The sequence below is a fragment of the Dongia sp. genome (assembly GCF_041905885.1).
Lineage (GTDB): Bacteria > Pseudomonadota > Alphaproteobacteria > Dongiales > Dongiaceae > Dongia.
This window is the reverse complement of sequence record NZ_JAYRKD010000005.1, coordinates 111,278-168,948: the sequence shown is the minus strand read 5'-3', so window position 1 is coordinate 168,948 and position 57,671 is coordinate 111,278. Positions and strand designations below refer to the sequence as shown.

Below are 57,671 nucleotides of genomic sequence, written 5' to 3'. Positions count from 1 at the left end.
CCGGGAATGCCGAGGACAGGGCGGCCGTGAGTTGCGGCAAATCGGACGATGACATCGAGTAATTGCGCCCCGAAACCGCCCACACTATAGAGGTTGGCAGCGAGACAAGACCAGAGATCTTCGATAAATTCCCCTGATCCACTGTATTTCCTGAGGGCTTATCCGTGACGGGCTTTGAGATTCGACGTCCCTATCTCCTGTTTCTGGGCAACGCCAAGGACCAGCTGGCGGCCAAGACCGCCCAGGGCATCCTCGACTGGCGCCCGGACTGGTGCCTCGGCCAGATGCGGCTCGAGGGCTGCAATGCCGATCTCAAGATCAAGGACATGAATTTCGAGGCGGCGGCCAAGGCCGGGGCCAAGACCGTGATCGTCGGCGTCGCCAACCGCGGGGGCGTGCTGTCGCCGGACTGGGTGGATATGCTGGCGGGCGCGCTGGAGCTCGGCATGGATCTCGCCAGCGGGCTGCACCAGCGCCTCTCCGATCATCCGCAGCTGGTCGAGACCGCCAGGCGCCTCGGGCGCGAGCTGCACGATGTCCGCCACCCGACCCGCGAGTTCGAAGTCGGGTCCGGCGCGAAGCGCGCGGGCAAGCGGCTGCTGGCCGTTGGGACAGACTGCTCGGTCGGCAAGATGTACACGACGCTGGCACTCGAGAAGGAAATGAAGAAGCGCGGCGCCAAGGCCGATTTCAGGGCGACGGGCCAGACCGGTATCTTCATCGCCGGCTCCGGCGTCTCGATCGACGCGGTGGTCTCGGACTTCGTCTCCGGCGCGGTCGAATGGCTGTCGCCGGCCAACGATGCCGACCATTGGGATCTGGTGGAGGGGCAGGGCTCGCTGTTCCACGCCTCCTATGCCGGGGTCAGCCTCGGGCTGCTGCACGGCGCACAGCCCGATGCGCTGGTGCTCTGCCATGAGCCGACGCGCAAGCACATGCGCGGCCTGCCGCATTACCCGCTGCCGGACCTCAAGGCTTGCATGGAAGCCAATCTCGCCGCGGCCAAGCTCACCAATCCCAAGGTGAAGTTCGTCGGCGCCAGCATCAACACCAAAGGGCTCGATGAAGCGGCCGCAAAGGACTACCTCGTCAAGGTCGAGCGCGAGATCGGCCTGCCGACGGTCGATCCAATCCGCACGGGAGTCGGCCGCATCGCCGATCAGCTCACATGACCCGAAAGCTCAAGATCAAAAGCGAGAGCTTCAAGCTTGCCCAGACCTTCACCATCTCGCGCGGCTCGAAGAGCGAAGCGGAAGTCCTGGTGGTCGAGATCGAGGAGGACGGCAAGACCGGCCGCGGCGAATGCGTGCCTTACGCCCGCTACAAGGAGAGCGTCGGCAGCGTCACCGAGATCGTCGAAAGCCTGCGCAATGCGATCGAAGGCGGCGTTGGCCGGCAACGGCTCAGGAATCTCCTGAAGCCGGGCGCCGCGCGCAACGCGATCGACTGCGCGCTCTGGGATCTCGAGGCCAAGCTCGCGGGCAAGCCGGCCTGGGAGATCGCCGGGCTGGAGAAGCCGCATGACGTGGTGACGACCTACACCTTGAGCCTCGACACGCCGGCGAAGATGGCGGAAGCAGCCAAGGCGAATGCCAGCCGGCCGTTCCTGAAGCTGAAGCTCGCCGGGCCGGAGGATCTGGAGCGCGTCAAGGCCGTGCACCAGGCGGCGCCGAACGCCAAGCTGATGGTCGATGCCAACGAGGGCTGGTCGATCGACGACTACAAGGCGCTCTCGCCGCTGCTGAAGAACCTGGGCGTGGTGCTGATCGAGCAGCCGCTGCCGGCCGAGGACGATCTCGCGATCCTGGCGGTGAAGGGCTCGGTGCCGGTCTGCGCCGACGAGAGCTGCCACGACCTCTCGTCGCTCCGCACGCTGCACGGCCGCTATCAGTGCGTGAACATCAAGCTCGACAAGGCCGGTGGCTTGACCGAAGCGCTGGCCATGGTCGCCGAGGCGCGGCGCCTGGAGTTCCAGGTGATGGTCGGCTGCATGGTGGCGACCTCACTTTCCATGGCGCCCGGCTTCCTGGTGGCGCAAACCGCGGAATTCGTCGACCTCGATGGCCCGCTGCTCCTGGCGGAAGACCGCCCGCACGGCTTCAAGTTCACCGGCAGCACCATGCATCCGAATACGCCGGAGCTTTGGGGATAGGCGACTCCGCCGTCGAACAGTGCTCCGCTGCACCCCGTCTCCCTACGGGCGAGGGGGCGCAGCGGTGCGCTTGCCGATTTAGGGTCAGCGCGGCGCGAAGAATTCCTGTAGATTCCGCGCCGCCGTTTCGATGTGCTGGGTGAGGATGGCGCAAGCTTCGTCGGCGTCATGCGCCGCGCAGGCGTCGATCATGCCGCGGTGTTCTTCCTGCGAAAGATGATTGCGGCCCATCGCTGCCAGGTGAAAACGCAGGAAGCGATCGGCCGCCGCCAGCTGCTGGTCCACCAGGGTGAGCAGGCGCGGCCGGCCGGCGCGGCTGTAGAGCGTCATGTGGAGGCGACGGTTCAATTCGCCCAAACGCGCCTGACCGCTTTCCGCGTCCATCTCCTCGACGGTCTCGCGCGCCCGCTTGAGATCGTCCTTGGTGAGATGCGGCACCGAGAGGCGCAAGGCCGCGGGTTCGAGCGCGGCGCGGATCGCGTAATTGTCGGCGCCCTCGGCGGCGGAGATTTCCGTCACCACCGCGCCACGGTGCGGATAGAAGTCGACCAGGGCCTGCGCCTCGAGCTGGCGCAAGGCTTCGCGGATCGGCATCCGGCTCAAGCCGAACTCGGCGGCGAGATCCTCCTGCCGCAAGGGCGTGCCGCCGGGCAGGGCGCCGGTCAGAATCGCCTCCTTCAAGGTGCTCTCGACATATTCCGTCGCCGTGCGAAAGCGCGGCTGCTTGGCGTCGATCAGCTTGGCGAGCGTTCCCAAATGATTGAAATTCCTTTCTAATATCTATTTGTCGATTGGATCCAATTTCAGTATAGCTAGAGGCCGAGGCGGGGGCAATGCCGCCGCCAGTTGCTGGGGAAGTGCGATGAGCCTTGGGTCAGAGACGATGGGCGGCGACGTGCCGGCGAAGGCGGTCGGACCCTGGCCGCCGATCCTTGCCGGCCTGCTGGCCTCGGTGGTCGGCTATGGCAGCTCCTTCGCAATCGTGCTGCAGGGGCTGATCGGCGTCGGCGCGACCCCGGGCCAGGCGGAATCCGGATTGCTGGCCGTCGGCACCATGATGGGGCTCGCGGCGGTCGTGTTCGGGCTGAAGTACCGCATGCCGATCGCGATCGCCTGGTCGACGCCGGGCGCGGCCTTGCTCGCCGCGACCGGGGTGATCGAAGGCGGCTTTGCCGCCGCGGTCGGCGCCTTCATCATCGCCGGCGCGCTGGTCGTCGTCGCGGGCCTGTGGAAGCCGCTCGGCCGCGCGGTGCTGGCGATCCCGGCGCCGCTCGCCAATTCGATGCTGGCCGGCGTGCTGTTGAGCTTCTGCATTGCGCCGGTCAAGGCCGTCGCCGAAGTGCCGATGATGGCGCTGCCGGTGGTGATCGGCTGGGTGGTGGTCGCGCGCTTCGCGCGGCTCTACGCGGCGCCCGCCGCGGTGGTGATCGCAGTGTTGATGTATGCGCTGGCTGCCTTCGGCCTGCTGCCCGGCAGCGAGTCCGCTCCCGCGGCGCCGCTCGCCGGCGGCTGGCAATGGCCGGCGCTCGAATGGGTGACGCCGGTCTTCTCCTGGTCGGCCGTGGTCTCGATCGCACTGCCGCTGTTCCTGGTGACGATGGCGTCGCAGAATATTCCGGGCTTCGCCGTGCTGCGCGCCAACGGTTATGAGCCGCCGTCGGCGCCGCTGCTGGTCGGCACCGGCGCCTCGACCTTGATCGCCGCACCCTTCGGCGGCCATGCGATCAATCTCGCCGCCATCACCGCGGCGATCTGCGCCGGGCCCGATGCGCATCCCGATCCGAAGCAGCGCTACATTGCCGCGGTCACCTCGGGTGCCGCCTATGTGGCGATGGGAATCCTGGCCCCGTTCGCGGCCGGGTTTATCACCGCCTCGCCGCCGATCCTGATCGAGGCGGTCGCCGGCTTGGCCCTGCTCGGCGCCTTCGGCTCGTCGAGCCTCGCCTTCCTCAGTGCCGCGAAGGAACGCGACGCCGCGCTTGTGACATTCGTCACCACGGCGTCCGGCTTCTCGGTCTTCGGCATCGGCGCCGCCTTCTGGGGGCTGGTGGCCGGCGGCGCGGTGCTCGCCCTGCACCGCTTGGGAAGCCGCGCGTAACAAGGCTTTCAAGCCTGCCCCGACAACGACTTAGGCGCGGAGTCCTCGGGACGTTCGCGCGCGGATTCACGCTTTTATCCCAAGAAATTAAGAATTTGGTACGAATCGCGTATATGATGCGGGGCATCGGGATTCTTGGGTAATCGGGGTCTGAAGGGTGAGCATCGCGCATATCCTCTGCGTGGATGACGATATTGCCGGACTGACGCAGCTCGGACAGCAGCTGCGCCAGGCGGGCTATACCGTCACGGCCGCGGCCGGCGGGCAGGCGGCGCTCGACCTGCTGGATGCGCAGCATTTCGACCTGGTCATGCTGGACTTGAGCATGCCGGATATGGGCGGGCTCGAGGTGCTTTACCGCGTGCGCCAGGGGCTCAGGCCCGACGAGCTGCCGATCATCATGATGTCCGATGTCGGCGAGGACGACCTCGTCGCCGGCGCGCTCAACGACGGCGCCGACGACTACGTCTCCAAGCCGCTGCATTTGCCCGTGGCGATGGCGCGGATCCGCTCGCATCTCGCGCGCTGCGCGGCGATCGCCGCCAACAAGAGCGAGCAGGAGCGCTTCGCGCTCGCCGTCGCCGGTTCCAGCGACGGCATCTGGGACTGGATCATCAAGACCGACCAGCTCTATTTCTCGCCGCGCTGCCTTGAGCTGCTCGGGCTCGATCGCGACGCGGTGCTCGACACCATGGACAGCTGGGTCGGCATGCTGCATCGCGACGACGTGGACGCGTTCCAGCTGGCCTTGCGCAACCATCTCGAAGGCATCTCGCTCGCCTTCCAGATCGAATGCCGGATCCAGCACGCCAACATGACCTATCGCTGGTTCCTGGTGCGCGGCACCTCGCTCCGCAACGAATACGGCAAGGCCTGGCGGGTCGCGGGCTCGATCAGCGACATCAGCGAGCGCAAGCTCACCGACGCGATGACCGGCCTGCCCAACCGGATCGTGCTCTATGACCGCATCAACCAGTCGATCATCAAGACCAAGCGGCGCGACCGTGCCGGCGGCACCGTCACCGCCGCGAACTTCGGCATCATCCTGCTGCAGATCGACCGCTACGAGACCATGCGCGAGGCCTATGGCCAGGCCTTCTGCGACCTGGTGCAGAAGGCGGTGTCGCAGCGCCTGATCACCACCCTGCGTACCACCGACACGCTGACCATCATGTCGGAAAACACCATGTGCATCCTGGTCGATGTGATGCGCGACGACACCGATCTGGTGCGCGTCGCCAACCGGGTGAAGAAGGCCGCCGAAGAGCCGATCACCATGGGCGAGGAATCGGTCATGCTGACGCTCTCGATCGGCATGGCGCAGGCGCAGCCGCATCACGAGATCGCCGACGAGCTGATCAAGGACGCGACCGCCGCGCTCAACAAGGCGCGCGACGAGGGCGGCGGGCAGGAGGTCGTGTTCGACCCCGAAATGCAGCGCCGCGCCCGCGACCGCCTGCGCATCGAGGCCGACCTGCACCAGGCCCTGCGCCGCGACGAGCTGCTGGTGCTCTACCAGCCGATCGTCGACTTGAATTCCGGCGCGTTGTCCGGCTTCGAGGCGCTGGTGCGCTGGCACCACCCGACCCGCGGCATGGTCTCGCCGATGGATTTCATCCCGATCGCCGAGGAGACCGGGTTGATCGTGCCGATCGGCACCTGGGTGCTGCAGCAATCCTGCCGCCAGGCGCGGGCCTGGATCGACGCCGGCGCCGACCCGGAACTGTTCGTCAGCGTCAACGTCTCCAGCCGCCAGCTCGACGGGCCGGCCTTGCCGGACATCGTGCGCGCGGCGCTGGACACCAACAGATTGGAACCGCAGCGCTTGAAGCTGGAGATCACCGAGAGCGCGGTCATGCGCGACTTCGAGGTGACCCTGGGCCTGCTGAACCGGTTGCGGTCGATCGGCGCCGGCCTGTCGCTGGACGATTTCGGCACCGGCTATTCGTCGCTCTCGCTGCTGAAGCGCCTGCCGATCGACACCTTGAAGGTCGATCGCTCCTTCGTCTCCTCGATGGGCGTCGATTCCGCCGGCGTGCGGATGGTGGAAGCGATCCTGCAGCTGGCGCGGCTGTTCCGCCTCAAGGTCGTGGCCGAGGGCATCGAGCGCAACGAGGAATCCGAGCTCCTGCGGGCGCTCTCCTGCGAATACGGCCAGGGCTGGCTGTTCGGCAAGCCGCTGACCGCCGATGCCTGCATGGAGCGGCTGCTGAAACGCGACAAGGCGGTCGCGAACTAACTCAACCTTCCAGGCAGCGGCTTTCCTCCGCCACCTTCCGGATCGGCTTCGGCAGTTCCGGCAGCGCGAGGCCGGCCTCGAACTTCGACTTCGAATCCGGTGCCGCCTTCGGCGCGTCGAGACCGCCGGAGATGCGGATCGGGATGTCGAGCGCGAAGAAGCCGGTCGACTTCGGGTCCGAGCGGATGGTGAGATCGACCGCGTTCTTGGCGAGGTCGATCGTGCCGCCGCCGGTCAAGGTCGCTTCCGGGGTCCGCAGGATCAGCGGCGAAATCTGGGCGACGCCGTCCTTCACCACGGCGATGCCGAGCAGGCATTTGACCGCGGACATGCCCTCGCCCTTGCGGAAGATGGTGCGCAGATCGACCGAGGCCTTTTCCAGGACGTCGCGCGAGACCTTGCCTTCGGTCATCGCGAAGACCGCGCTGCCTTGGCCCTGTGACAGGATCTCGCCGAGCTTGGCCGCGTGCGCATCGAGGGCGATCCGGGCGCTGACCTTGCCCGCAATCTCCGTCGTCGCGGCGCCCAAAGTCTTCAGCAGCTCGGCGAGATTGCCGCCGGGCAACCCGGCATTGAGATGCAGCCGCGTCGCCTTGCCGTCGCGCTTCGCCGTGCCGTTCGCTTCGAAGCTGGTGCCGGCCATGGCGAATTTGACGCTGTCGATATCGACCGCGCCCGGCGCGGCGCTGCCGACCAAGGCGAAGCCCGGCAGCGTGGTCTTGCCGTATTTCAGCCGCTTGGCCGCAAGATCGGCCTGGATCGCCGGTGCCGTCTTTTCGGGCAGCTGGAGCTCGATCGACTTCCAATCGGTCTTGGCCTGCTGCTTGCCGAGCATGCTGTCGAGGACCAGCGTGTCGTAGCGCGCCGTGACCGCCATCTTGTCGGTGCCGCCGCGCGGGCCTTCGTCGAGCACGAAGCGGCCGGTGACCGGGTTCTCCGCCGTCGTGCCGGTGATGCCGTCGATCTGCCAGCGATTGCCCTGGTGCGAGAGCGCGCCGTTAAGCTTGACCGGGAAGGCCGCGGAGAGGCCGGCATCGAAGGCTTCCAGCAGCTTGCCGAAATTCCTGGTCTCGATGGTCAACGCCGCCTTGTCGATGCCGTCGAAGTCCAGTGGGTTCATCAGCGGGCCCTCGAATGCAATCCTGCTGTCCTCGTTGGCCAGCGTGAAGGCTTCGACAAAGGGGACGGAGGCATCGCGCAAACGGACGAAGGAATCCGTGGTCGCTTCGAGCCGCGCCGGGAGGTCGTTGTAGGCGCCCTCGGCGGTGACCATGACCGGCTGGTCGTCGTCCGGCGTCTGCACCGTGGCCTGCTTCAAGGCGATGACCAGCGGCTTGCCGCTGCTGGTGCGGTAGGTGACGGTCGCGGTCTGCAGCGCGAAATCGAGCAGGGTCGGAAACTGGGTCCGGTCCTTCGGCATCAGGCCGAGGCCGCCTCCCCCACCGCCATCCGCGCCGCCGCCACCGGCGAATTTCCAATTGCCGGTGCCCTTGTCGTCGCGCTCGAGCAGGATGTCGGGGCGCGTCACCTCCAGCCGGCGATAGCGGATCGTGCCGTCGAGCAGCGGCCATAGGTCGACCAGCGCCAGGATGTGCTCGACGCTGGCCATCTCGGGCCGCGTGCCCCAGTCCGCGTTGGCGATGCGCAGGTCGCGGATCTCGATGCTGAGCGGATCGCCCCAGCCGATCTTCAGCGCACCGATCGTGACCTGGCGGCCGAGCGCCTCGCTGCCTTTGTGCTCGGCGTAGCTGCGATAGTCGAGGCTCATCGCCCAAAGCACGCCGGCGCCGGCCAGCAACACCAGGACCAGCAGCAGGGAGAGGATGACGATCGCGACCTGGCGTAAGCGCACGCGCGGCTCCGAAGGGAAGGGGCGCAGCCCCGGGCTTACGCTCAGCCCAATAACACCGCGGCCTGAGCCGGGTTGCTAGAGTTCCGGCATCCGGAACGGCTGAATCTGCTCGAAGGCCTGGGCGGCCCGCAGCACGCGGTGGTCGCCGAGGATCGGACCGACGATCTGCAGCCCGACCGGCAGGCCGGCCTTGGTGAAGCCGCAGGGGACCGAGATGGCCGGCTGGCGGGTCAGGTTGAAGGGATAGGTGAAGGGGGTCCAGTCGTTCCACTCGCCGCGCCCGGCCTGGGGCGGATAATCCGATCCGGCGGCGAAGGCCGCGATCGGCATGGTCGGCGTGATCAGCAGGTCCCAGGACTGCAGGAAGGCCAGCATCTTCGAGCCCAGGGCCTCGCGCGCCTTGATCGAGGCGGCGTATTCCACCGCGGGCAGGCGGCTGCCCTGCTCGGCGATATAGGCAAAGCCGGGATCGAGCCTGCGGCGCTGCGCCGCCGTCATGCCGCGCACCTGCACGGCGGCGCCGACGAACCAGTGGTGCTGGAAGGCGAGCAGGCTGTCCTCGAGCACCGGCGGCACCTCGACCAGGTTGGCGCCGAGCTCGGTGAAGCGCTTGGCCGCCGCGGCGACGATCGCGGCGATCTCCGGATCGACCCTGGCCCCGGAGAGCGTCGGCGAGAAGGCAATGCGCCAGCCCTTGATCCCACGCGCGAGCCCGGCGCGAAAGGCGCGGTCCTCCATCGGCAGGGCGTAGAAGTCGGCGGGGAAGGGCTCGGTCAGCACCTCCATCATCAGCGCGGCATCGGCGACGCTGCGGGTGATCGGTCCGCCGGTCGACAGCGTGCCGTAGGGCGAAGGCGGGTGGCGCGGCACGATGCCATAGGTCGGCTTGAATCCGACCACGCCGGTGAAGCTGGCGGGAATCCGGATCGAGCCGCCGCCGTCGGTGCCGACATGCAAGGCGCCCATGCCGCAGGCGGCCGCCACCGCGGCGCCGCCGCTGCTGCCGCCGGAGGTCAGCTCGGCTTTCCAGGGGTTGCGGGTGATGCCGTGAACCGGGCTGTCGGTGACGCCCTTCCAGCCGAATTCCGGTGTCGTGGTCTTGCCCAGCAGCACCGCGCCCGAACGCCGCAAGCTGGCGACCAGCACGCCGTCCGCGTCCCAATCCTGATCCGGGTCAACGGTGCGCGAGCCACGCAAGGTCGGCCAGCCGCGCGCCAGGATCAGGTCCTTGACCGTGGTGGGAACGCCGTCCAGCGGCCCCAGGGTTTCCCCGGCCTTCCAGCGCGCCTCCGACTGCCGGGCGTAGTTCAGCGCGCATTCCTGATCGACCACGCAGAAGGCATTGAATCGCGGGTTGTGCCGCTCGATGGCGGCCAGCGCGGCCTTGGTCGCCTCGACCGGCGAGAGTTCTCGGGAAGCGTAAAGCTCAAGCAACCGGGTCGCGGGCAGGAGATGGAGCGGCAATTCCATGGGGTCTCGGGCTCGAGCGCAGGCAGGTCGACCTAGGTCGATTTACCTGTATTGGTAAAGGAACGTCTTCCCGAAGACCAGTCCGGGATTGCCCTGACAGCGAATTTACGTGCTCGAGGCCCGGTCGCTACGCCTGGTTCAGCAGGTCCTGGAACCGCTTCATGGCGAGGTCGTAGTTGTCCGCCCACCAGGTGCTGTCGACCGTCACCAGCTGCGCCCGGTTTTCCGGCTGGGTGGGGTCGAGCGACTTCAGACTCGCCGGCATCGCCTGGGTGGCGTTGGGATTGCAGGGGCCGACACCCTGCAGGCCGGTGAAGTTGACCTGACGCTGCGCCTCCTGCATCGAGGCGATGAACTTGAAGGCCTGCGATCCCGCCGGGTTGTTCTTCGGCACCACCCAGACGCCGGGATAGAGGATGCCGTCGGCCCAGGTCCAGCCAATCCGGCCATTGGTCTCCGCCGCCAACTGCACGGCGCGGCTGTGCCAGATGCAGGACATGCCGACCACCCGGTCGACCAGCATCTGCTTCGACTGCGCGCCGCTCTCCCAGGTCTGGAGATGCGGCTTCAGCTGCTTCAGCCGGTCCATGACCACGGTGAGATCGATCGGATAGACCTTGTTGCGCGTGGCGCCCGCCGAGAGCATCGCCGCCTCGAAGCCGCCGTTCATCCAGCGCCAGAGGCCGCGCTTGCCCGGGAACCGCTTCACGTCCCAGAAGTCGCCCCAGTTCTGCGGCGGCTGCTCCTTGTAGAGCTCGGTGTCGTAGGCCAGCACATAGGCATAGGTATAGCCGCCGACCCCATGGTCGAAGGCGAAGGGCGGCTCGATCAGATTGCGGTCGACGATCGAATAGTCGATGGCACTGAGCGCACCGGTGCGGCCGAGGCGGATCGCCGAATATCCATCGGCATCGCAGACGTCCCAGCCCACATCGCCCGAATCGACCATGTTGCGGATGGCGCCTTCGGTCGGCCCGGTGCCGTCGAAGACGATGGTCGGCCCGCCGGCATTCTGGAACGGGGTGGCGAAGGCGCGGGTGAGATTCTTGATCTCGGTCCCGCCCCAGGTCGCAAACACGATCTCCCCGCCGCTGCCGGGTGCCGCCGACGCCGGCAGCGTCAGCGAGGCACCCAGCGAAGCCAGAAGCGTGCGGCGGGACAGTCGCACCATTACTTCATGGTCGGCATGACGAACTCGGCGCCGGCGCGGATGCCCGTGGGCCAGCGCGAGGTGATGGTCTTCAGGCGCGTGTAGAAGCGAATGCCCTCCGGCCCATGCATGTGATGATCGCCGAACAGCGAGCGCTTCCAGCCGCCGAAGCTGTTGAAGGCCATCGGCACCGGAATGGGCACGTTCACGCCGACCATCCCGACCTTGATCTTCGAGGCGAACTCGCGGGCGGCGTCGCCGTCGCGGGTGAAGATCGCGGTGCCGTTGCCGTATTCGTGCTCGTTCACCAGCTTCACCGCGCTCGCATAGTCTGGCACGCGGACGACCGAGAGCACCGGGCCGAAGATCTCTTCCTTGTAGATCCGCATCTCCGGCTTCACGTTGTCGAACAGACAACCGCCGAGGAAGTAACCGTTCTCATAGCCCTGCAGCTTCAACGAACGGCCGTCGACCACCAGCTTGGCGCCTTCCTTGACGCCGAGATCGACGTAGGACTTCACCTTCTCGAAATGCTGCTTGGTGACCAGCGGGCCCATCTCGGCCTCCGGATCGGTGCCCGGCGCCACTTTGAGCGCGCGCACCTTCGGCGCGAGCTTGTCGACGATGGTGTCGGCGACCTTGTCGCCGACCGCCACCGCGACCGAGATCGCCATGCAGCGCTCGCCGGCCGAGCCATAGCCCGCACCCATCAGCGCGTCGGTCGCGAGATCCATGTCGGCGTCCGGCATGACGATCATGTGGTTCTTGGCGCCGCCCAAAGCCTGCACGCGCTTATTATGCGCGGTGCCCGTGTGATAGATGTATTCAGCGATCGGCGTCGAGCCGACGAAGGAGACCGCCTGGATTTCCGGGTTCTCCAGGATCGCATCGACCGCTTCCTTGTCGCCGTGCACGACGTTGAAGACGCCGTCCGGCAGGCCGGCCTGCTTCAGCAGCTTGGCGATCAGCAGGGTCGGGCCGGGATCGCGCTCCGACGGCTTCAGGATGAAGGTGTTGCCGGCGACCAGCGCGATCGGGAACATCCACATCGGCACCATGGCCGGGAAGTTGAACGGGGTGATGCCGGCGACGACGCCGAGCGGCTGGCGGATCGCCCAGGAATCGACATTGGTGCCGACATTCTCCGAGAACTCGCCCTTCAGCAGTTGCGGCGCGCCGGCGGCAAACTCGACCACTTCGAGGCCGCGGGTCAGCTCGCCCTTGGCATCGGAGATGACCTTGCCATGCTCAGCGGTGATCGCCGCGGCGATCTCGTCGGCGCGCTCGTCGCAGAGCTGCTTGAACTTGAACATGATGCGGGCGCGGGTCAGCGGCGGGGTGCCGGCCCAGCCGGGGAAAGCGGCGGCGGCGACCTTCACCGCGGCGTCGAGCTCAGCCTTCGAGGCGAGCGCCACCTTGGCCTGGACTTCGCCGGTCGCCGGGTTGAAGACCTCGGCCGAGCGGCCGCTCTTCCCCTGGACTTCCTGGCCGCCGATAAAATGATGGATGGTCCTCATGACGCTCTCCCGGGTGTTCGGATTTGGGTGGCAATATAGGTCAGCGACGCGCTGCGGCGAGCGCGGATCGCTGGAGCCAGGGATATAAGCGAAGGCCGGGGGCGGTGGTCAACATATTTATCGGTATGCTCAATATATTTAGCGGATTTCTGCCGCCGAGAGTGATTTCGCACGGCCGACTTCCTTCATAGAGTATCGACGGGTGCGCGGGAGGTCGTCATGGCTGATGCGATCAAAAACCTGGAACTCCGGAACGAGGAACTCCGTCCGGCAATCTTGACCGGCCTCGAACATGTCGCGGCATTGCATCGCCTCCAACTCAATCGCGCCGCGGCGGATCAAGCGCAGTTCTCCGACGCCTTCACGTCCAGCCTCGCCTCCGTCAACACGCTGCTGGCGGTGGCGGGCGTCGTCTGCCGCATCGGCGCCCCGCCGGTCGCCGATATCCAGATCGTCACGGACACATCAGGCAAGTTGATCCGCCGTTGCACGCATCCGGCGGCGCACAAGTGGGACATGAACGGGAGCCCCATCTAGTGGATTTCGGGCTCGGCAGCGCGATCAAGGGGCTACCCGCGCTGCTCGGCGTGATCCTCGGCATCCGCATGTATACCGGCGGCCTGCTGCCGGCTCAGCTCTGCATCGGGATCGCCGGCGGCGCGGTCGTATCCATGCTCGCTGGCCGCGGGATCATGCATCGCTGGCCGAGCATCGGCCGGTGGCTGATCGAGATCTGGATTCTGGCGGCGGTGGCGATGATCGCCGTCGCAACGCTGGCCGTGCTGTGGCTGAGCAATACCTCGCTGATCCCGGTGCTCGGAAGTCGCGACCCGGAAGCCGACAAGACCATTGCGAGCACTTTCGTCGGTGCGGTCACCGCCTACATGGCGCTCTTGTGGACCAAGGACATTGGCGACGGAACCGGCGCCTTCTGGCCGAGCACGCAGTTCAAGCGCGGCATGGCTGACGCATTCAAACTCATGCCGAACAAGCCGGTCGGCGGGTCGCAGCTCTCCGAGGCGATGTTCGAGGATGTGGTCGAGGGCTACGGCGATCTCGGTTGGGGCTTCCGCGCCCGCGGCGTGCGGGCGAAGCTCCTCGCCGCGGGCCTCTAAGCGGCTGGGCTGCCCAGCGTCTGTATCTCGGTGAACGCACCCCCGAGTGCCCGCGCGAGCAGCGCCGCGGCACGTTTGCGACTGGCCGCATCCTTGTAGCTGTCGTTGCGCATCTCGAACTCGACATAGGGGATGCCCGCCGCCTCGGCGTGGACCGGCAGGGTGTAGTCATTCTCCATGCTGACGACATAGGGCTCGTTCTCGCCGATCACGAGGCCGCCGGAATCCGCGGCGAGCAGATCGAAGACCCGCCGCCGCATCCGATCGTCCGGGCCGCTGATGACGCCGATATGCCAGGGCCGGAGCTTGCCGCCGGAAAGCTGCGCCGTGCAGCTGTGCATCGCGACGATGCAGAGCGGCTTCGGGCGCCGGGCGATCTCGGCGGCGATCCGGTCCTGATAGGGGCGCATGATCAATTCGTAGCGCCGCTTGCACTCCGCCTCCGTGAGGTCGGCATTGCCCGGCACGAGGACGCCGTCGCTGACCTTGGCGATGCTGTCGCGCGCCGTGGGTTTGCGGTTGCTGTCGATGACCAACCGCGAATAGGCCTGCCCGAACAGCGGCGCATCCAGCGCGTCGGCGACCGCGATGGCGATCGGCCAGATGTCGACGTCCCAGGCGATATGGTCCTGGAGATGCGCGGCGGAGAGGCCGAGGTCGCCCAGCCCTTTGGGCACGGCATTGCCCGCGTGATCGCTGACCAGCAGGAAGGGCGAGGGGCGCTCGGCGCCGTGGCTGAGCACGGGATCGGGATCGCCCGGCGCGAAGCCGCGCCATTCAGGTGCCGGCATGGGTGAGGATCCGCTCAGTAGACTTGCGCATACATCGAGAACAGGGTCTCGCGCTCGATCTCGGCGGTGTATTGCAGCTCGCCGCGCTTGTGCATGAGATAGGGCATCTTCAATCCCTCGGGCATCAAGGCGGCGGGCGCCTTCTCCAACTGGTCCAGCGCGTCGCCGAGGCTCGACGGCAAAGCTTCGATGCCGTTGGCCTTCTTCTCCGCGTCCGACATCCGGGCGATCTCGATCACCGTCGCGGCCTTTGGCAAGGCGAGCTTGCCGCGCAGTCCCATCAGCCCGGCGCGCAGGATCGCGCCCAGCGCCAGATGCGGCGTCGCCGCGGCATCGGCGGCGCGGTATTCGAAGTTGAAGCTCTTCTCGACCTTGGCGCCGGGCTTCTCGGAGACCGGGCAGATGCGCACCAGGGCCTCGCGGTCGCGCGCGCCGAGATTGGTGACCGAGGCGCTCCAGGCATTGGGCCGCAGCCGGTCGTAGGAGATGCGGCTCGGCGCCGTCACCGCGCAAAGCGCCCGGCCCTGCGCCAGGATGCCGGCGATGAAGGGCGCCGCGGCGGCGGAGACGCCGTTGGCGCCCTTGGGATCATAGGAGAGCGGCTTGCCGTTCTTGTCTTCCAGGCTGAAATGGATGTGGACGCCGTTGCCGACGCCGCCGGGCTTCATGATCGGGGTGAAGCTCGCGCGCCAGCCCTTGCGCCGCGCGGCGGCGCGCACGATCTGGCGCAGCTTCGCCGCGCGATCGGCGGCCTCCAGCGCCAAGGCAGGGCGCACCGTGACCTCGAACTGGCCCGGCGAATATTCCGGCAGGAAGGTGTCGGGCTCCAGGCCGGCGCGGTCGATGGCGGCCAGGATCACCTCCGGCAAATCGTCGATCTGCCGGATCGCCTCCAGCCCATAGGCGGACCCGAGGCGCGCCTCCAGATCCACCAGGGTGAACTCATGCTCGAAGGCGACGCGCAGGTGGAGGCCGAAGTCGTCGGCGAGTTCCTTGATCGCTGCCTGCAGGTAGGAGCGCGGGCAGCAGGCCCAGGGACTTCCGTCCAGTTCCTCGACATTGCCGAGGATGAAGCGTTCGACATGGCTACCGTCGCCGAAATCGATCACGCAATCGCCGGCGCGGTCCGGCCGCAGCAGCAGGTCGCCGGAAGCGCCCCAAGGGGTCGCCGGGATGGCGCCGAAGCAGTTGATCATGACGTTGGTCGGGGTCCAGCCGACGCCCTTCTCCCAGCGCTCGTCGAGCTCCCGCGCCGGATAGCCCTTGCCGCGCACCTGGCCGGCGAAATCGCTGTAGACCGCCATCACGAAGGCTTCTTTATGCACCGCCGCTCACCCCTTTCGAAACGCGAATCCCCGGCGGGCATAATGCCTGAACAAACCGGCGCGGTCTCCCCCCGGGGATGCGCCGATCTCGCCATCTCTCGGCGTCAATGTCCGCTTTGGGTCAGTAGCAGGCCTTAGTCAAGCTTAAGCGCCTTACGGCGATGCTGCGTGAACGCGTCCGCGTATGCACCACATGAATTGCGGATCGCATTGTCGAAAGTGCCTGGCTGGAAGCGCCGGAGGGTCTCCGCCACCTTATTGGAGAACGCCCACAACTGCGCTTCGGTCAGACCAGTCGTCTGCGCGGCGCCGTCGATTTCGTCGCGCTCGGCGGGCGTCATAAAATCGTAGATGACCTTTGACCCGCAGATGGTCCAGTCCCGTACAACTTCATCAGGAACACCCTCGACGGTAAACTTGGTCTTGGCGATCCAGTCTAGATAACCCGTGAACTGACCCGGCGACGCGATCATAGCCGATGGATTGAACATCGGATCAGCGTGGGCGCTGCTTGAGATGAGTAGCGCGATTGTGAATACGAATGACAATCGCATAAGCGGTCTTCACTCCTTAAAGGCGGCAGCGCCACTTTCTTCGGCATCGCCTGAATTGAGCGCGGGGTGAGGTTCACATTGTTCTTCCATGCCGCACAAGCGCCGCGATGTCCGCTTCGGGTCAGGAGCGGACGATCCTCAGTTAGAATTTAATCTCTTCAGACGTTTCCGGATCGATAATGATGTGATCCCGAACGCGCATATGGGAAGCGATGGACTTTATCAGGTCTGGATCGCTGCCGCTGGGAATGTGGATCCAGGCCAATGCGCGACCCCGGGCGAACTCCAAGAACTTACAAGCCGACTCCATGGCGTTCGTGTCTGCCTCCAATTGCTGCTCATGGCAGAAAGACGCGAAGTCTCTCGCCGAATACTCTCCGGCTTCAAGAGCCATGCGAAGATTTATGACGTGTGCTTGGTCTGGAATCGCACTCAATCCCAGAAAGGCCTCCGGCGGAATCCCGGCCGAATGCAATTGCTCCGCGATGTCCTTTCCATACTCTTGTGGCAACAAGTGGCCTGGCTTGGACCAAGCCTCCAACTCCCAAACTGAAATCATCTGCGTTGCCATATTGCTCGTCGTATCCCAACTGCGCGTGTTGGGTAACTCGGAGATCCGCTTTGGGTCAGCAGCGGATATCGGTCACCTTCTATCGTCATACCAGGCGCGCCACGCGCTCAGCATCTTTTGCCGCTTGGGCTCAAGCTCTTTGCTGAAACCGGAAACAAACTGCGAATTGTAGCCGACATCCAGGCCCGTAATGCGCTGCAAGGTATCAGCGGGAATCAGCGACGCCTGGAGATTGACCATCTTCGCATCCATGTACTCCAGCAAAACTGGTATCTCATGGATGGTGTAGACTCCTTTGACCGCGAGATCGTTCAGGCGCGTCAACGCAGCGCCATCCTTGCTAAGCTCTATGAGCGAGAGCCGCCGATCAGGCGGCACATCCCGGCTCAGGATTGCAAGCAGGATCGGAATGCCGTCCCCTCCCTGATCCATGATCTCCGCAGAAATGAACCGGATCTGCTCGTTGTCGTCTGCTTCCATCATCGCGTCGAAGAGCTCGCTGGACGAGCGCCCACACCCACTCGAAAGCGACAGAATCATCAAGACCAAAATGCGCCAGCGACTCAGAACTTCCTCCAAGAGATGTCAGTGCGATCGACTCCTAAATCACGTCTGCTGGATGAGACCAGCCAGCCACCGCCCCTCTGCAATCGAAAACTAATTCTAGCATCGCGCTGGAAAATAGGCTACATTATTGTGTGAACTATCGCTGTCTCGCCTAGCATACTAGGCGCGTCGACTCCGCCCGCCCAGTTATTCTCGCTCAACCCAAGCGGGCGACGATGCGTCATGCCTCCGTCCCCGGAGAACGTCCCCCCATGTCCACGCCCCTCACGCCGACCGCGCCCTATCCTGCCGCACCCGGCTCGCACGAATCCGTCCCACACCTCTTCGAAGTCGCCGCGGACATGGAATCGCTGCATCCGGCGGATGAGCGCGAAAGCCTCCTCACTTTGCCTGACGCCGACCCTGAACCCGCGCCGCTCGCCGCCGCCGCGCCGGAGCAGGCTGCGTCCGAGGAAATCGTGGCGCCAACCCGGACAGGACCCGGACAGAATGAGCATTCCCGCTGCGCGCAGAACTTCGGCGTCTGCGTCGACCCGGACCAAGGTATCGTTTTCTGTCAGGGCCTTGACGCGGCGCCAACGCAGACCGGACGCAGACGGAAGAAGCATTCCCGCCGGCAACGGAACGCCGCCGTCCGGGTCGACCCGGACCGGAACATCCTTTGCCGTCACGGCCGCGACCCGCCGCCAACCCGGACTGGACCCGGACAGAACAAGCATTCCCGCCCGGCGCAGCGCCGGCGCTCACAGCACCTTGGCGCAGCGCGCGAGGATATCGAGATAGCCTTCCGGCTCCCAGGCCGAGCGGCCGATGAACAGGCCGTCGATATGCGGGCAGGCGATCAGCTCGGCGCAGTTGCCGGGATTGACCGAGCCGCCGTAGAGGCAGGGGACGCGCCGGCCGAGCACGGCTTTCGCGACGGCGATGATCTCGCGCTGGCGCGCATCGGCATAGTCGGCGGTCGCCGGGATGCCGTTCTCGCCGATCGCCCAGACCGGCTCATAGGCGAGCAGGATCGGGGCCTGGCGCTGCGAGGTCGAGAGCTTGCCGAGCGCGCCCTTGACCTCGCGCTCCAGCACCTCGTCGGCGCGGCCGCTCTCGCGGTCGGCCATGGTCTCGCCGATGCAGATCAGCGGGATCAGGCCGTGCCGCACCGCGGCCTCGACCTTCAGGCCGACGGTCTCGTCGGTCTCGCCGAAATGCTCGCGGCGCTCGGAATGGCCGAGCTCGACCAGGTCGAGGTTGCAGTCCTTCAGCATCAGCGGCGAGATCTCGCCGGTCCAGGCGCCCTGGTCGGCCCAGTGCATGTTCTGCGCCCCGACCTTGAGCGAGCTGTTCGCGAGGATCTCCTTCACCTGCCGCACCGCGGTGAAGGGCGGGATCACGAAGCGCTGGATCCGGGGATCGCGCGCCGCATCCGCGCGCGCCAGGGCCTCGGCGAAGGCTTTCGCCGCCGCCAGGGTCTTGTTCATCTTCCAGCTGGTGCCGATCCAGGCAATCGGATCGCTCATTCAGCCGCTCCGCGCGCCGGCTCGACGCGGAGATCCTGGACGCCGCTGTCGATATGCGGCGCCCAGAAGGCGACGGATTCGGCGATCTGCGCGACCACCTGCCGGTCGGTCGGCTCGCGCTCCTTGAAGGAAAGCTCGAGGCAGATCTCGTTGTCCTTGCCGCCGCCTTCATGGAAGGCCTTGAGCAGAGGCTCCGGCTGGATGCGGCCCTTGGCGTTGTATTCGGCGATGAACGGACGATGACCGCTCTTGTCCATCATCGACTGCTTGATATGGATGATCGGCGAGAAGCGCGGCACCGCGCGCGCCCAGGCGTAGGGGTCGTAGTCGTCCGGGTTCGGGCTGGTGACGTCGCCGTGGTCGATGTCGGCCATCACCCACATCGGGATCGCCATCTTCGCGGCGGAGAGGCGGTCCTGCAGCTTGCGGAAGGCCTCGAGGGTCTCGCCGAACTCGCGGCCGATCGACATCGATTCCCAGAACAGATAGGTGAGGCCGGCGGCCTTGGCATGCTCGGCGACTTCCGACCAGCAGTCGATCGCGATCTGAATCATCTCCTCGCGCCGCTTCGGGTCGTTGTAGTCGCGGTGGGTGAGGATCGCGAACTGCGTGCCGATCGCCGTGCCGCCGAGATCGGCGGTGATGTCGGCCTGGGTCTTGAACCAGTCGATGTAATAGCGCCGCACGCCCGCATCGGGATGGCCGAAATGGTTGAGCCTGCCATAGGGCCCGGTCATGCCGGAGGTGACGCGCACGCCGGTGCGGCGCAGCGCGGCGTTCATGCGCCGGGTCAGGTCGCGGATCACCGGCACCGGCCAGGACGGGTTGATGAACTCATGGGTCAGCTGCAGGTCGCGGATTCGGATCTGCCGCGCGACGGTCTCGATCAGGTCCTCGGGCTCGGCGAAGCGGTTGACCAGCGGATTGGTGTTGAGCGAAAGCGTGAAAGCCATGGGCTGGACCCTGGATGGAATCTTGATATCCACGGGTCGCATGTTTTTTGCCGGGGCGCAATCCCAGGCTATGTCACTGCTTGTGACAGGGTCGGCTCCTGGGCCGTCAGCGCTTCCAAAGCGAGATCGGCGATCACCGGCAGATGGTCGGAGGCGCGCGCCGCCTCGGCATCGGTCCAGCATTGGGTGAGCGCGCCGGCCGGCCGGCAGAAGATGCGGTCGAGCTTGAAGAGGGGCCGGCGGGCCGGGAAGGTCCTGAGGAAGCTCCAGGCCGGCAGCAGGTCGTCGAGCGCGCGCCGCACCTCGCCGTGCCAGTCGTTGAAGTCGCCGAGCATGACCAGGCCCTCGCCCGGATCCGCGGCGCGGGCGAGGGCAACCAGCTTGCCGATCTGCCGCTTCCTTTCGCCCCAGCCCAGGCCGAGATGGGTGGTGATCACCCGGAACGGCCCGCGCGGGGTCCGGATCACCGCGTCAATCGCGCAGCGCGGCTCGCGGCGGCCGATGCTGACGTCGTGCAGGATCACCGTCTCCAGCGGCCAGCGGCTGATCAGCACATGGCCGTAGTGTCCGTCCTCGGCGACGATGGTGCGGGCTTCCGCCGCGTGGCTGCCGAGCGCCAGCTTCAAGGCTGCGAGCGGCAGGTTGGTCGGATCGCGGCCGCGGGAATCCACCTCCTGAAGTGCGACGATGTCGGGCTCGTGCCGGCGCGCGAGATCGATGATTCTTCCCAAGTCGTAGCGCCGGTCGGCGCCGATCCCCTTGTGGATGTTCCAGGTGAGGATGCGGGCCGTGGTCGGGGACTCGACCTGGGCGTTCATCCGAACAGCCGCCGCAATCGGCCGACAATCATCTGGATCCCGAGCGACAGCAGGATCGCCCCGACCAGAAGTCCCACCAACAGCGCGATCCCGCCGAACGTCGGGTGCGCGATGATATCGACGATGGTGCTGCCCAGCAGCGACATCACCAGGATGCCCGGTGCGAGGCCGAGCGCGGTTCCGACGATGTAATCGACAGGCGCGATATGCAGAGCCCCGGCCGCGAGATTCACCAAAGTGTACGGCGCCACCGGAATGAGCCGGATGGTGGTCACCGTGACGATGCCCTTGCCGTTGAGGCTCTGCTTGATGCGGTTGACGCCGGGACCGAAGTAATGCCGCAGCCGCCGTTGCCCGAGCTTCCAGCCGATCGAATAGGTGGTGAGCGCGCTGGCCATCGCGCCGAGCCCGGCATAGAGCATGCCCGGCCAGACGCCGAAGACCGCGGTGGTGCCGGCGATCAGCACCAGCAGCGGGAATCCGGTCAGGCCCAGCAGCGCAAAGACGGCGACCACCGCAAGCACCTCCCAGGGCCCGCGGATCGCCGCCAGCATATGCTCCCAATACTCGACATTGGCGACTGCTTTCAGTGGCGTCAGGCTCCAGACCGCCGCCAAGCCGCCCAGGACCAGCGCGACAAGGAGCAGCCAGAACAACGGCCCGCCCTTGCGGAACCAGCTCTTCTTCTCCGGTCCGGCCGAGAAGGGCGACAGGCCGACCAGCGACAGCGTCGGGTCGATCGGCTTCTCCGGATCGGCGATGGCGCCGAGCGCTTCGGTCATCGAATCGTCGCTGCCCGCGTCGTTGATCGGCTCCAGCCGCCGCTCCTGGCTGACATTCAGCTTGTCGATGGCCGCGCGCAAAGATCGACTCTCGGCAATGGCCGACGCGACGGCAGCGGGCTCGGTGCCGCAATGCTCCGCCAGCAGCCGGTCCCGGACCCGCAGGATCGCGGCGCGGGTGGCTGCGTCCTGCGCGATGATCGTGACGTCGAACTCGCTGTCGGTTCCCATGGAGCGGCGGCAGAGATTGGCCGATCCGACACGCACATACTGATCGTCGACGATCATCAGCTTCGCATGCACCTTGATCTGCGCCGCCTCCTCCGTCGCTTCGTTGCGCGGGGCGAGCAGCCGGATGCGCTCGCCGACGCCGTTCTCCTGCATGCGCTGCATGAAGCGCCGCCGGCCGGCGATCATGGCGGCGTCCTCCACCCAGCTCGGATAGGTCTGGCTGCAGATGATGACGACCTCAAGCTCCGGCTTCGCCTTCAGGACCTCGATCAAGGTCGCTGCGATGAGCTCGGAGGTGAGATACTGGTTCTCGATGTAGATGCTGCACTTGCCCTCGCGGATCATGCGGACGAACAGGCGCTCGATCTCGGTGATCGCCGCGGATTCGCCGAACGGCGGCTCGGTGCGCGACAATGCGACGTCCACATTGCGAAATTCCGGCTCGACCGTCTCCGGCCAGAGCCGCGCCGGCCGGTTCGCCACCGCCGGGATGTTCTCATAGGCGGCGCGCTGCCAGCGCGAGCGGATATATTCCGAGATGCATTCCGCGACCGGCCCATCCATCACGATTTGGATGTCATGCACCGGGGCATAGGGCGCGCCGTCCAGCATGCAGCGCCGCTTGTCGTCCGCCTTGTGGCAGCAATCGTCCCAGCGCGCCATCGTGAGATCCATGCCGCCGCAGAATGCCAAGGCGTCGTCGATGACGATCAGTTTCTGGTGGTGCGCCGAACCCATGGGGATGGCGTCGTCGAAGCAGAGATCGAGCCGCCGCGGCGTGTTCCAGCGCAAAGCCAGCGCCGTCGCCGGCAGCGGCTCGCGGCTCGGGGCATAAAGCAGCGAGAAGTCCCAGAGCAGGATGCGGATCCAGAGGTGCGGCTTGCGCTTGACCAACTCCGCCAGGAACGCGCCGAGGCGCAGCGGATAGCCGTCGGCCGCGATCTCATCTCCGGAACTGCTGAGCTCCGCCAGGCGGTCGACGTCCGCGGCGCAGCCGGGAAACGGGATGCGGCGGTCGAGATCCCAGCCGACGATATGGATGCAGCGCTCGGCCTTCAGCATCGCCGCGCGCAAGGCGAAGAAATAGGCCTCGGCATCGACCAGCACCGTGGCCCGCTCGGCCCTGGCGATGCGCCAGCAGTCCCGCCCCGGCCTAAGCGGCTCGGGGATATAGAAGTCCGGTGGCGACTCCGCCGTCGCCAGCGGCGACGACTTCAGAGCTGGTGCATCTTCTTCGCGCGCGCGCAAATTCTCGGCCCCGACACGTTTCCGTTTCCCTTAACAACAGACGGAGCGGGAAAAAGTGCCCGAGGGTCGGCTAGGCAGGATTCGGAGATTTCATGCCGACGGCTTGCTCTCGTCACGGGCGGCCCAGAGCGCACCGCGCTGGAACAAGGTGCGCATCTCCGGCACCTCGAACTCCTTCGCCACGTGGCCGAGCGAGGAATAGAAGACGCGCCCCCTGCCGTGCCGCCGCTTCCAGGCAACCGGCATCACCACGCCCTCGACCCAGGGCAGGATGTCGCCGGAGAAGGTCGTGGTGGCGAGCACCTCGTTCGAGGGATCGACATGCATGTAGTATTGCTCGGAGCGATAGGGGAAGCTCTTGAGCCCCGCGCAGATCGGGTCCTGTGGCTTGGCGATATCGACGCGGTAGTCGATGACGTTGCCGGGATGCGCCACCCATTGCCCGCCGCAGATGAACTGGTATTCGACGGATTCGCGGAAGGCATCGCACATCCCGCCATGCCCGCCGGCGAGGCCGACGCCGCTCTCGACCGCCTTGGAGAGGTTCTGCACCTCTTCCTTCTCGATCTTCGACATGGTGACGATCGGCACGATGAGGGAGAGGTCCTTGATCGAGGGATCGGTGAAGGCCTCGGTCGTGTTCTCGACATAGACCTTGAAGCCCTCGGCCTCGAGCATATCGGCGACGATCTTGGAGCATTGCTCCGGCTCGTGGCCGCTCCAGCCGCCCCAAACGATCAGCGCTTCGCGCATGGCTTCCTCCGTTCTATGTCTTCAGGCCGCGAGCTTGCGCCGAACCAGACTTTCTTCGAGTGGCGCTGGACGCTCAGGCCGCGTCGTGATCGCGATCGCCTTGCCGCTCTTGGCGGAACGGTCGAAGGCTTCCATCACCTCCAGCACATGCAGGGCGAGCGCACCGCTCGCGCGATGCGGCCGCCGGCTGCGCAGGGCATGCGCCATGTCCGCCAGGCCGATGGAGCGATAGTTGCCGTCAGCATAGGGCAGCTCGGTCTTCAGCGGCAGCCATTTGTCCTTCTGCGCCGCGAACTCGATCTCACCGCCGAACCGGTTGGGATCCGGCACGACCAGGCTGCCCTTGGTGCCGTAGATCTCGATCGGCAGGTGGCGATGCGCCGGCACGTCGAAGCTCATGGACATCTGCACCAGCGCACCGGAAACAAATTCCAGCACGCCCGCCGCATGGGTCGCGACCTCGACCGGGATCGTCTCGCCCTGGCGGGGCTGCGAGGTGATGGTGCGCTTCGGCTTCGGCATCGAGGTCATCGCCGAAACCCGCGCCACCGGGCCCAGCAGGTTCACCAGATCGGTGATGTAGTAAGGGGCCATGTCGAGCACCGGTCCGCCGCCCTTCTGGTAGTAGAAGTCGGGTTGCGGATGCCAGCGCTCATGGCCGGGACACATGAAATAGGCGGTGCCGCCGACCGGTATGCCGATCTTGCCGGCATCGATCAGCTTGCGGCAGGTCTGGTGGGCGCCGCCGAGGAAGGTGTCGGGCGCCGAGCCGACGCGCAGCTTCTTCTGGGCCGCGCGCTCGATCAGCTTCTTGCCGTCCTTGAAGGCGACGCCCAGCGGCTTCTCGGAATAGACATGCTTGCCGGCGTCGAGCGCCCGCAGGCCGACCGCGACATGCGCCTTCGGGATGGTGAGATTGAGGACGATCTCGACCGTCGGATCGGCCAGCAAGGCTTCGACCGACATCGCCTTCAGGCCGAACTCCTTGGCGCGCGCGTCGGCGGCGGCGGGGTTCATGTCGGCGAGGCCGCGGATGTCGAGAATGGGGAAGCCCTTCGCCGCGGTGAGATAGGCGCCGGAGATGACGCCGCAGCCGATCACGCCGATGCCGACTCTCTTCATTCGTTTTCCCCATCATCGTGGCGCGGCCTGGCCGGCCCGGTCGAACTCCAGGGTGCACCGTATAGCTGCTTCAGCGCGGCCGCGGCGGCGCCGCGCGCCCAGGCGGTGTCGTCGGCCTCGGTGTCCAGCGCGATCTCCGACACATCGCCGAGCCAGGCGGGCAGGGTGCGGTCGAGCGCGCTCTTGAGCGCCGTCAGCAGCGGTTCGCCCAGCGCCAAGGTGGATCCCACCAGCACCACCCGCGGCGGCGCGAACAGGGTGATGAGATTGGCGATAGCGAGGCCCAGCACTTCGCCCGCCCGCCGCGCCGAAGCGGTCAGCGCATTGTCGCCGGCGGCGATCAACTCGGCGGCCAGCGGCGTGGCGCGGCCGAGCCGGATCGCCTCGCGGAACCTCGCGTCTCCGGCGACCGGGGCGAGGATCGCCGGCTCGGTCGCCTGGTCGGCGAGCCGCGAGACCGACTTGCCGTTCGCCGCCATGGCGAGGTCGCCGAGGTTGAAGCTGATGCCCCTGGCGCCGCGGAAGAACTCGCCGCCATGCATGACGCCGAGCCCGAGCGAATGCTCGGCCGTCACCACGACGAAATCGTCGAGGTCGCGGCAGAGGCGGAACCAGTGTTCGCCGATGGTGATCGCATTGGCGTCGCTCTCGATCAGGGTCGACAGCCCGAGCCGCTCGAACAAGGCCTTGCTGAGCGCCACGTCGGATTCCTTGAGGATCGGGCTGTGGCGCACGACGCCGGTCGCGTGCTCGACCACGCCCGGCAAGGCGACGCACAGGCTCTCCACCCGGTCGAGCGTGAGGCCGGCATCGGCGACGCAACGGCGCACGCCGTCCTCGACCAGATCGGCGATGACCTCCGCCGCCTGGCGATCGACCCGGACCGGCTGGGTCAGCCCGGCCAGCACATCGCCCTGGAAGTTGGTGACCACATGCACGATCCGGGTCGGCGCGATCTTAACCCCGACCACCCGTGCCGCATTGGGGTTGAGCTCCAGCAGGACCCGCGGCCGGCCGCGCCCGGCGTCGCGCAGCGTGCCCATCTGCCGGGTGACGATCAGGCCGTCGTCGAGCAGGGCGGCGGTGATGGCCGAAACCGTGGTCGGGCTGAGCTCGGTGCGCTCGCAGATCTCCACCCGGGCGATCGGCCCGTGCCGCCGAATCGCGTCCATGACATGGAAGCGATTGATTGCACGCATAAATTCCGGATCAGCCGTCTTCATCGCGGTCGCTGCGTTTAATTCGGATCAGTGATTTATTCCCGCAAGCGACCCTCACCTGTCAATGGCGCAGTGCAACGAAAACGCGGATCCTTCCAATTGATGACTTGACAGAGATCAGGCCTCCAGGATGATTTAATCCGTGTCACAAAAAATATAGCGCCCCCGCGGCAGGGAGCTGCGCCGGGCGCGGAAACCTCAAGAAACGTGGGAGGAAACGGCGATGCGCATCAATGCCCTTGGGTTTCTGAAGACCATGGTCGGAGCCGGCCTTGCCCTCGCCCTGGCCACGGCGGCGGCGGCCGCCCAGGACGTCACCGTCCGCATGCTGCATGTGAACGAAACCGCCGATCCCTTCTGGAAGAAGATCGCCGAGGACTACAACGCCACCCACAAGGGCGTGAAGGTCGTCGTCGATTACATGGAGAACGAGGCCTACAAGGCGAAGCTCCCGACCCTGCTGCAGTCCGACGACCGGCCGGACATCATCTATTCCTGGGCCGGCGGCGTGATGCGCGCGCAAATCGAGGCCGGCTACATCCAGGACATCAGCGCGCACAAGGCCGAGTTCGACCCGGTGATCTACCCGGCGCCGCTCGGCGCCTATGAGGTCGACGGCAAGCTCTACGGCGTCTCGGTGCAGCTCAGCGAAGTGCTGCTGATCTACAACAAGACGCTGCTGGCCAAGGCCGGGGTCGATCCCGCCGAGATGAAGACCTGGGACGGCTTCCTCGGCGCCTTGAAGAAGACCAAGGGTGCGGGCGTCACGCCGCTGATCATGGGCGGCGCCGACAAATGGCCGATGCACTTCATCTATTCGTATCTGTTGATGAGGCTCGGCGGATCGGACGTGCTCACCAAGGCGGAGGCGACCGAGGGCGGCTTCACCGCCCAGCCCTTCGTCGAGGCCGGCGCGAAGCTGAAGGAGCTCGCGGCATTGGAGCCGTTCCAGGAGGGCTGGCTCGGCACCAAGTATCTCCCGAGCCAGGGCCAGTTCGGCGACGGCAAGGGCATGATGGCGCTGCAATTGAACGGCTTCATCCAGGGCCAGCAGAAGAACGCCACCGACGGCAAGGGCATCGCCAACGACCAGATCGGGCTCGCCCCCTTCCCGGAGTTGCCGGGCGGCAAGGGCAAGATCACCGACACGCTGGGCGGCGTGCAGGGCTTCCTGGTCACCAAGGACGCGCCGAAGGAGGCGCTCGACTTCCTGAAATACTTCGTCTCGGCCGAGGCGCAGAAGGCGGCGGCCGAAGCCGGCGTCTACGTGCCCGCGACCAAGGGCACCGACGCCTTCATCAAGAACCCGCTGGTGGCCGAGGTCGCCCGCGCGATCTCGAACTCGACCTGGCACCAGAACTTTCTCGACCAGGATCTCGGTCCCTCGGTCGGCCGCGTGGTCAACGACGTCTCGGTGGCGATTGCCGCCGGCGACATGACGCCCGAAGACGGCGCCCAGCAGATCCAGGACGCCTGGGATCAACGGTAGCCTCGGCCTGGGAGGGGTCCAGCCGAGGCCGGAGCCCTCCCTCTTTTCTGCGACGCAGGAACCGGGAGGGGCATGACTGACACGACCGCATCGCCGCGAGGCCAGGCGGGCTACGTCCGCGGCGGCGCGCTGACCGCGCTCGTCTTCCTGCCGCCCGCCCTGACCCTCTTCACCGTCTTCGTCATCCTGCCGATCGGCGAGGCGGGCTGGTACGGCTTCTACAATTGGAACGGCCTTGCGGCGCTGGAGAATTTCGTCGGCCTGCAGAACTACAAGCAGCTGCTCGCCAACAAGGCCTTCCACCAGGCGCTCGTCAACAACCTGCTGATCATCGTCGTCTCGCTCGCGGTGCAGCTGCCGCTGGCGCTGGCGATGGCGGTGCTGCTGGCCGACCGCCTGTTCGGCTCGGTCACCTTCCGGATGTTGTTCTTCCTGCCCTACATCCTGGCCGACGTGGCGGCCGGGCTGATCTGGCGCTTCATGTTCGACGGCGACTACGGCCTCGTCTCGCAGCTCTGGCAGGCGCTGGGCGGCGATCCCTTGTTCATCCTGGCCGATCGCGACTGGGCCTATGCCGCGGTGCTGACGGTGATCGTCTGGAAGTATTTCGGCTTCCACATGATGCTCTACATCGCCGGACTTCAGAGCATCGACCGCAATCTCTACGAGGCCGCGGCGATCGACGGGGCCAGCCCCTGGCAGCGCTTCCGCTACATCACGCTGCCGGGCCTGAAACCGATGATCAAGCTCTCGGTGTTCTTCTCGGTGCTGGGCTCGCTGCATTTCTTCGACATGATCGTGCCGCTGACCGGCGGGGGTCCCCTGAACGAGACCCACACCATCGTCTCCTTTCTCTATTACTTCGGCATCGGGCGGATGCGGGTCGGCTTCGGCTCCGCGGTCGGCGTATTCCTGTTCATCCTCTGCGCGGCCGTGGCCTTCGGCTACAAGCGGCTGCTGATGCGCGACGATGACTGAAACCGTCCTGCACCGGAATCGACTTTCCAGAGGCGCGCTGGCGGCGCCGAAGAACGAGGTGGCGACGGCTTCGCTCACGGCGCCGCTGCTCGGCCTGCCGCGATTCCTGATCCTCTGCCTGGTGGGCGCGCTGGTGATCGTGCCGCTGCTCGCGACCGCGATCGGCGGCTTCAAGGAGCTGGGCGAGCTGCGCACCAATCCCTTCGGCCTGCCCAGGGTGTGGCAATGGGAGAACTACTGGGGGATCCTGGAGAGCGCGCGCTACTGGCGGATCCTCGGCAACTCGCTGTTCATCTCCACCGTGACGGTCGCGCTCACCCTCCTGGTCGCGGCGCCGGCGGCCTTCGCTTTCGCGCATCTGCGCTTCTTCGGCCAGCGCATGCTGTTCAACTACTTCATCCTCGGCCTGACGTTTCCATTCGCAACCGCGATCCTGCCGCTCTTCATCAAGGTGCGCGATCTCGGCCTGCTCGATACCCATTGGGGCATCATCCTGCCGCAGGTGGCGTTCAGCCAGGCGCTCAGCATCCTGCTGATGCGCAACGCCTTCCGGCAGCTGCCGTCGGAGCTGCTCGACGCCGCCCTGGTCGACGGCTGCGGCTATGCGCGGTTCTTCCTCGCGATCGTGCTGCCGCTGTCGCGGCCGATTCTCGCCACTGTCGCGGTCATCACTTTCGTCGTCAGCTGGAACAACTTTCTGCTGCCGCTGGTGGTCATCAACACCAATGCGAAATACCCCTGGACCCTCGGCCTGATGGACTATCAGGGCGAGTTCATCGTCGCCTGGCAGCTGATCCTGGCGTTCATTACCCTGACGATTCTCCCCGCCGTCATCATGTTCGTTGTGGCCCAGCGCTATATCGTCTCCGGACTGACCGCTGGGGCCGTGAAAGGCTGAGACATCCTATCGCAACACGAGGCCTTTACGGCTAGGCGATGCGTCCTATAATATCCTTATCCAGGGAAGGGCGATCCAGGGGTGTGGAAATGTCAGGTTCCGGCGAGATGATGAGCAGCGGCCGATCCCGGCGGCGCAGCGAAACTCTCACCTTCCTGTTCTTGACAGTGTTCCTGGCCCCGATCCTGGCCGTTGCCATCGTCGGCGGCTATGGCTTCGCCAACTGGATGTACCAGATCTTCGCCGGACCCCCGGGGTCCTGAGCGGGGTGGCGATGAGCGGCGCATCCGTCGATCGATCCCGGCGCGCCTTCCTGTTCGGCGCGGAAGCGGAAAATCAGAGCGACCCGGCGTTGCGACCGCCCTGGGCCTTGCGCGATGTCTTCGCGGAGCTCTGCACCGGCTGCGGCGATTGCCTGACCGCCTGCCCCGAGGGCATCGTCGCGCTGGATGACGCGAACCGCGCCGTCGTCGACTTCCGTCGCGGCGCGGGTTTGTGCAGCTTCTGCGGCGCCTGCGCGGATGTCTGCGCGGAGCCGGTCTTCGTCGCTCCCGCGGCGCGCGCGACGACTGCCCCCTGGACTTTGCGCGTGATCATCGGCTCCGACTGTCTCGCCCGTGACGGCGTCATGTGCCAGACCTGCAAGGATGCCTGCGGCGACGGCGCCATTCGCTTCGTCTATGCGGCCGGCCGCATTCCCGAACCCAGCGTCGATCTCGAGAAATGCACCGGCTGCGGCGGCTGCGTGGCACCCTGTCCCGCGTCTGCGATCGAGCTGCATCGGATCGAGGCCGCCGATGCCTGACACCGTCCACATCTCCAGCCTGGTGGTCCATGTGCGGCCGGATCGTTGCGCGGACCTGCGCGCCGAGATCGCCGCGCTCGCCGGGGCCGAAGTCCATGCCGGCACCGATGCGGGCAAGCTGGTGGTCGTGCTGGAGACCGAATCCGAAGCCGAGACGATGGCGCGCATTGCCGCGATCAACGAAATGCAGGGCACGATAGCCGCGTCGCTGATCTATCACGAGATCGACGCGATTTCCGAGGAGAGTCACCATGGTTGAACTGACCCGACGCCAGATGATCAAGGCGAAGGCGGCGGCGATCGCCGCGACCGTCGCCGGCATCCCCGGCGCACAGGCCGCCAACGGCATCATTCCGGGCGACGAGGCGCGGCTCGACTGGTCGAAGGCGCCCTGCCGCTTCTGCGGCACCGGCTGCGGCGTCATGGTTGCGGTCAAGGACAATCGGGTGGTGGCGACCCACGGCGACATCCATGCCGAGGTCAACCGCGGCCTCAGCTGCGTCAAAGGCTATTTCCTCTCCAAGATCATGTACGGCGCCGACCGGCTGACCCAGCCGCTCTTACGCATGAAGGACGGCGTCTATGCCAAGGATGGCGAGTTCCAACCGGTCAGCTGGGAACGCGCCTTCGACGAAATGGCTGTGCAGTGGAAGCGGGTGCTGAAGGAGAAGGGGCCGACCGCAGTCGGCATGTTCGGCTCCGGCCAGTGGACGATCTGGGAGGGCTATGCCGCCCTGAAGCTGATGAAGGGCGGCTTCCGCACCAACAATCTCGACCCCAACGCCCGCCACTGCATGGCCTCGGCGGTCGCCGGCTTCATGCGCACCTTCGGCATGGACGAGCCGATGGGCTGCTATGACGACATCGAGGCCGCGGATGCCTTCGTGCTCTGGGGCTCCAACATGGCGGAGATGCACCCGATCCTCTGGACCCGGATCGCCGACCGCCGACTCTCCAACCCGCATGTGAAGGTCTGCGTGATGTCGACCTTCGAGCACCGGAGCTTCGACCTCGCCGACATCCCGATCGTGTTCACGCCGCAGACCGATCTCGCGATCCTGAATTTCATCGCCCACCACATCATCTCGACCAACCGGGTCAACAAGGCCTTCGTCGATGCGCACACCACGTTCAAGCGCGGCACGGTCGATATCGGCTACGGGTTGCGGCCGGAGCATCCGACCGAGGCCAAGGCGAAGAACGCCGCGACCGCCAACGATTCGACGCCGATGACCTTCGACGAGTTCGCCGCCTTCGTCGCCGACTATCCGGTCGAGAAAGTGGCCGAGCTCTCCGGCGTGCCGAAGGAGCGGCTGCTGGAGCTGGCCGAGCTCTATGCCGACCCGAAGGTCAAGGTGATGTCGCTCTGGACCATGGGCTTCAACCAGCACACCCGCGGTGTCTGGTGCAGCAACATGGCCTACAACATCCATCTTTTGACGGGCAAGATCGCCGAGCCGGGTAACTCGCCCTTCTCGTTGACCGGCCAGCCCTCGGCCTGCGGCACCGCGCGAGAAGTCGGCACTTTCTCGCACCGTCTGCCGGCCGACATGGTGGTCGCCAATCCGGCGCACCGCAAGCATGTGGAGGAAGTCTGGAAGGTCCCCGAGGGCACCATCCCGGAGAAGCCGGGATTCCACGCGGTGCTGCAGAACCGCATGCTGAAGGACGGCAAGCTCAACGCCTATTGGGTGCAGGTCAACAACAACATGCAGGCCGGCCCCAACATGAACGAGGAGGGCTATCCCGGCTACCGCAACCCGGCGAACTTCATCACGGTGTCCGACGCCTATCCGACGGTGACCGCACTCGCGGCCGATCTCATCCTGCCGACCGCGATGTGGGTGGAGAAGGAAGGCGCCTACGGCAATTCCGAACGGCGGACCCATTTCTGGCACCAGCTGGTGACGGCACCCGGCGAAGCGAAGTCCGACGTCTGGCAGCTGATGGAATTCTCCAAGCGCTTCACCACCGACGAGGTCTGGACCGCCGAGACTCTGGCGGCGCACCCTGAGTTCAAGGGCAAGACCTTGTTCGACGTGCTGTTCGCCAACGGCACGGTGGACAAGTTCCCCGTCTCGGACATCGAGAAGGGCTACAAGAATCACGAATCCGAGGCCTTCGGCTTCTACGTCCAGAAGGGCCTGTTCGAGGAATATGCCGGCTTCGGCCGCGGCCATGGTCATGACCTGGCGTCGTTCGACACCTATCACCAGGTGCGCGGATTGCGCTGGCCGGTGGTCGACGGCAAGGAGACGCGCTGGCGTTACAGAGAGGGCCTCGACCCTTACGTCGAGGCCGGCAGCGGCGTGCAGTTCTACGGCAACAAGGACAAGCGCGCGATCATCTTCGCGTTGCCCTACGAACCGCCGGCCGAGGCGCCGGACGCCGAATACGACATGTGGCTCTCGACAGGCCGAGTGCTGGAGCACTGGCATTCCGGCTCGATGACGCGGCGCGTGCCCGAGCTCAACCGCGCGGTCCCTAATGCGCTCTGCTACATGCATCCCGAGGATGCGCGCGCCAAGCAGATCCGCCGCGGCGACGAGGTGCGGGTCATTTCCCGGCGCGGCGAGATCCGGGTCCGGGTCGAGACCCGTGGCCGCAACAAGCCGCCGAGAGGCCTGGTCTTCGTGCCCTGGTTCGACGAGGGCCGCCTGATCAACAAGGTGACGCTGGACGCCACCGATCCGATCTCCAAGCAGACCGACTTCAAGAAATGCGCAGTCAAGGTCGAGAAGGTGACATCATGAGGGCGCGCGGCTTCATCCTGATCGCCGCCGCGGCCTTCGGCCTCGGCGCATCGCTGGCCTGGGCCCAGGACGCGGGCGCGCCGGTCGCCGATCTCCGTGGCGAGACTCCGCCGACCGAGGAGGTCGCACCGCCGCCGATCTACAAGGAGATCAATGACGACATGCGTCGGGCCCGGAACTATCCGGAGCAGCCGCCGGTCATTCCGCACAACATCCGCGACTACCCGATCACCCTCAACGCGAACAAGTGCCTGACCTGCCATACCCGCGAGTTCACCGCGCAGTCGCAGGCGCCGATGATCAGCGTGACGCATTTCATGGACCGCGACGGCCAGATCCTGGCCACCGTCACGCCGCGCCGCTATTTCTGCACCCAGTGCCATGTGACGCAGGCGGAGGCGCCGGATCTGGTGCAGAACGACTTCGCGCCGATCGAGGAGATCCTGCGCATGCTGCGGCAGAAGCAGGGCAGCGGCGAGACGGCGCCGGCGGAGGATCAACCATGATCGGCCGCCTCTGGCGCTGGGGCTGGCAGCTGGTCCGCGACATCTGGTTCGTGCTCCGCAAGCCGAGCGTCAACTTCAGCCTCGGCTTCCTGGTGATCGGCGGCTTCGTCGCCGGTATCGTGTTCTGGGGCGGCTTCAACACCGCGCTCGAAGTCACCAACACCGAGAAGTTCTGCACCTCCTGTCACGAGATGCGGGACAACGTCTACCAGGAGCTCCAGTCCACCATCCATTTCACCAACCGCTCGGGCGTGCGCGCAACCTGCCCGGATTGCCATGTGCCGCACAAATGGACCGACAAGATCGCCCGCAAGATGCAGGCCTCGAAGGAGGTCTGGGGCAAGATCTTCGGCAGCATCAACACCCGTGAGAAGTTTCTGGACAAGCGCCGCGAGCTGGCCGAGCACGAATGGGCGCGGCTCAAGGCGAACGATTCGCTGGAATGCCGCAACTGCCATGACTTCGAGTATATGGATTTCACGCGGCAGAATTCCCGGGCCGCGACCGCCCACAGCACCTATCTCGCTTCCGGCGAGAAGACCTGCATCGACTGCCACAAGGGGATCGCGCACCAGCTGCCGGACATGAAGGGCGTGCCCGGTTGGGACCCGAGCGCCGCGGAGCTTTCCGACCCGGCAAACGCCAAGGTTATCGAGATTGCCCGGACTCTGCGGGAGCTGAAGACGGAGCCTTGAGCCGGAAGCGCAGGCCGGCCAGCCCGCGCGGCAGCAGCACGACGAAACCGGCCAGGATCAGGCCGAGGCCGATGTCGCGCCAGTCGCCGAACTCGCGCATCGCCTCGTCGGAGAGCATCAGCAGCGCCGCGCCGAGCAGCGGTCCCCAGACCGTGCCGATCCCGCCGACCACGATCATCGACAGCAGGAACAGAAGCATCGAGATCGAGAACACGATCGGCCCGACCGCGGCGAAGTTCACGGCGTAGAACGCCCCGGCGAGGCCGGTGAAGAAGGCCGAGAGGCCGAACAGCCAGAGCTGGTACTTGAACTTGCTGATGCCGCGCGAGACCGCATAGCCGGGATTGTCGCGCAAAGCCTGGAAGGCGAGCCCGGCCGGGCCGCGGATGATGGCGATCGCAAACGCCGTGGCCAGCACCAGCAGGCCGAGGCCGACATAATAATGCCCGATGTAGAATTTCGACTTCAGAATCGCGCGGAAGCCGAGATCGCCGAAGCGGGTGAAGCCGCGCACGCCGCCGAACAGCGGCATGCAGCCGGATTCCGGGTTGGTGAAGCAGTCGGTGTCGTTGGTGATCAGCAGGAACAGCACCTGCGCCACCGCCAGCGTCAGCAGCGCTACATAGGGTCCGCGCAGTCGCAGGCAGGCGAGGCCGATCAGGACGCTGACCACCACGGTCGCCAGCGCCGCCAGCAGCATCGCCGCGACCATCGGCATCTGGAAATAGTAGCCGAGCATCGCGGTCGCATAGGCGCCGACTGCGAACAGCGCCATCTGCGCCAGCGAGAAGATGCCGCCGATGCCGAGCACCAGGTTCCACTGGGTGACGACGATCGCCCAGATGAAGAACAGGGTGGTCTGGGTCACGACATAGCGCGTGCCGGTCAGGAACGGGAGTGCTACCGCCAGCGCGGTGAGGATGCCGCCGATCAGGAGATCGCGGCGGATGCCGGTGAGGTTCTTCATAACCGCACCACCTGGCGCCGGCCGAACAATCCATAGGGCCGCCAGATCAGCACCACGATCACCAGCAGCAACAACAGGGCGAAGCTGTAGCGGACGCCGAGCACATATTGGATCAGGGCTTCGAGCAGGCCGAGCACGATGGCCGTGGCCACCGTGCCGTAGACATTGCCGAGCCCGGCGACTACGCAGATGATGAAGGCCTTCAGCATCGGATCGCCACCCATGTTCGGCAGCAGGCCGGAGAGCGAGCTCACCATGATGCCGGAGATCGCGGCCAGCGCGCCGGAGATCGCCAGCACCTGGGCGTAGACCACGCCGACCCGCACGCCCATCAGCTGCGCCGCCTCGCGGTTCTGCGCGGTGGCGCGGATCGCGCGGCCGAGCCGGGTCCGCTGCAACAGCAGCGACAGCGCCACCATCAACCCGATCGCCACGGCGAGGATCAGGATGTTCTGGTTCGGGATATGCACCGCGCCGATCACCTGGGCGCCGGTCAGGTTGAGGCTCTGCGGCTGCGGCTGGGGGCCGAAGGCGCGCAGGATCACGTTCTCGAGGATCGCGCCGATGCCGATCGTGGCGATGAAGATCTGGGTCTCGAAATTCGCCGAGCGCAGCATCGGCTGCGCCGCTGCCAGATAGATCGCGAGCCCGACCGCGCCGCAGACCAGCATCGCCGCGGCGACGCCGACCAGGGCCGGCAGGCCGAGCGCGGTCATCGCGTAGAAGCAGATATAGCCGCCGAGTGCCATCAGCGCGCCATGCGACATGTTCAGCATGTTCAGCGAGCCGTAGACCAGCGCGAGCCCGATCGCCGCGACCGCATACATGGCGCCGAGGGTGAGGCCGGAGGCGATGACCTGGACCAGCACATCCATCGCTCAGGCCCCCAGATAGGTTTCGAGGATCTTCGGCCGCGCCATCAATTCGGCGCCGGCGCCGGTCCAGGCGAACGTGCCGTTGTCGAGCAAAGCGACCTGCGCCGCCCGGTCGGCGACCCGCGCGGCATTCTCCTCGACCAGCAGGATGGTGCGGCCGGTCTCGGTCAGCCGCCAGACGACCTCGTAGATCTGGTCGATGACGATCGGCGCCAGGCCGAGCGAGGGCTCGTCCAGCATCAACAGCCTGCCGCCCGCCATCAGGCCGCGGCCGATCCCGACCATGCGCCGCTCGCCGCCGGAAAGCGTGCTGGCGATCTGGCCGCGGCGCTCTTTCAGCTTCGGCAGCAGCGCGAAGACTTCCTCGAGCCGCGACTTCACCTGCTTCGCCGCTTCCGGCAGGTAGGCGCCCATCTGCAGATTGTCGAGCACGCTCATCTCGGGGAACAGCAGGTCGCCCTGCGGCACGTGCACGATCCCGGCGGCCACGATCTCATCCGGCCGGCTGCGCGAGATATCCTGGCCGGCGAACTGCATGGCACCTTCGCGCAGCGGCACCAGGCCGGAGATCGTGCGCAGCAAGGTGGTCTTGCCATGGCCGTTGGGGCCGATGATCGCGGTCAGGCTGCCCTCGGCGACTTCGAGCGAGATCCCGCGCAGCACCTGGTTGGCGCCATAGCCGCAACTGATGCCGGCGAGCGAGAGCAGGGCGGTGGTCATGCGCCGCTCTCCATCAGGGCGCTCAAGCGCTGGCTGGCACCCTCGCCGAGATAGACGTCGATCACGGTGCGGTCCCGGACCAGGCCCTGCGGCGGGCCTTCGTAGATCTTCTCGCCGTGGTGCATGATCATCACCCGCTCGGAGAGCTGCACCAGGAAGCGCATGACATGCTCGATCAGGATGATGGTGACGCCCGACGCCGCGATGCGCCGCACCGTCGCCATCATATGCTCGATCTCCTGCGGGTTGAGACCGCCGACCGGCTCGTCCATCAAGAGCAATTTTGGCCGTGTCGCCAACGCGCCGGCCAGCATCAGCAGCTTCCGATCCAGCACCGGCAACTGTCCGGCCAGCATATGCTGGTCGCCGCGCCAGTCGACGGCGTCGAGCGCGGCATCGACATGGGTCTCGGTCTCGCGGCCCATGCGCAAACCCGGAACGATCCGGTTGTCGCGGCCGAAATAGGCGGCAACCCGGACATTGTCGCGCACACTCAGCTTGTCGAAGCTGGCGTTGAGCTGGAAGGTGCGGGCGATGCCGGCATGGCAGATCGCCTCGGGCGAGAGCCGGGTGATGTCGCGCCCCTCGAACAGGATCCGGCCTTCGCTCGCGGGATTGAGGCCGGAGATCAATTCGAACAGCGTGGTCTTGCCGGCGCCGTTCGGCCCGCCGATGCCGAGGATCTCGCCGGGCCGCAGATCGAAGGAGAGATCATGGACCGCCGCCAGTGCCCCGAAATACTTGCTCAAGTTGACGCAAGAGAGCAGGGCGGCGGCGGTCATGATCCGTTGATGGCCTTTACGCCTTGATCCAGGGAGGGAGCTTGAACTCCGCGGTGTTGTAGGGCGCCGGCGCGATCAGGCCGCCGCCCTTGGTGTGATCCTGAATCTGCAGGAACTGGTGCGGCATGCCAAGCGACGAATCGTTCACCTGGGTGGGATAGGTGTAGGCCGCCTGTTCCTTCTCGATGAAGCGGGTGGTGCCGGTGACGCCGCGGTGGATCATCGAGCGCATGCGCGCCGCCACCTTGCGGTTCTGCTCGTCATTGCCGGGCTCGCCGCTGCCGCCGGCTAGCGCCGCCGCGGTCGCCCAGACCATGGCGCCGTCATAGGACTGCGCGCCGGAATTATGCCCGGCATTCTCGCCGAACTTCGCCTTGTAGCGCTTCTCGAAGGCGCTGCCGATCTCGTCCTGCAGCGCGCCGACTACGGTCGCATAGAGCACGCCGTTGGAGGCTTCCTTGGCGATCTCGCGGAAGGCCGGGATCGAGGGCCCGTATTGCATATAGATGAGGCTCTGGGTCGGGTTCGGGACGAACTGCACCATGAACTGCGCGAGGTCCGCGGGCAGGAAATGCGTGACCGCGATGACCGAGGGCGGGTCCTGGCGGATCTTCGCCAAGGTCGGGCCCCATTCCGAGATCGGCACGTTCACGGTCTCGAACAGGCTGATCTCCCAGCCGTAGTTCTGCGCCTGCTCCTTGATCGCGTTGGCGATGTTGGCGGCATAAACGCCGGCCGAGAGAATGACCGCCATCTTGTTGTTGGTGCGCTTGTACTGGCCGTTCGCCTCCAGGTCCTTCACGAACTTGAGGAAGCCCGGGCCGTACCAGTATTCCGCCGGATCGCCCTGGAACGAACCGAAATAGCGCTCCGGGTCCGACTTGATCAGGTTGTTGTGGCCGATCGTCGTGTCGTAGTGGATGTAGATGATGCCGCTGTCGGCGATCACGTCCTGGATCGCCGCACCCGAGCCGATGTTGTAGCCGTTGAGGATCGCGTGCACCGAGTGGCGATCGATCAGCCGCTGCACCGCCTGGACGTTGGTCGCATCGCCCATCTGCTTGGTGTCTTCGAAATAGGGTTCGAGTGGCCTGCCGAGGATGCCGCCCAGCGCGTTGATCTCCTCGCAGGCCAAGGTGAGGCCGTTCTTGAACTCGACGCCGTCCGCTGCGGCGAAGTCGGTCAGCGGTGCCGCCTGGCCGACCGGGATCGGGTCGCCGTCGGCGCGGGCGCCGTCGTTGATGCCGGCCAGCACGGCGCCGCCGGCGCCAAAGGCAGCCGCGCCCTTGATGAAGTGGCGGCGGCTGGGGATGACGTTGGGCTTTGCCAGATTGGGTTTCTTGGTCATGTTCGTGGCTCCCTGTTAGGTCTCTTATTCAGGTGATCGACTGGACCAGATTGGCGGCTTCTGAGATCACCGCCTGTTGATGCGGCTGCAGGCCCATGCCGCCCCAGTTCGCCATCAGCGGCGCCCAGGGGTCGTCGACATGGGTCTTGATGCCGGTCATCTCTTCCAGCACGGCGAGGCCGCAATAGGGGACATAGGTCTGCGAATAGCCGCCTTCATGCGTCATCACCATGCGCCCGCCGCAGAGTTCGTCGGCGACCTTCAGCAGCATCCGCGTCATCGCGCGATAGCCTTCCGAGGTGATCATCATCCGGCCCAGCGGATCCACGCCGGACCCGTCGAAACCCGACGGTACCACGATCAGCTCCGGCTTGTAGCGTTGCAGCGCCGGAATCACGATCTGCTCGAAGGCCGCGAGATAGGCACCGTCGCCGGAACCGGGCGGCAGCGGAATGTTGAGATTGAAGCCCTTGCCCTTGCCTTCGCCGGTCTCGGCCAGGCCGCCGGAATTGGCCGGGAAGAGATTATCCTGATGCAGCGAGATGGTGAGCACGTCGCCGCGGTCGTAGAAGGCCGCCTGGGTGCCGTTGCCGTGATGCACGTCCCAATCGACCGTGGCGACGCGGCCGAGCTTATGCGCCTCTTTCGCATGCAGGATCGCGATAACGGCATTGGCGAACAGGCAGAAGCCCATGCCGTATTCGCGGATCGCGTGATGACCGGGCGGGCGGATCAGCGCATAGGCATTCTTGACCTTGCCCTCGAGCACCGCGTCGAAGGCGGTCATGGCACCGCCGGCGGAAAGCTGGCCGATCTCGTAGCTGCCGCGGCCGAATGGGGTCAGGCTGCTGGCGTCGCCGCCGTTCTCGGCGGAGAGTTTCTTGATCTTCCAGATGTATTCGCGGTCATGGAATCGGGCCAGCTCGTCCTCGGTCGCATAGCGCGGCTTCAGCGGCGTCAGATGGTCGATCAGGCCGCTGACCTCGACCAGGTTGCGAAAGCGGCGCTTGGTCTCCGGATTCTCGGCATGCTCGCCCGGCTGGATCGTCAGGCCGGGCGCGAAGACCTGCGCCCAGTTCCAGGTGTTGTGCCACATATAGAGTTCGTGCCAAACGAAGCCCGTCGCCATGCCATCCCCGCATTTCGGCCCGTGATTTTGGCCGCTTTTACGAGAGCATGACGAAGCGGGCGGCGACTGTCCCGCCCCCGACGGGTAACCGGGTGAAAGATCGGCCCACCCCTTCGGGTGGCGCTATTGCGGGGGCGTGGCGTTGGCGCGGAAGCCGATCTCCTGCAGCCGCAGCACCGCCTGGGTGCGGTTGGCGACGCCCAGCTTGCCGAAGATGTTCTTCAGATGCCACTTCACGGTATCGGGCGCCATGCCGAGGGTCTTGGCGAGGTCGCGGTTGCTGTGGCCTGCCGTCAGCAGCCGCGCGACCTCGGCCTCGCGCTGGCTGAAGCGCGGGTTACGACGGGAGATCGCGGCGGAGGCGGCGCGTTCGCTCTTGGCGAAGACCTGCATCACCTTGTCGATGTAGCGGCCGGTCTGGGTATCGCTCGACCAGGTCGGCATGCGCCTGCGCGCGAAGGCGAGCACGTCGTGCATGCCGCTGCCCTCGTCGATCAGCCCGCGGATTGCATTCTGCGGCGCCGCCAGCGACACGGTATCGACGGCGGCCGCCAGCGCCGACAAGGCGTCGCCGGCGCGGAACGCCGCGATCGCCGAGAGCGCGCGCACCTGGGCGAGGCGGCGCGTGCGGCCGTCGCGGCGCACCCGCTCGGCGACCCGATCGAGCAGGCGCAGGGCGGCATCGGGCCGTTCCTCGGCGATCAGCACACGGGCGAGAGCGATCGCTTCCAGCTCGGCGGCGATGTTGCCGATCTCAACCTCCTCGCCGATGCCGCGGGCCCGCAAGGCCCAGCGCGCCGAGCGGGCATCGCCGCGCGCCAGCAGCAGCCGCACCCGGTCGTTGAGCGCGCTGGCGGTGAGGCGCTGATAGCGTTTCTCTAGGCCCTGGCGCTCGGCGCGTTCCAGAACGGCGATCGCCTCGTCATGCCGGCCGCGCGCGGCGGCGAGGCGCGCGATGTGCAGCTTGCAGGCCATCTCATGCACCACCAGCCCGCATTCCTCGATGATCTGGCGGTGGGTGTGCAGCAGCCGTTCGGCTGCGGCGAGCTCGTTCCATTCATAGAGCAGCTCGACCTGGAAGATCGCCACCATCGCCTCGGCATAGGAGCCGGGGCCGAGCGATTCCCGCGCCAAGGTCACCGCATGCTCGAAATGCCGATGCGCGGCGCCCAGCTCGCCGGTCGATTTCTCGATCAGGCCGAAGATGAGATCGCAATAGACCAGGCCGAACACCGACTGCGCCTGGGCATGGGCGTCGCGGGCCTTGGTGCTGGCGGCGCGCGCCCCCTCCATGTCGCCCAGGGAATAGCAGCAGAAGGCATGGATGTTGCTGAGCGTGCCCTTGAAGAAGGGCTTGTCCTCCGGCAGCGTCTTGATCCAACTCCCGGCCAGTCGCGCCGCCGTACGCGAGCGATCGGCGGCACTGATCACGCCGACGGTCAGCGTGCAGAGCTCTGCCCTCAGCGCATCGCGCTCCTTGGCGCTGATGCTGCCGGCAGCCGCGAGCGCGGCGATCGACTGTTTCGCGGCTTTCAGCGTGCGCGCACCTTCCTGCGGCCGGCTCATGTGGAACTGGATCCAGACCTGGGCCAACTGCAGCTTCGGCCGGCGCGCGATAAGGTCCGCCGGCAGCAGGTTCAGCCATTGCCGCACCAGGGTGAGATGGCTCTGCATGATCAGCGGCATGGCACAGTCTTCGACCAAGGCCGCCGCGCGATCCGCGTCGCCGGCCGCGAGCGCATGCGTCACCGCCTCCGAGGTCTGGCCCTGCTCCGAGAGCCAGGCCGCCGCACGGCGATGCAGCTCCGTCAGGCGTTGCGGCGTGCGCTGGCGCAGCATCGATTGCAGGAACTCGGCGAAGAGATGGTGGTAGCGGAACCAGGTCCGCTCGCGGTCGAGCGGGATCAGGAACAGGTTTGCCGCCTCGATCGCATGCAGCATCGCGGCGCCATCGCCGCGCTCGAGCACGGCATCGGCCAGCGGCGCCGAGACGCGGGTCAAGATCGAGGTCTCGAGCAGGAAGTCCAGCATTGCCGGCGACTGCCGCGCCAGCACGTCATGGGCCAGGAACTCGGCCACGTCGCGGTGGCTGCCGGAGAAATGCCGGATGAACTCGGCGCGCTCCTGCCGCTGCTCCAGCGACAGCGAGGCCAGCTGCAGCCCCGCCGCCCAGCCTTCGGTGCGATGCTGCAGGGTGACGATATCCGCCATCGGCAGGTCGAGGACCTGGGTCTGGTTGAGGAAGCTTTCGGTCTCCTCCAGCGAGAAGCGCAGATGGGTGTCGTCGAGCTTGATCAGCTGGCCCTTGACCCGGATGTTTGCGAGCTGGAACGGCACCGGCCCGCGCGTCGCCACCACCAGATGCAGGCAGGCCGGCGCATAGGCCAGCAGTGATTCCAGAAAACGGCCGATCTCCGGCGCGGTCAGGAAATGGCAGTCGTCCAGGATCAGGAACAGCGGCTGGGTGCGCGGCGAGAGATCGTTCACGATGGTGGTCAGCACGGAATCGACCGGCAGGATCGGGCTGGATTCCAGCAAGGCCGGCACGCCGCGCGCGAGATCCGGATCGGCCCGGCGCAGGGCCGCCACCAGATAGGTGAGGAAGCGGCCGGTCTCGTCGTCGCCCTGGTCGAGCGCCAGCCAGCCGAACGGCGTGCCGCGCTCGCGCAGGGTGCCGAGCCACTGGCCGAGCACCGTGCTCTTGCCGAAGCCGGCCGGCGCGGAGACGACCAGCAGCCGGGTCGAGAGCGCGCCGTCGAGCGCCTTCAACAGGCGTTCCCGATCGACCAGGCCGGTACGCAGGACCGGCGGGCGCAGCTTCGTTTCTATGAGCACGTCACCATCCCCCAGCCGCCTTTTTAGCAGAGGTCGAGGACCGGCGACCAGCAACCGCGCATTGCCCTTTGAACCGCGCGCAGGTCCCGAGCGACCAAGCCGGCGACACGCAGGTTTTGCGACTTTGGCATGCTTGCCGATGCGCCATGATTCTGACACCTTTAGCGTGTAAACGATCATTTCGGCCGGTTCGCGTGGGACCGTCCGAGCGCGGGAAGGCGTCAGCTCAAATGGCGTGGCGGGGTGGGGTTTGTGCGTTGGCAGCGCTCGTTGCGCTGGCGATGCCATGGCGCGGACCGGCTCTGGCCGCCGCGCCGAGTTTCGATTGCACCGCCGCGGCGGCGCCGGTTGAAATCCTGATATGCGGCAATGATGAACTCGCCGAGGCCGATGCCGGTCTCGCGGACTTTTATCGTCGCCTGCAGGACGGGCTCGACGACAAGGCGAAAGCCGACCTGCTGGCCGGTCAGCGGCAATGGCTGAAGGCGCGCCTCGCGGCCTGCAACATTCCGGCGACCGGCAAGACACCGCCGGCGGATGCCGACAAGGCGGCGGCCTGCCTGATCGGCCAATATAAGGAGCGCGCGTCGGCCCTGGCGAAGCTGGAAGACGCGGCCAACCCGACCGTGGTTCCGGTCACCGACGCGCTGCCGACGCAGCTGGGCCTGGACCGCAAGATCCTGCCGGCGACCGGCGAGCAGCAGTCGATCCTGTCCGTCGCGCAATTCGGCCGCTATTCGATCACGGTGAAGAGCGCCCAGGGCGTCGCGCTGCAGCTGGTCGATCGCAAGGCCGGGCCGGGCGAGGTCCAGGGTGTCGCCGGCGACAGCGACGGACGGATCGACGCCTTCCTCGACCGCGGCCTCTACAAGATCCTGCTCCAGGCCAGCGAGCAGGGCTCCGGCGAGGCGGCCCTCACCGTCCATCCTTATGCCGAGCTCAACGGTGCGGATCTGCCGCGTCTGCCGGAGGTGAAGCGGATCGATACCGAGCTCGGCGATTTCGAGCAGCGCTCCTATTGGCTGGAGATCAAGACCCGCCGCACCGTCGCGATCGAGGCGGCCGGGCGCAGCCTCACCGAGATGCGGCTCTGGCGCGACGGCAACTGGCTGGTCGATGCCAGCCCGAGCGAAGACCGGATCGAGCCCGAGCCGGGCAAGCCGCTCGCCGTCCGCCGCATCGTGACCACCCTGGAGCCCGGCCTCTATCTGCTCTCCGCCTATGGCGGGCCGGAGCTGCCCTGGGCCAAGACTTCGCCGGCGCATCCGCTGCATCTGCGCATGGGGATCCCGACCCTGGACGAGGCGGGGCGGCAGGCCTTCACCGCCAGCCCGTTCGGCATCGACCGCTATCTGGTGCCGGCCGGCGCCAGCTATTTCCGCATCGAGCTGCCGGAGGCGGAAGACGCGACGCTCTCGGTCGACGACTATTCGGAAGAGCAGCCCTTCAGCGCGGGCGCAGGCGTCAGCATCACCAAGAAGAGCGTGCCGCCGACCGCCGAGACCGGCTCCTCCAGCCGGGACAGCGGCTACAAGCTGGTGACGATCCGGCGCGAGGCCGGCAAGCCTTATGTGCTGCAGCAGTTCAAGGCCGTCGACCGCTACTACTTCAACGGCGACGGCGACTACTGGATCGCCACGCTGCATTCCGGCTACGGCGAGGACAGTATCGACGCGACGGCGCTGCTCACGCGCACCAAATCGGATCTGCCGGAGCGGATCATCGCCGACAACGTGCCGAAGCTGAACCGGCTCCAACCCTTCAACCTGGGCCGCTTCAATTTCATCGAGCCGTTCACGCTCTATGTGCAGGTGACCAGCCCGGAAACCTACATCGTCACCGAAAGCGGCGCCGCGAAGGGCGAATACCGCTTCGAGCCGATGGTCCGGCAGCTGCCCGAGGACTACAAGACCCCGGAATTCCAGCCGGCCGGCACGCCCTGGAAGCTCGATCGCGGCTACTATGTGCTGGTCGGCAATCCGAAGACCGATGCCAAGGGCATCGCTGAGCTGCGCATCTCCGCGCAGGGCGTCGCCGGCAGCGGCGGCAAGCACCCGCGGGAGACCGCCGCGTTGTTCCCGAAGCAGCGGCTGGAGAGCGGCACCGACTACTCGCTTTACCTCAACAACCAGGCCGGCGTTCAGACCGGCGTGGTGCTGCGCAAGCTGCCGATCGATCTCGCCCAAGGTCTGCCGCTGACCTTGAAAGCCGGGGAGGAGATTGAGATTCCGGTGACGGTGCCGTCCGGCGGCGTGCTGCGCGCGGTCGCGGAAGACGCGAAGGCACTCAAGTTCAGCATCGATGGCGACGACGAGGTCACGGAATGGCGCGGCGACGGCGCCAGGCATGACTTGACCATCGAGAACCCGACCGACAAGGCGATGATGGCGGCATTGCAGTTCACCCCGGATTCCCTCGCGCCGGAAACCCCGCTGCCGAAGCTCGCCCCGGAGATCCTCGCGGCGGTGCCGAAATTCCCGCTGCTGGAGCCGCAGAAGACGGCCTATTTCGACATCGCCAAGGGCGAGCAGCGCACCTTCGCGCTCGATATCGCCGAAGCGGGCCTGTACCGCGTGGAATCGAGCGGGCTGCTGCAGACCTGGGGCAACATGCGGACTCGCACGGTGCTCTCACTGGACCAGCAGGCGAGCAACGGCACCGGACGCAACTTCCTGCTGCAGCAATATCTCGGCCAGGGCAGCTACCAGGTCTCGGTGTCGGCGCAAGGCGAAACCCATGGCCGCATGGGCGTCACCACGGCCCCCACCTTGATGAAGGACGGCGGCGCGCTTTCGCTCGATGTCCCGGCGCGCGACACGATCCTGGCCGGCGACGGCCTGGTCTACACCTTCCAGATCGAGCAAGCGGGACAATACAAGCTGCGGTCGCTGGGCCTCGGGCGCACCTTCACCATGCGGCTCGAGGACCAGGACGGCTGGCCGATCATCACGCCCAACGAACCGGCCGACCTCACCATGGATTTCAAGCCCGGCGCATACCGGCTGGCGATCCTGCCGCAGCCGGTCGAAGCCAAGATCGTGACCTTGCTGCAGCGGATCGAAGAGCCGCAAACGATCGAAGGCCATGGGCCGCACGATCTGGTCTTGAACCAGCCGCAGGACTTCCAATGGCGCGAGCCGGAAGAGGAGGGCGCCGAGCGCGTGCCCGACCAGTGGCGCTTCAAGCTGCCGGCGGCCGCGCATGTCGAGATCACGCTCAATCAAGGCATGCGGGCCGATGTAGTCGGCGCCGACGGCAAGATCCACAACGAGGTGATCGGCGGCGACAACTGGAAGGGCGAGCTGCCGGCCGATACCTACACCTTGCGCACGACTTCCTACGAACCGAACAACCGCTTCGACTACCGGGTCGAGGTGCATGTAACCGAACTGGTCGCCGGCCAGGACCGGATCACCAATCTGCCGGCGGATTATCCGATCTCGCTCGGCGGCGATTCGGTGGTGGAGATCGGCTCCTTCGGCACCGTGGACGTGCGCGCCTGGCTCTACGATGCCGACAACAAGCTGGTCGCCACCAACGACGACCGCCCGAACGACTGGAACTTCGGCATCGCCGGCCGGCTGCAGCCCGGCTATTACCGCCTGCATCTGGAAGCGGTAGGGGCGTCGCCGCCGCCGGTCGCTGAGCCTGCCGCGGTCGAGAGCGCCGAAACCAGCGGAGCGCTGCCGGACGACGCAATTCGTTTCTACTACTACGGCGAGTCCGACGACGTCGCGCCGGAGAACACGGCCCAACTCGACGCGCTCGCGAAGGACATGCTGTCCGATCAGTCCGGCCGCATCCAGATTCAGTCGTACGCCGCCAGCAGCGAGGGGGACGAGAGCCTGGCGCGGCGCAAGGCACTCGCCCGCGGCTTGGCGATTCGCAGCTACCTGATGGGGGCCGGCGTCCCTTCGGGCTGGATCGACGTCATAGCCCGCAGAAGCGAGGCCGAAGGCGCTCTGGCCGACCGCGTCGATATCATCCCGGAAGGATCACAGCCCTCCATCACCGACACCATCGAGGACGGCGAGAACGACCAGATGACCTCGGGCGATGCCGAATATTCGGAAGACGGCGCGTCCTCGGAGGAAGGTGAATACGCGGAGGAGGGTGAAGGTGAGGCCGCCGCGGCCGAAACCGAAGCCGGGCCGGGCCAGACCACCATCTCGATCTATCAGCCGGACGAGCAGGTCGAACCGGCGCTGGTCTTCGGCCAGGACATGGAGTTCTCCGGGCCGCAGGTGCATATCGTTCCGTTGACCAGCGATGCCTCCGTCAAGATCGCGCCCTACGACATGCTGGTCGCGGCCGCCGATGGCGGCGGCCCGGCGGTGGGCCTGGCGCTCGAACAGCAGGAAGACGGCGTCTGGCATACGCTCTCGGAAAGCGTCGCGCGTTCGCCTTGGACCGCGCTGCCGCTGGGATCACCGAAAGGTGGCTATCGTTTGCGCGTCTGGTCGGCCGATCGCAGCACCGATCCGATCCGCCTGCAGGCGCGCGTTGCGACGCCCCCTCTGGAGACCGCCGAACACCTGACCGGCAAGGGTGTCGCGTTGCAGGGGATCGATGGAATCCAACCGGCCCTCGGCAGCGTTCGCATCAAGGACCTTAAGCCCGATACCTATCGCCTCACGCGTGCCGTCACCGGTCTCGCCTGGTCGGGTGATCTCGGCGGCGCGGTCAGGAGCGACGCCAACGGCATCATCTTCGGCAGCTGGGATCTATGGCTCGTGGCGCCCATGGATGAGGCGAACGCCATCATCGCCCGGCCCCTGCGATTGAGTGAGACGGCCGAGACGATCACGGTGCCGGGGAATAGCCACGAATTGAACGCGATCGCGGCGCCGAGCGAAGCAGAGCGCAAGGTGTATCTCTGGGTCGCGGAATCGCGGCTGGGCCAGCCTGACATCGGCGGGTTGGGATTCACCAGCGCCAAGGCTCTGAACTCGGCGATCACCGTTGCATTGCCTGGATATGAGCGCGATGCGATCTTCTTTGTTTCGAGCGCTGACGATCGAGCGCCGCCGTTGCCCGTCAGCCTGCGCCGCTTCGACTTCGCGGAGCCTGGTGCGGAAACGCTCGGCTGGGGTGTGGCCGATCGCAGCCTGAAGCGGCGCTCGGCGCTCGGGTTTGCGCTGCCGGCTGGGATGAAGCGCATGGTCTTCGCACTACCGCCGCAGACCGCCGTCGTCCTGCATACCGGGCGGATGCGCGAGGCGGTCTGGTCCGGGGACGCCCCGCTCTCGCTCACCCGAGATACCCAGGCCGACCGTATCACGGTCATTTCCACGGCAGACGCCGATGCGCAGCTGGGGCTCTCGCTGACGCCGATCACCAGCGCCGACGCGATGACGGCGCTCGGCGGCGGCCGGATCTTCAAACAGTATTTCGCGGCGGATGGCGTTGTCCGGCTCGATATCTCGCTCTCGGAGGCCGAAAAGAAGTCCGATGCGACCATGCGCATCATGGTTGCCGGGGCCGTCAAAGAAGGCATGCGCCGCGGCGACGACAATACGGTGAGCTACGCGGATGGGCCGTTCGAGCTGGATATCGCCCATGGTCCGGGCCTGGTGGTCGCCTGGATCGAAGGCGGTGACCCGCTCACTTCGCTCGGCGTCGCTGCGCAAGGGATCCAGGTGAAGAGCACCTCCACGGTGCAGCTGGCCGGCGCCGCGCAGCAGATCGTCTTCGAAGTGGCCGAGCCGAAGTTCCTGCGCTTGAAGACCACCACGCCGGTGATCACCGAGCTCGAGCCGGCACAACGCCTGCGGGTTTTCGCCAATGGCGCCGATCTCAACTTACTGCTGCCGCAGGGCACCACGCCGGTGGTGCTGCGTTCGGTGAGCGACGGGCCGCTTTCCGGCCTGGCCGAGGCCTCGCTGCTCGACATCGCGCCGATCGGCGAGGGGCTGGGGGCGAAGGTGCGGCTGGCGCCGGGCGAATCCCGGCTCTATTCCTTCACGGTCAAGGACGAGCGCGATATCGGCGTCGGCGTGCGCGGCGCGGTCGATGCCGCGCATTGCCGCGTGCTCGATGCCGAAGGCAAGGTCATCGGCAATGGCGTTGTGCAGATGCTGCGCTTGAAGCCCGGCACCTATCTGCTGGCGGTCGATGTCCCGGCCGAAGGCAATGCGATTGAGGTGCAGCCGGCTTTGGTCGGCGTCGATGGACGCGACGGCAGCCCGCCCGATGAAGTGAAGCGCGTCTATCTCGAACTCGCCGGTCTCAAACCCAAGGAACAGGAGTAGTCGTCGTGGCGCGTGCGTGGTTGAACCCCGTGCGAGGGATGGTCCTGGCCGTTCTGCTCGCCGCCCTGCCGGCAGTCCTTTCCCCGATCGCGCAAGCCGACGACAAGATCCCGGCCGGCCCGCAGGACGTCGTGCGTCCCGAGGGTGCCATCGTGGTGCCGGAGAAGTTCCTGCGGCGCTGGGATCCCGTCACCGTGTTCTTCGACGCAGACACCGGGCCGGCCGCCGGCGGGCCCGAGGATCATCCGGAGAAATTCTTCTCGCTGTCGCCGCTGCAGCCGGGTGCGGCGACCTGGATCAACGCGCGCACCTTGCAGTTCAAGCCGGCCGAGCCCTGGCCGCCGCTCACCCGATTCACGCTGAAGATCGGCGCGCGCAGCGTCGATCTCGCGACCCTGATGTCGGCGCCGACCGCGAGCACGCCCTCCGACGGCGCCACCGGCCTCGAGCCGGTGAAGTCGATCGCGCTGACTCTGCCCGAGCCGCTCGATGTCGAGGCTTTGTCCCGTCTCATCACCATCGAGCTCAGGCCGCTGCCCGGCGTCGATGCCGAGGCATCGCGCACCCTCACCAACGCCGATTTCGAGGTGAAGACCGTCGAACGCGCCGACCGCAACGCGGCGGCACAATACATCGTCAACCTGCATGACCCGATCCCGGGCGGCACCCGCGCGCTGGTGCATCTGAAACTCTCCCTGGAGAGCGGCCTCGACGGCGGCTTCCAGGACATCGCCTTCTCGACCGCGGAGCCGTTCCGGGTGACCCAGCTCGGCTGCCCGAAGCAGAGCTTCCCGATCCCGCCGTCGGGCGCCCGCTACAACCGCGAAGACGCGATCAAATGCCCGGCCGGCGACCGCAGCATCACCGTCACCTTCTCCGCCGACCTCGCCGCCGTCGGCCCGATCGACGCGCGCAACCTCATTCGCATCTCGCCGCAGGTCGAGGGCGTCTCCTACGCGGTCGTCAACAACCTGCTCTCGGTCTCCGGCAAGTTCACCGCCGGCACGCTCTATCAGCTCCGCCTCGAGCCGGCGGCGCTCAGCGACAAGCAGGGCCGGCCGCTGCAGATGCCGGCGGCGAGCGAAGTCTTCCTCTCCTTCGCCGAGCGCAAGAGCTTCCTCGACTGGCTGAGCAGCAACGGCATCGTCGAGCGCTACGGCCCGCAGATGCTGCCGCTCAAAGGCCGCGGCTTCGAGCAGGTCGACATCCGCATCCACAAGATCGATCCCCTGAACCGCACCTTCTGGCCTTTCCCGAACGAGCCGGTGACGGTGGATGAATCCGCGATCCCGCCGGCCCCGGGCGAGGAGCCGCAGCCCTATACGCAAGCGGCAACTTATATTTCCGCCAGCGAGCTCTCGGCGCAGATCAAGGCGCTGGGCTCGCCGAGCATCTCCGATCTGATCGATCTGCCGCTCCGAAAGGGCGGCGCCGCGGCGAAGTTCGGCATCGACTTGAAGCCCTATTTCGCGCGGATCGGCGGCGCCGACCAGCCCGGCAGCTATCTGGTCGGCATCCGGCGCATCGACAAATCGACCGAGCGCGCCTGGGTCCGGGTGCAGCTGACCGACCTCGGCCTCTCCGCGGTCGACGAGCGCGACCGCGTGCGCTTTGTCGTCACCTCGCTCGCGACCGGCAAGCCGGTGCAGGGCGCCGAGGTGAAGATCGAAGGCGAGGACAGCGGCCGCTGGGTCGAAGCATTCAAAGGTTCGACCGACGCAAACGGTCAGCTCCAATGGATCGCAAAGAAATCCGAAGCGGACTTGGTCAACATCCGTCGGATTGTCGTCACCAAGGATGGCGACACGCTGGTTCTGGATCCGACCCGGGGGCCTGATATCTACGCCGACCAAAATTGGTTGGCCGCCAACGACACCTGGCTCGAATGGACGCAGCAGCTGCAGGACGGCCGCTCCACGCCCGATGCCGACCTGGTCCATATCTTCACCGAACGGCCGATCTACCGGCCTGAAGAGCCGGTCCATATCAAGGGCTACCTCCGCCGCTATGCCGACGGCGCACTCACCTTCGAGAAGCCCAAGGCGACCTTGGTCATCACATCGCCGGACAACGCCGAATGGCGTCGCCCGGTCACCATCAACGATACCGGCAGCTTCTACGATTTCTTCCAGGAGAAGACAGTCGCGACCGGCATCTACACCGTGCGGCTCGAGATCGACACCAGGGACGGCCCGAAGCAGCTCGGCATGGTCGGCTTCAAGAAGGAAGCCTATCGCCTGCCGACCTTCGAGGTGCACTTGAACGGCGCGACCAAGACGCCGTCGGACGCGCCTTTCACCGTCAAGCTCGCCGCGACCTATTATTCCGGCGGCGTGGTTGCGGACCGGCCGGTGCATTGGCGCGTCACCCAGTTCCCCTATGACTGGACCGTCGCCAAGCGCGAAGGCTTCTACTATTCGACCGACTCCCGCTTCTCCGGCATCGGCGAGTTCGCCTCCACCCCGGTGCTGGAGCGCGACGGCACCACCGACGGCGAGGGCGCCGCGAGCCTCGAGCTCAACCCGGCGCTGGAGCCGACCGCGCAGCCGCGCAGCTATGTGGTCGAGGCGACGGTGACCGGCGACGACGACCAGACCGTCACCAGCACCCAGGAGATCGCCGCCCTGCCGCCGTTTGCGATCGGCGTGAAGGTGCCGCGCTACCTGAAGGTGGCCGGCACGGTGCCGGTCGAGGTGCTGCTGCAGGGCCTGGATGATCGCCTGGTCTCCGGCAAGACCGTCAACGTGAAGCTGATGAAGCGGCGCTGGATCTCCCAGCTCCAGGCCGGCGACTTCTCCGAGGGTGCGGCGAAATACGTGACCGAGACCGTGGACGAGTTGGTCTCGGAACAGCCGCTGGTCAGCGGCTTCGAGCCCAGCCGGCTCGACCTCAAGCTCAACGGTGCCGGAGTCTATATCCTGAAGGTCGAAGGCCGCGATGCGCTCGGCCGCGTCCAGCATGTCGCGGTTGACTTCTTCGCCGACGGCGGCGAGCCGGTGACCTGGTCCCGCCCGCCGGCCCAGGTCTTCAAGGTCACTACCGAGAAGTCGGAATACAAGGGCGGCGACACCGCAGTCTTCATCCTGGAGAGCCCATTCCAGAATGCCGAGGCCTTGGCGATCGTCGAGCAGCCCGATGCCCGCATGCGCTACGAGTGGGTCCATGTCCGGAACGGCGTCGGCCGCTACGAATACAAGATCGACGCCACCGACATGCCGCGGCTGCCCGTTCACTTCCTGCTGATGCGCGGCCGCCTGCCGGGCGAGCTGCCGAAGCCGGACGAGCTCGATCTCGGCCGGCCGCAAACCCTCGCGGCCACCAACTGGGTGGTGGTGAAGCCGGTCAAGAACATTGTCAACGTGAAGCTAGACTTCCCGGAAAAGGCGCTGCCCGGCCAGGAGATCACCATGAAGATCTCCCTCTCCGACGACACCGGTGCGCCGCTGGCGGGCGAGGTCACGCTCTGGCTGGTGGACCAGGCGATCCTGGCGCTGGCGGAAGAGCAGCGGCTCGACCCGCTGCCGGAATTCATCGTCGATCGCGGCAGCTACATGAAGCTGCGCGACACCCGCAATCTCATCATCGGCGCGCTGCCGCTGGAAGAGGAGCCCGGCGGCGACGAAGCCCTGGCCGAGCGGAAGTCGCTGTTCGACAACGTGACGGTGCGCAAGAACTTCACCCCGGTGCCCTATTTCAATCCGTCGATCATGGTCCGCTCCGACGGCAAGGCGGAAGTGAAGATCAAGCTCGCGGACTCGCTCTCGATCTTCAAGGTGCGTGCCAAGGCGGTGAACGGCACCAGCCGGTTCGGCTACGCGACCGGCAGCCTCCGCGTCCGCCTGCCGGTCATGGTGCAGCCGAACTTCCCGCGCTTCGTGCGACCCGGCGACCAGTTCAGCCTGGCGGGGCTCGGCCGCCTGATCGAAGGCGAGGGTGGTCCCGGCCGGGTCGAACTGCGCGCCGACGGCCTCGACATCGAAGGCGACGCGAAGCGTGATTTCGACTGGACCGAGAAGCCGGTCCACCTCGACTTCCCGGTCACCGTGCCGACCCCCGGCTATACCAGCGACGGTGAGCTCGCGCGGACTTCGGTCAACGTCACGATGGGCGTCGAGCGCAGCAGCGACCAGTCGCGCGACGCGGTCTCGATCGACCTGCCGATCCGGCCCGACCGCCGCCCGGTCGATCTGCGCGTCCTCGCCGACGTCGTTGCCGGCACGCCCTTCACCGTCCCGGCGATTTCGGAGGAGATTCGCAGCGGCACGCTCAGCCGCGACGTCCTACTCTCGAGCCAGCCCGGCCTGCTGCGCATGGCCGCCGGCCTCGACTATCTGCAGGCCTATCCCTATGGCTGCACCGAGCAGCGGATCAGCCTCGCCCGCGCCGAGCTGGCTTTGCACAAGTTCCGCGACACGCTGATGCTGGGCGGCAAGCTCGACCGCCTCGACCAGGACGTCAGAGACACCCTCGCCTATGTCGAGAAGGCCACCGCCGAGTCCGGCATGGTCTCGTTCTGGCCTGGCTCCAAGCCTTACGTCTTCCTCACCGCCTGGTCGGTGCAGTTCATGGTGGAGGCGCGCGACGCCGGCTTTGCCATCAACGACGCGCTGCTGGAAAAGCAGCTGACCGTGCTGCGGCAATCCCTGCGCTCCGACAACGGCAACCTGATCTCCGGCCTCGAATACTCCGAGCGGGTCTGGGCGCTGACCGCCCTGGCGCAGGCGGGCAAGGCGGACGATGCCTACGCCGCTGAGCTCGCGCGCAAGACCGAGTGGATGAACCTCGAGGCCCTCGCCCAGGTGACCGAGGCGCTCGGCCGTTCGTCCTCCACCGATCCCAAGACCCTCTCCGAGCTGACGGCGAAGACCTGGGCCGGCATCGTGCTCCGGCTCTACCAGGGCAAGGAGATCTATGGCGGGCTGCAGAGCAACGCCGTCGCCGGCGATCGCCTGATCATCCCCTCGGAAACCCGCACGGTCGCGCAGGTCCTGCAGGCGGTGGCGACCGGTGGCGACGAGCCCAAGAAGCAGCTGCTGGTGAATGCGCTGGTGACGCTTGGCCGCGGCGACGGCTGGGGCACCACCAACGCCAATGCCGAGGCTTTGCTCGCGCTGGCGAGATTCATCGAGAACCAGCCGGCGAGCGCGCCGGTCCAGGCGGTCGAGGTCGCGGTCGGCGATGCGGCCGCTGCCAAGGTCGAGGTCGGCGGCGACCAGGTGATGCGGCGATTGCCGGATACCGGCGTCGCCAAGCTCAGCTTCACCGCGCCCGGCCCGCAGCCGGTCGGCGTCATGGTCGAGGCGAAGTATGTGCCGCTGGCCGACGGCAGCCAGGAAGCGCCCCATGCCGAAGGCTTCGTGGTCAGCCGCGAAGTGCACCAGATCCAGCCGGGCGACGCGCCGGCCAACAAGACCGCGTTGGACGCCGCCGGCAAGACCATCACCTTCAAGGTCGGCGAGATCGACGAGGACCGGGTCGAGCTGGTGAATGCGATGGACCGCAACCACGTTGCGATCGTGATCCCGCTCGCCGCCGGCATGGAGCCGATGAACCCGGCGCTGGCGACCGCGCCGCCCGAGGCGAAGCCGACCGGCGAGACCACCTTGGCGCCGTCCTACGTCGCCTTCCTGGACGACCACGTGGCCTATTTCTACGACACTTTGCCGAAGGGCACCTATCGCTTCGCCTTCCGCACCCGGGCGCTCATTCCCGGCAGCTTCATCCAGCCGGCGGCCACCGCCGAGATGATGTATGACGGCAGCGTCAACGGGAACTCCGCCGGCGCGAAGATTGTGATCGTTCCGGCTGATGCGCAATAAACGGCGCATCGTTGCTGCGGGCGGCGTGGCCGCCCTGGCGCTTGGCGCCTGGGGCTGGTTCAGTGCCTTGCTGGTTGCACCGGCGCCGACGCCGATCCTGCTCGACCGCAACGGCGGCTTCATGGCGCAGATCGCCGCGCCGGACGACGCCGGCTACGGCTATTGGGAGATCGCCGAACTGCCGCCGCGCGTCGTCGCCGCGACCGTGGCGCTGGAGGACCGGCGCTTCTGGTGGCATCCCGGCGTCGATCCGGTCGCCGTCGCCCGCGCGGCCTGGCAGAACGTCACCACCGGCGACCGCGTCTCCGGCGCCTCGACCCTGGCGATGCAGGTCGCGCGCATGCAGGACCCGGCGGCGCGCAGCTATTTCAACAAGGCGCGCGAAGCCTCGGCGGCGCTGTTCATGACGCTGCGCTACGGCCGCGAGGCGGTGCTGCGGCAGTATCTGAAGCTGGCGCCCTACGGCAACGGCAGCCACGGCATCGCCCATGCCGCGCGCTTCTATTTCGACAAGCCGGTCGCCGATCTCTCCTGGGCCGAGATCGCCTTCCTCGCGGCGATCCCGCAGGCGCCGAGCCGGATGAACCCGCTGCTGCTCGACGGCCGCGCCGATGCGATCGCCCGCGGCCACCGCATTCTCGACGCGCTCGCCGCGAACCGCGTCATCACCGAGACCGAGCATGCGCTGGCCACGGCGCAGCTCGACGACCTGCCGCTGCTCGACCGCCATACCCGGCCGGAGAATGCGCTGCACGCGATCCTGAACCTGCAGCGCATGATCGCGCCCGCGGACGTGAAGCTGACCGACCCGCGCCTCGTCACCACCATCGCCCGCGACATCCAGCACGACGTCGAAACGACCACCCGGTTCTATCTCGACCGCTGGAAGAAGTCGGGCGCCGAGCAGATCGCCGCCGTGGTGGTCAATGTCGAGACCGGCGAGGTCCTGTCCTGGGTCGGCTCCACCGGCTATTTCCAGACCGGCACCGGTGCCATCGACTTCGTGCAGACCCAGCGCTCGCCGGGCAGCGCGCTGAAGCCCTTCATCTATGCCCTGGCGCTGGATCGCGGGGCCATCGCCCCCGAGACCCCGCTGCTGGACACCGCCTACAGCGCCGGCATCATCGCCAATGCCGACCGCGCCTTTCTCGGCGTGATGACGCCGCGCCGGGCGCTGGCCAATTCGCGCAACGTGCCGGCCGCCAATCTCACCAAGGCGATCGGCCTCGACGAGACCTTCCTCTATCTCCGTCTGCTCGGCGTCAACCAGGCGGAGCGGCCGGCCGCCTATTACGGTCTCTCGCTCTCGGTCGGCGGGCTGCCGACGACGCTCGACAAGCTGACCCGCGCCTATCTCGCGCTGGCCGATGATGGCGTGATGCGCGACCTGGTTTGGCTGCGCAACGCGAAGCGCGAAGCCGGCACGAGGGTGATGTCGGTGGATGCCGCGCGGCTGGTGACGCAGTTCCTGGCCGATCCTTCGGCGCGGCTGCCGAGCTTCCCGCGCATGGGCTCGACCGAGTATCCCTTTCCGGTCGCGATCAAGACCGGCACCTCGCAGGGCTATCGCGATGCCTGGACCATGGCCTATTCGCGCAAATACCTGGTCGGGGTCTGGATCGGGCGCTCCGATGCCGGGCCGATGCGCGACGTGACCGGGGCGGGGAGTGCGGCCGAGGTGGTGCGCGCCATCCTGCTGAAGCTCCACGGCGACGTCGCCGATGCCGGGGCCATGGCCTTCCCGGCGCCGCCGGGCTATCGACTGGATCGCGCGAAAATGCCGGAATGGACCGAGACGGCCGCCAAACCCGTTGCCGCGGTGGATCCGCAGACTCTCGCCGAGCTCACGCCGCCGGACCACGCAGCCGAGGTGGTGACCGTGATCAGCCCGCGCAACAACATGCGGGTGATCCGCAACCCGGAACTGCCGGCCGATCTCGCCAGCCTGCCGCTGAAGGCCACTTTCCCCACCGGTGTCACCGAGGTGGTCTGGTATGTGGACGGCAAGCCCTTCCTGGTGGCGCAAGGGGAGACGGCCGCCCGCTGGCCGCTCCAGCCCGGAATCCACACCTTCGAAGCCAAGATCCCCTATCGGGGCCTGAGCTCCACCCCCGTCACCATCAAGGTCGAGTAGCCCTACACTTCCGTCCTGCTTCGCCTTAAATATGAGGAAGCAGCGGAGGACCAGATTTGCAGACTTCTCTCGTGATCCTGATCGTCGGCCTCGCCATCCTGGCGGCCCTTGTCTTCGACCTTTGGCTGGACAGCCGGCAGATCCGCTGGATCCGCGGCCATCGCGCCGCCGTGCCGGCGGCCTTTGCCGGCAGGATCGCGCTGGACGAGCACCAGAAGGCGGTCGATTACTCGATCGAGAAGCTGCAGCTGGCGCGGATCGATTCCGTCGCCGGCTCGGCGCTTACCGCCCTGCTGCTGATCGGCGGGTTGTTCGCCGTCTTCGAGCGCACGATCACCGATCTCGCCGGTACCGGCTATCTCGCCGGCCTGCTGCTGGCGGGGGTACTGCTGCTGACCTATGCGGTGGTGGAGCTGCCGTTCTCGATCTGGCGCACGTTCAAGATAGAGCAGAAATTCGGCTTCAACCGCACCACGCCGGGTCTGTTCATCGCCGACATGGCGAAGGGGGCCGCGGTCGGCATCGTGCTCGGCGCGCCTTTCATCCTGGCGATCGACTTCATCCTGCGCCATGTCGGCGCCTATTGGTGGCTGGCGGGCTGGGGCCTCTATATCGGCTTCAACCTCGTCATGCTGCTGATCATCCCGA

At 66.6% G+C, this 57,671-nt stretch carries 44 protein-coding genes (2 of these 44 running past the window's edge); 19 read left to right on the top strand and 25 right to left on the bottom strand.

Annotated elements, in window-relative coordinates:
• Positions 1-55 carry the beginning of an MATE family efflux transporter gene (locus ACH2CY_RS07030; protein ID WP_395017514.1) on the bottom strand. It extends 1,319 nt beyond the left edge of the window, so the window shows 55 of its 1,374 coding nt (coding positions 1-55); its start codon is at positions 53-55; its stop codon lies beyond the left edge, outside the window.
• 109 nt (positions 56-164) lie between these two features.
• Between ACH2CY_RS07030 and dgcN the strand changes: the two genes are divergently transcribed.
• Together dgcN and dgcA are read left to right on the top strand one after the other, a co-directional pair.
• Complete coding sequence (dgcN, locus tag ACH2CY_RS07025) at positions 165-1,172, top strand: N-acetyltransferase DgcN (protein ID WP_395017513.1); 1,008 nt, start codon at positions 165-167, stop codon at positions 1,170-1,172.
• Entirely contained in the window at positions 1,169-2,152 is a 984-nt protein-coding gene (dgcA, locus tag ACH2CY_RS07020) for an N-acetyl-D-Glu racemase DgcA (RefSeq protein ID WP_395017511.1), read from the top strand. The genes dgcN and dgcA overlap by 4 nt, the downstream gene beginning before the upstream one ends.
• Before the next feature lie 84 nt (positions 2,153-2,236).
• Here dgcA and ACH2CY_RS07015 read toward each other — a convergent pair whose 3' ends face one another.
• The gene (locus ACH2CY_RS07015; protein WP_395017510.1) at positions 2,237-2,908 is read right to left on the bottom strand and encodes a GntR family transcriptional regulator; all 672 of its coding nucleotides are present in this window, start codon (positions 2,906-2,908) and stop codon (positions 2,237-2,239) included.
• 106 nt (positions 2,909-3,014) lie between these two features.
• On the opposite strand from ACH2CY_RS07015, the gene ACH2CY_RS07010 reads away from it, so the two are divergent.
• Both ACH2CY_RS07010 and ACH2CY_RS07005 read left to right on the top strand, forming a co-directional pair.
• A complete protein-coding gene (locus tag ACH2CY_RS07010; protein ID WP_395017509.1) occupies positions 3,015-4,250 on the top strand; it encodes a benzoate/H(+) symporter BenE family transporter in 1,236 nt (411 codons plus the stop codon).
• 157 nt (positions 4,251-4,407) lie between these two features.
• On the top strand, positions 4,408-6,489 hold the full coding sequence (locus tag ACH2CY_RS07005) for a putative bifunctional diguanylate cyclase/phosphodiesterase (protein WP_395017508.1): 2,082 nt from the start codon (positions 4,408-4,410) through the stop codon (positions 6,487-6,489).
• 1 nt (position 6,490) lies between these two features.
• Here the strand turns inward: ACH2CY_RS07005 and ACH2CY_RS07000 are convergent, their stop codons facing one another.
• The 4 genes from ACH2CY_RS07000 to ACH2CY_RS06985 all read right to left on the bottom strand — a co-directional run bounded on the left by ACH2CY_RS07000 (position 6,491) and on the right by ACH2CY_RS06985 (position 12,478).
• Positions 6,491-8,341: an AsmA-like C-terminal region-containing protein gene (locus ACH2CY_RS07000; protein ID WP_395017505.1), complete on the bottom strand. Its 1,851-nt coding sequence runs from the start codon at positions 8,339-8,341 to the stop codon at positions 6,491-6,493.
• A gap of 75 nt (positions 8,342-8,416) precedes the next feature.
• Positions 8,417-9,811 (bottom strand): amidase, encoded by a 1,395-nt coding sequence (locus tag ACH2CY_RS06995; RefSeq protein WP_395017503.1) that lies wholly within the window; start codon positions 9,809-9,811, stop codon positions 8,417-8,419.
• A gap of 127 nt (positions 9,812-9,938) precedes the next feature.
• Complete coding sequence (locus ACH2CY_RS06990) at positions 9,939-10,982, bottom strand: extracellular solute-binding protein (protein ID WP_395017501.1); 1,044 nt, start codon at positions 10,980-10,982, stop codon at positions 9,939-9,941.
• A complete protein-coding gene (locus tag ACH2CY_RS06985; RefSeq protein WP_395017499.1) occupies positions 10,982-12,478 on the bottom strand; it encodes a CoA-acylating methylmalonate-semialdehyde dehydrogenase in 1,497 nt (498 codons plus the stop codon). The genes ACH2CY_RS06990 and ACH2CY_RS06985 overlap by 1 nt, the downstream gene beginning before the upstream one ends.
• 219 nt (positions 12,479-12,697) lie before the next feature.
• On the opposite strand from ACH2CY_RS06985, the gene ACH2CY_RS06980 reads away from it, so the two are divergent.
• Together ACH2CY_RS06980 and ACH2CY_RS06975 are read left to right on the top strand one after the other, a co-directional pair.
• Positions 12,698-13,015 (top strand): hypothetical protein, encoded by a 318-nt coding sequence (locus ACH2CY_RS06980; protein ID WP_395017497.1) that lies wholly within the window; start codon positions 12,698-12,700, stop codon positions 13,013-13,015.
• Positions 13,015-13,593: a hypothetical protein gene (locus tag ACH2CY_RS06975; protein ID WP_395017495.1), complete on the top strand. Its 579-nt coding sequence runs from the start codon at positions 13,015-13,017 to the stop codon at positions 13,591-13,593. Before ACH2CY_RS06980 ends, ACH2CY_RS06975 begins: the two co-directional genes overlap by 1 nt.
• Here ACH2CY_RS06975 and ACH2CY_RS06970 read toward each other — a convergent pair.
• The 12 genes from ACH2CY_RS06970 to ACH2CY_RS06915 form a co-directional block, all read right to left on the bottom strand.
• Positions 13,590-14,384 (bottom strand): N-formylglutamate amidohydrolase, encoded by a 795-nt coding sequence (locus ACH2CY_RS06970; RefSeq protein WP_395017493.1) that lies wholly within the window; start codon positions 14,382-14,384, stop codon positions 13,590-13,592. The genes ACH2CY_RS06975 and ACH2CY_RS06970 overlap by 4 nt on opposite strands.
• 14 nt (positions 14,385-14,398) lie before the next feature.
• A complete protein-coding gene (locus ACH2CY_RS06965; RefSeq protein WP_395017491.1) occupies positions 14,399-15,709 on the bottom strand; it encodes a glutamine synthetase in 1,311 nt (436 codons plus the stop codon).
• A 134-nt stretch (positions 15,710-15,843) separates the two neighbouring features.
• Positions 15,844-16,263 (bottom strand): hypothetical protein, encoded by a 420-nt coding sequence (locus ACH2CY_RS06960; RefSeq protein WP_395017488.1) that lies wholly within the window; start codon positions 16,261-16,263, stop codon positions 15,844-15,846.
• Between the two features lie 142 nt (positions 16,264-16,405).
• Positions 16,406-16,834, bottom strand: a complete 429-nt coding sequence (locus ACH2CY_RS06955; RefSeq protein ID WP_395017485.1) for a hypothetical protein — start codon at positions 16,832-16,834, stop codon at positions 16,406-16,408.
• A 72-nt stretch (positions 16,835-16,906) separates the two neighbouring features.
• The gene (locus ACH2CY_RS06950) at positions 16,907-17,317 is read right to left on the bottom strand and encodes a hypothetical protein (RefSeq protein ID WP_395017484.1); all 411 of its coding nucleotides are present in this window, start codon (positions 17,315-17,317) and stop codon (positions 16,907-16,909) included.
• Positions 17,318-18,144: 827 nt separating this feature from the next.
• Positions 18,145-18,912, bottom strand: a complete 768-nt coding sequence (locus tag ACH2CY_RS06945) for a triose-phosphate isomerase (protein ID WP_395017482.1) — start codon at positions 18,910-18,912, stop codon at positions 18,145-18,147.
• Complete coding sequence (locus ACH2CY_RS06940) at positions 18,909-19,865, bottom strand: TIM barrel protein (RefSeq protein WP_395017480.1); 957 nt, start codon at positions 19,863-19,865, stop codon at positions 18,909-18,911. Before ACH2CY_RS06940 ends, ACH2CY_RS06945 begins: the two co-directional genes overlap by 4 nt.
• Before the next feature lie 68 nt (positions 19,866-19,933).
• On the bottom strand, positions 19,934-20,683 hold the full coding sequence (locus ACH2CY_RS06935) for an endonuclease/exonuclease/phosphatase family protein (RefSeq protein ID WP_395017478.1): 750 nt from the start codon (positions 20,681-20,683) through the stop codon (positions 19,934-19,936).
• Positions 20,680-22,944, bottom strand: coding sequence for a VTT domain-containing protein (locus ACH2CY_RS06930; protein ID WP_395017475.1), 2,265 nt, complete (start codon positions 22,942-22,944; stop codon positions 20,680-20,682). Before ACH2CY_RS06930 ends, ACH2CY_RS06935 begins: the two co-directional genes overlap by 4 nt.
• Positions 22,945-23,034: 90 nt before the next feature.
• A complete protein-coding gene (locus ACH2CY_RS06925; RefSeq protein WP_395017473.1) occupies positions 23,035-23,697 on the bottom strand; it encodes a ThuA domain-containing protein in 663 nt (220 codons plus the stop codon).
• Between the two features lie 21 nt (positions 23,698-23,718).
• The gene (locus tag ACH2CY_RS06920; RefSeq protein ID WP_395017471.1) at positions 23,719-24,819 is read right to left on the bottom strand and encodes a Gfo/Idh/MocA family protein; all 1,101 of its coding nucleotides are present in this window, start codon (positions 24,817-24,819) and stop codon (positions 23,719-23,721) included.
• The gene (locus tag ACH2CY_RS06915) at positions 24,816-26,018 is read right to left on the bottom strand and encodes an ROK family protein (RefSeq protein ID WP_395017469.1); all 1,203 of its coding nucleotides are present in this window, start codon (positions 26,016-26,018) and stop codon (positions 24,816-24,818) included. Before ACH2CY_RS06915 ends, ACH2CY_RS06920 begins: the two co-directional genes overlap by 4 nt.
• 244 nt (positions 26,019-26,262) lie before the next feature.
• On the opposite strand from ACH2CY_RS06915, the gene ACH2CY_RS06910 reads away from it, so the two are divergent.
• The 9 genes from ACH2CY_RS06910 (at position 26,263) to ACH2CY_RS06870 (ending at position 34,163) form a co-directional block, all read left to right on the top strand.
• The gene (locus ACH2CY_RS06910) at positions 26,263-27,528 is read left to right on the top strand and encodes an ABC transporter substrate-binding protein (protein WP_395017467.1); all 1,266 of its coding nucleotides are present in this window, start codon (positions 26,263-26,265) and stop codon (positions 27,526-27,528) included.
• A gap of 72 nt (positions 27,529-27,600) precedes the next feature.
• Positions 27,601-28,506: a carbohydrate ABC transporter permease gene (locus ACH2CY_RS06905; protein WP_395017465.1), complete on the top strand. Its 906-nt coding sequence runs from the start codon at positions 27,601-27,603 to the stop codon at positions 28,504-28,506.
• The gene (locus ACH2CY_RS06900; protein ID WP_395017463.1) at positions 28,499-29,404 is read left to right on the top strand and encodes a carbohydrate ABC transporter permease; all 906 of its coding nucleotides are present in this window, start codon (positions 28,499-28,501) and stop codon (positions 29,402-29,404) included. The genes ACH2CY_RS06905 and ACH2CY_RS06900 overlap by 8 nt, the downstream gene beginning before the upstream one ends.
• Before the next feature lie 89 nt (positions 29,405-29,493).
• Positions 29,494-29,667, top strand: a complete 174-nt coding sequence (gene napE / locus ACH2CY_RS06895; protein ID WP_395017461.1) for a periplasmic nitrate reductase, NapE protein — start codon at positions 29,494-29,496, stop codon at positions 29,665-29,667.
• Positions 29,668-29,678: 11 nt separating this feature from the next.
• The gene (gene napF / locus ACH2CY_RS06890) at positions 29,679-30,209 is read left to right on the top strand and encodes a ferredoxin-type protein NapF (RefSeq protein WP_395017459.1); all 531 of its coding nucleotides are present in this window, start codon (positions 29,679-29,681) and stop codon (positions 30,207-30,209) included.
• Positions 30,202-30,468 (top strand): chaperone NapD, encoded by a 267-nt coding sequence (locus ACH2CY_RS06885; RefSeq protein ID WP_395017457.1) that lies wholly within the window; start codon positions 30,202-30,204, stop codon positions 30,466-30,468. Before napF ends, ACH2CY_RS06885 begins: the two co-directional genes overlap by 8 nt.
• Positions 30,461-32,962, top strand: coding sequence for a nitrate reductase catalytic subunit NapA (napA, locus tag ACH2CY_RS06880; protein ID WP_395017455.1), 2,502 nt, complete (start codon positions 30,461-30,463; stop codon positions 32,960-32,962). The genes ACH2CY_RS06885 and napA overlap by 8 nt, the downstream gene beginning before the upstream one ends.
• Positions 32,959-33,468 (top strand): nitrate reductase cytochrome c-type subunit, encoded by a 510-nt coding sequence (locus ACH2CY_RS06875; RefSeq protein WP_395017453.1) that lies wholly within the window; start codon positions 32,959-32,961, stop codon positions 33,466-33,468. The genes napA and ACH2CY_RS06875 overlap by 4 nt, the downstream gene beginning before the upstream one ends.
• Positions 33,465-34,163, top strand: a complete 699-nt coding sequence (locus tag ACH2CY_RS06870) for a cytochrome c3 family protein (RefSeq protein WP_395017450.1) — start codon at positions 33,465-33,467, stop codon at positions 34,161-34,163. The genes ACH2CY_RS06875 and ACH2CY_RS06870 overlap by 4 nt, the downstream gene beginning before the upstream one ends.
• Here ACH2CY_RS06870 and ACH2CY_RS06865 read toward each other — a convergent pair.
• The 7 genes from ACH2CY_RS06865 to ACH2CY_RS06835 all read right to left on the bottom strand — a co-directional run bounded on the left by ACH2CY_RS06865 (position 34,117) and on the right by ACH2CY_RS06835 (position 42,819).
• A complete protein-coding gene (locus ACH2CY_RS06865) occupies positions 34,117-35,130 on the bottom strand; it encodes a branched-chain amino acid ABC transporter permease (RefSeq protein ID WP_395017448.1) in 1,014 nt (337 codons plus the stop codon). The two genes, ACH2CY_RS06870 and ACH2CY_RS06865, sit on opposite strands and share 47 nt — an antisense overlap.
• Positions 35,127-36,005, bottom strand: coding sequence for a branched-chain amino acid ABC transporter permease (locus ACH2CY_RS06860; RefSeq protein WP_395017445.1), 879 nt, complete (start codon positions 36,003-36,005; stop codon positions 35,127-35,129). Before ACH2CY_RS06860 ends, ACH2CY_RS06865 begins: the two co-directional genes overlap by 4 nt.
• 3 nt (positions 36,006-36,008) lie before the next feature.
• Positions 36,009-36,725, bottom strand: coding sequence for an ABC transporter ATP-binding protein (locus ACH2CY_RS06855; protein WP_395017443.1), 717 nt, complete (start codon positions 36,723-36,725; stop codon positions 36,009-36,011).
• A complete protein-coding gene (locus ACH2CY_RS06850) occupies positions 36,722-37,507 on the bottom strand; it encodes an ABC transporter ATP-binding protein (protein ID WP_395017440.1) in 786 nt (261 codons plus the stop codon). The genes ACH2CY_RS06855 and ACH2CY_RS06850 overlap by 4 nt, the downstream gene beginning before the upstream one ends.
• Before the next feature lie 16 nt (positions 37,508-37,523).
• The gene (locus tag ACH2CY_RS06845; protein WP_395017438.1) at positions 37,524-38,855 is read right to left on the bottom strand and encodes an ABC transporter substrate-binding protein; all 1,332 of its coding nucleotides are present in this window, start codon (positions 38,853-38,855) and stop codon (positions 37,524-37,526) included.
• 28 nt (positions 38,856-38,883) lie between these two features.
• A complete protein-coding gene (locus ACH2CY_RS06840; protein ID WP_395017435.1) occupies positions 38,884-39,984 on the bottom strand; it encodes a class II histone deacetylase in 1,101 nt (366 codons plus the stop codon).
• Positions 39,985-40,107: 123 nt separating this feature from the next.
• Positions 40,108-42,819 (bottom strand): LuxR C-terminal-related transcriptional regulator, encoded by a 2,712-nt coding sequence (locus ACH2CY_RS06835; protein ID WP_395017433.1) that lies wholly within the window; start codon positions 42,817-42,819, stop codon positions 40,108-40,110.
• A gap of 257 nt (positions 42,820-43,076) precedes the next feature.
• Here ACH2CY_RS06835 and ACH2CY_RS06830 point away from each other — a divergent pair, with 257 nt between their 5' ends.
• The 4 genes in view from ACH2CY_RS06830 to ACH2CY_RS06815 are tightly spaced (at most 56 nt apart) and all read left to right on the top strand, a layout consistent with a single transcriptional unit that may run on beyond the window.
• Positions 43,077-49,070, top strand: a complete 5,994-nt coding sequence (locus ACH2CY_RS06830; protein WP_395017430.1) for a lysozyme inhibitor LprI family protein — start codon at positions 43,077-43,079, stop codon at positions 49,068-49,070.
• A gap of 38 nt (positions 49,071-49,108) precedes the next feature.
• Positions 49,109-54,889 (top strand): alpha-2-macroglobulin, encoded by a 5,781-nt coding sequence (locus ACH2CY_RS06825; RefSeq protein ID WP_395017427.1) that lies wholly within the window; start codon positions 49,109-49,111, stop codon positions 54,887-54,889.
• Positions 54,879-57,023 carry a transglycosylase domain-containing protein gene (locus ACH2CY_RS06820; RefSeq protein ID WP_395017425.1) on the top strand — a complete coding sequence of 715 codons (2,145 nt, stop codon included), beginning with the start codon at positions 54,879-54,881 and terminating at the stop codon, positions 57,021-57,023. Before ACH2CY_RS06825 ends, ACH2CY_RS06820 begins: the two co-directional genes overlap by 11 nt.
• 56 nt (positions 57,024-57,079) lie before the next feature.
• On the top strand, positions 57,080-57,671 hold the 5' end (the start) of the coding sequence (locus ACH2CY_RS06815; protein WP_395017422.1) for a M48 family metallopeptidase. The gene runs 653 nt beyond the window's last position; only the first 592 of its 1,245 coding nucleotides appear in the window; it begins with the start codon at positions 57,080-57,082; its stop codon lies beyond the right edge, outside the window.

Coding starts and splice junctions, on each gene's coding strand:
- dgcA (WP_395017511.1), top strand. CDS start 1,169: ATGACCCGAAAGCTCAAGATCAAAAGCGAGAGCTTCAAGCTTGCCCAG.
- ACH2CY_RS07010 (WP_395017509.1), top strand. CDS start 3,015: ATGAGCCTTGGGTCAGAGACGATGGGCGGCGACGTGCCGGCGAAGGCG.
- ACH2CY_RS06995 (WP_395017503.1), bottom strand. CDS start 9,811: ATGGAATTGCCGCTCCATCTCCTGCCCGCGACCCGGTTGCTTGAGCTT.
- ACH2CY_RS06990 (WP_395017501.1), bottom strand. CDS start 10,982: ATGGTGCGACTGTCCCGCCGCACGCTTCTGGCTTCGCTGGGTGCCTCG.
- ACH2CY_RS06985 (WP_395017499.1), bottom strand. CDS start 12,478: ATGAGGACCATCCATCATTTTATCGGCGGCCAGGAAGTCCAGGGGAAG.
- ACH2CY_RS06980 (WP_395017497.1), top strand. CDS start 12,698: ATGGCTGATGCGATCAAAAACCTGGAACTCCGGAACGAGGAACTCCGT.
- ACH2CY_RS06970 (WP_395017493.1), bottom strand. CDS start 14,384: ATGCCGGCACCTGAATGGCGCGGCTTCGCGCCGGGCGATCCCGATCCC.
- ACH2CY_RS06960 (WP_395017488.1), bottom strand. CDS start 16,263: ATGCGATTGTCATTCGTATTCACAATCGCGCTACTCATCTCAAGCAGC.
- ACH2CY_RS06955 (WP_395017485.1), bottom strand. CDS start 16,834: ATGGCAACGCAGATGATTTCAGTTTGGGAGTTGGAGGCTTGGTCCAAG.
- ACH2CY_RS06950 (WP_395017484.1), bottom strand. CDS start 17,317: ATGATGGAAGCAGACGACAACGAGCAGATCCGGTTCATTTCTGCGGAG.
- ACH2CY_RS06945 (WP_395017482.1), bottom strand. CDS start 18,912: ATGAGCGATCCGATTGCCTGGATCGGCACCAGCTGGAAGATGAACAAG.
- ACH2CY_RS06940 (WP_395017480.1), bottom strand. CDS start 19,865: ATGGCTTTCACGCTTTCGCTCAACACCAATCCGCTGGTCAACCGCTTC.
- ACH2CY_RS06935 (WP_395017478.1), bottom strand. CDS start 20,683: ATGAACGCCCAGGTCGAGTCCCCGACCACGGCCCGCATCCTCACCTGG.
- ACH2CY_RS06925 (WP_395017473.1), bottom strand. CDS start 23,697: ATGCGCGAAGCGCTGATCGTTTGGGGCGGCTGGAGCGGCCACGAGCCG.
- ACH2CY_RS06920 (WP_395017471.1), bottom strand. CDS start 24,819: ATGAAGAGAGTCGGCATCGGCGTGATCGGCTGCGGCGTCATCTCCGGC.
- ACH2CY_RS06915 (WP_395017469.1), bottom strand. CDS start 26,018: ATGCGTGCAATCAATCGCTTCCATGTCATGGACGCGATTCGGCGGCAC.
- ACH2CY_RS06910 (WP_395017467.1), top strand. CDS start 26,263: ATGCGCATCAATGCCCTTGGGTTTCTGAAGACCATGGTCGGAGCCGGC.
- ACH2CY_RS06905 (WP_395017465.1), top strand. CDS start 27,601: ATGACTGACACGACCGCATCGCCGCGAGGCCAGGCGGGCTACGTCCGC.
- ACH2CY_RS06900 (WP_395017463.1), top strand. CDS start 28,499: ATGACTGAAACCGTCCTGCACCGGAATCGACTTTCCAGAGGCGCGCTG.
- napE (WP_395017461.1), top strand. CDS start 29,494: ATGTCAGGTTCCGGCGAGATGATGAGCAGCGGCCGATCCCGGCGGCGC.
- napF (WP_395017459.1), top strand. CDS start 29,679: ATGAGCGGCGCATCCGTCGATCGATCCCGGCGCGCCTTCCTGTTCGGC.
- ACH2CY_RS06885 (WP_395017457.1), top strand. CDS start 30,202: ATGCCTGACACCGTCCACATCTCCAGCCTGGTGGTCCATGTGCGGCCG.
- napA (WP_395017455.1), top strand. CDS start 30,461: ATGGTTGAACTGACCCGACGCCAGATGATCAAGGCGAAGGCGGCGGCG.
- ACH2CY_RS06875 (WP_395017453.1), top strand. CDS start 32,959: ATGAGGGCGCGCGGCTTCATCCTGATCGCCGCCGCGGCCTTCGGCCTC.
- ACH2CY_RS06870 (WP_395017450.1), top strand. CDS start 33,465: ATGATCGGCCGCCTCTGGCGCTGGGGCTGGCAGCTGGTCCGCGACATC.
- ACH2CY_RS06865 (WP_395017448.1), bottom strand. CDS start 35,130: ATGAAGAACCTCACCGGCATCCGCCGCGATCTCCTGATCGGCGGCATC.
- ACH2CY_RS06860 (WP_395017445.1), bottom strand. CDS start 36,005: ATGGATGTGCTGGTCCAGGTCATCGCCTCCGGCCTCACCCTCGGCGCC.
- ACH2CY_RS06855 (WP_395017443.1), bottom strand. CDS start 36,725: ATGACCACCGCCCTGCTCTCGCTCGCCGGCATCAGTTGCGGCTATGGC.
- ACH2CY_RS06850 (WP_395017440.1), bottom strand. CDS start 37,507: ATGACCGCCGCCGCCCTGCTCTCTTGCGTCAACTTGAGCAAGTATTTC.
- ACH2CY_RS06845 (WP_395017438.1), bottom strand. CDS start 38,855: ATGACCAAGAAACCCAATCTGGCAAAGCCCAACGTCATCCCCAGCCGC.
- ACH2CY_RS06840 (WP_395017435.1), bottom strand. CDS start 39,984: ATGGCGACGGGCTTCGTTTGGCACGAACTCTATATGTGGCACAACACC.
- ACH2CY_RS06825 (WP_395017427.1), top strand. CDS start 49,109: ATGGTCCTGGCCGTTCTGCTCGCCGCCCTGCCGGCAGTCCTTTCCCCG.
- ACH2CY_RS06820 (WP_395017425.1), top strand. CDS start 54,879: ATGCGCAATAAACGGCGCATCGTTGCTGCGGGCGGCGTGGCCGCCCTG.